48 protein-coding genes and 2 pseudogenes (1 of these 50 running past the window's edge) are annotated in these 57,383 nt (G+C 61.1%); 30 read left to right on the top strand and 20 right to left on the bottom strand.

Translation table 11 applies throughout. The features are described 5' to 3' along the window. Window positions 1-217: 217 nt before the first annotated feature. Complete coding sequence (locus tag ACLD1Y_RS24905) at window positions 218-508, bottom strand: DUF1330 domain-containing protein (protein WP_429480419.1); 291 nt, start codon at window positions 506-508, stop codon at window positions 218-220. 70 nt (window positions 509-578) lie between these two features. On the opposite strand from ACLD1Y_RS24905, the gene ribBA reads away from it, so the two are divergent. The 5 genes from ribBA to ACLD1Y_RS24930 all read left to right on the top strand — a co-directional run bounded on the left by ribBA (window position 579) and on the right by ACLD1Y_RS24930 (window position 5,827). After that, window positions 579-1,688 (top strand): bifunctional 3,4-dihydroxy-2-butanone-4-phosphate synthase/GTP cyclohydrolase II, encoded by a 1,110-nt coding sequence (ribBA, locus tag ACLD1Y_RS24910; protein ID WP_429480420.1) that lies wholly within the window; start codon window positions 579-581, stop codon window positions 1,686-1,688. Window positions 1,689-1,913: 225 nt separating this feature from the next. Continuing rightward, window positions 1,914-2,939: an ABC transporter substrate-binding protein gene (locus ACLD1Y_RS24915; RefSeq protein WP_429480421.1), complete on the top strand. Its 1,026-nt coding sequence runs from the start codon at window positions 1,914-1,916 to the stop codon at window positions 2,937-2,939. Further along, window positions 2,936-3,841: an ABC transporter permease gene (locus ACLD1Y_RS24920; protein WP_429480422.1), complete on the top strand. Its 906-nt coding sequence runs from the start codon at window positions 2,936-2,938 to the stop codon at window positions 3,839-3,841. Before ACLD1Y_RS24915 ends, ACLD1Y_RS24920 begins: the two co-directional genes overlap by 4 nt. A gap of 6 nt (window positions 3,842-3,847) precedes the next feature. Then, the gene (locus ACLD1Y_RS24925; protein WP_429480423.1) at window positions 3,848-4,657 is read left to right on the top strand and encodes an ABC transporter permease; all 810 of its coding nucleotides are present in this window, start codon (window positions 3,848-3,850) and stop codon (window positions 4,655-4,657) included. Between the two features lie 15 nt (window positions 4,658-4,672). Then, window positions 4,673-5,827, top strand: a complete 1,155-nt coding sequence (locus ACLD1Y_RS24930) for an ABC transporter ATP-binding protein (RefSeq protein ID WP_429480424.1) — start codon at window positions 4,673-4,675, stop codon at window positions 5,825-5,827. A gap of 153 nt (window positions 5,828-5,980) precedes the next feature. Here ACLD1Y_RS24930 and ACLD1Y_RS24935 read toward each other — a convergent pair whose 3' ends face one another. The 5 genes from ACLD1Y_RS24935 to glnT all read right to left on the bottom strand — a co-directional run bounded on the left by ACLD1Y_RS24935 (window position 5,981) and on the right by glnT (window position 11,716). Beyond that, window positions 5,981-7,291: an ammonium transporter gene (locus ACLD1Y_RS24935; RefSeq protein WP_429480425.1), complete on the bottom strand. Its 1,311-nt coding sequence runs from the start codon at window positions 7,289-7,291 to the stop codon at window positions 5,981-5,983. Window positions 7,292-7,429: 138 nt separating this feature from the next. Further along, complete coding sequence (locus ACLD1Y_RS24940) at window positions 7,430-8,752, bottom strand: FMN-binding glutamate synthase family protein (protein ID WP_429480426.1); 1,323 nt, start codon at window positions 8,750-8,752, stop codon at window positions 7,430-7,432. Window positions 8,753-8,767: 15 nt separating this feature from the next. Further along, entirely contained in the window at window positions 8,768-9,442 is a 675-nt protein-coding gene (locus ACLD1Y_RS24945; protein ID WP_429480427.1) for a protein glxC, read from the bottom strand. 11 nt (window positions 9,443-9,453) lie between these two features. Further along, window positions 9,454-10,359 (bottom strand): class II glutamine amidotransferase, encoded by a 906-nt coding sequence (locus tag ACLD1Y_RS24950; protein WP_429480428.1) that lies wholly within the window; start codon window positions 10,357-10,359, stop codon window positions 9,454-9,456. 22 nt (window positions 10,360-10,381) lie between these two features. After that, entirely contained in the window at window positions 10,382-11,716 is a 1,335-nt protein-coding gene (glnT, locus tag ACLD1Y_RS24955; RefSeq protein WP_429480429.1) for a type III glutamate--ammonia ligase, read from the bottom strand. Between the two features lie 267 nt (window positions 11,717-11,983). Between glnT and ACLD1Y_RS24960 the strand changes: the two genes are divergently transcribed. Then, window positions 11,984-12,580, top strand: coding sequence for a helix-turn-helix domain-containing protein (locus ACLD1Y_RS24960; RefSeq protein ID WP_429480430.1), 597 nt, complete (start codon window positions 11,984-11,986; stop codon window positions 12,578-12,580). A gap of 4 nt (window positions 12,581-12,584) precedes the next feature. On the opposite strand, the gene ACLD1Y_RS24965 is transcribed toward ACLD1Y_RS24960, so the two are convergent. The 3 genes from ACLD1Y_RS24965 to ACLD1Y_RS24975 all read right to left on the bottom strand — a co-directional run bounded on the left by ACLD1Y_RS24965 (window position 12,585) and on the right by ACLD1Y_RS24975 (window position 15,512). Further along, entirely contained in the window at window positions 12,585-12,947 is a 363-nt protein-coding gene (locus tag ACLD1Y_RS24965; protein ID WP_429480431.1) for a hypothetical protein, read from the bottom strand. A gap of 2 nt (window positions 12,948-12,949) precedes the next feature. After that, window positions 12,950-13,945: a hypothetical protein gene (locus ACLD1Y_RS24970; protein ID WP_429480432.1), complete on the bottom strand. Its 996-nt coding sequence runs from the start codon at window positions 13,943-13,945 to the stop codon at window positions 12,950-12,952. 160 nt (window positions 13,946-14,105) lie between these two features. Further along, entirely contained in the window at window positions 14,106-15,512 is a 1,407-nt protein-coding gene (locus tag ACLD1Y_RS24975) for a purine-cytosine permease family protein (protein ID WP_429480433.1), read from the bottom strand. A gap of 323 nt (window positions 15,513-15,835) precedes the next feature. Between ACLD1Y_RS24975 and ACLD1Y_RS24980 the strand changes: the two genes are divergently transcribed. Beyond that, a complete protein-coding gene (locus tag ACLD1Y_RS24980; protein WP_429480434.1) occupies window positions 15,836-16,321 on the top strand; it encodes a flavin reductase family protein in 486 nt (161 codons plus the stop codon). Between the two features lie 294 nt (window positions 16,322-16,615). Here ACLD1Y_RS24980 and ACLD1Y_RS24985 read toward each other — a convergent pair whose 3' ends face one another. Further along, entirely contained in the window at window positions 16,616-17,383 is a 768-nt protein-coding gene (locus ACLD1Y_RS24985; RefSeq protein ID WP_429480506.1) for a methyl-accepting chemotaxis protein, read from the bottom strand. Window positions 17,384-17,521: 138 nt separating this feature from the next. After that, window positions 17,522-18,550, bottom strand: a pseudogene (locus ACLD1Y_RS24990) (cache domain-containing protein); the annotation flags it as partial. 187 nt (window positions 18,551-18,737) lie between these two features. Between ACLD1Y_RS24990 and ACLD1Y_RS24995 the strand changes: the two are divergent. The 3 genes from ACLD1Y_RS24995 (at window position 18,738) to ACLD1Y_RS25005 (ending at window position 23,821) form a co-directional block, all read left to right on the top strand. After that, the gene (locus ACLD1Y_RS24995) at window positions 18,738-19,781 is read left to right on the top strand and encodes an LLM class flavin-dependent oxidoreductase (protein WP_429480435.1); all 1,044 of its coding nucleotides are present in this window, start codon (window positions 18,738-18,740) and stop codon (window positions 19,779-19,781) included. 313 nt (window positions 19,782-20,094) lie between these two features. Continuing rightward, on the top strand, window positions 20,095-22,503 hold the full coding sequence (locus ACLD1Y_RS25000; RefSeq protein WP_429480436.1) for a glucose/quinate/shikimate family membrane-bound PQQ-dependent dehydrogenase: 2,409 nt from the start codon (window positions 20,095-20,097) through the stop codon (window positions 22,501-22,503). 52 nt (window positions 22,504-22,555) lie between these two features. Then, entirely contained in the window at window positions 22,556-23,821 is a 1,266-nt protein-coding gene (locus ACLD1Y_RS25005; RefSeq protein ID WP_429480437.1) for a carbohydrate porin, read from the top strand. 6 nt (window positions 23,822-23,827) lie between these two features. On the opposite strand, the gene rpiB is transcribed toward ACLD1Y_RS25005, so the two are convergent. Then, on the bottom strand, window positions 23,828-24,313 hold the full coding sequence (gene rpiB, locus ACLD1Y_RS25010; protein WP_429480438.1) for a ribose 5-phosphate isomerase B: 486 nt from the start codon (window positions 24,311-24,313) through the stop codon (window positions 23,828-23,830). Window positions 24,314-24,565: 252 nt separating this feature from the next. Here rpiB and ACLD1Y_RS25015 point away from each other — a divergent pair, with 252 nt between their 5' ends. The 5 genes from ACLD1Y_RS25015 to dhaL are packed head-to-tail and all read left to right on the top strand — an operon-like array spanning window position 24,566 to window position 29,489. Next, window positions 24,566-26,053, top strand: a complete 1,488-nt coding sequence (locus ACLD1Y_RS25015; protein WP_429480439.1) for a sugar ABC transporter ATP-binding protein — start codon at window positions 24,566-24,568, stop codon at window positions 26,051-26,053. Continuing rightward, complete coding sequence (locus tag ACLD1Y_RS25020; RefSeq protein WP_135292154.1) at window positions 26,050-27,027, top strand: ABC transporter permease; 978 nt, start codon at window positions 26,050-26,052, stop codon at window positions 27,025-27,027. Before ACLD1Y_RS25015 ends, ACLD1Y_RS25020 begins: the two co-directional genes overlap by 4 nt. A 14-nt stretch (window positions 27,028-27,041) precedes the next feature. Further along, window positions 27,042-27,800, top strand: coding sequence for an SDR family oxidoreductase (locus ACLD1Y_RS25025; protein WP_429480440.1), 759 nt, complete (start codon window positions 27,042-27,044; stop codon window positions 27,798-27,800). Between the two features lie 36 nt (window positions 27,801-27,836). Beyond that, window positions 27,837-28,838: a dihydroxyacetone kinase subunit DhaK gene (locus tag ACLD1Y_RS25030; protein WP_429480441.1), complete on the top strand. Its 1,002-nt coding sequence runs from the start codon at window positions 27,837-27,839 to the stop codon at window positions 28,836-28,838. Between the two features lie 3 nt (window positions 28,839-28,841). Continuing rightward, window positions 28,842-29,489, top strand: a complete 648-nt coding sequence (dhaL, locus tag ACLD1Y_RS25035) for a dihydroxyacetone kinase subunit DhaL (RefSeq protein WP_429480442.1) — start codon at window positions 28,842-28,844, stop codon at window positions 29,487-29,489. A gap of 158 nt (window positions 29,490-29,647) precedes the next feature. On the opposite strand, the gene ACLD1Y_RS25040 is transcribed toward dhaL, so the two are convergent. Then, the gene (locus ACLD1Y_RS25040; protein ID WP_429480443.1) at window positions 29,648-30,625 is read right to left on the bottom strand and encodes a sugar-binding transcriptional regulator; all 978 of its coding nucleotides are present in this window, start codon (window positions 30,623-30,625) and stop codon (window positions 29,648-29,650) included. A gap of 88 nt (window positions 30,626-30,713) precedes the next feature. Further along, window positions 30,714-31,886 (bottom strand): XylR family transcriptional regulator, encoded by a 1,173-nt coding sequence (locus ACLD1Y_RS25045; protein ID WP_429480444.1) that lies wholly within the window; start codon window positions 31,884-31,886, stop codon window positions 30,714-30,716. Window positions 31,887-32,025: 139 nt separating this feature from the next. On the opposite strand from ACLD1Y_RS25045, the gene xylA reads away from it, so the two are divergent. Next, on the top strand, window positions 32,026-33,342 hold the full coding sequence (gene xylA / locus ACLD1Y_RS25050) for a xylose isomerase (protein WP_429480445.1): 1,317 nt from the start codon (window positions 32,026-32,028) through the stop codon (window positions 33,340-33,342). Window positions 33,343-33,474: 132 nt separating this feature from the next. Here xylA and ACLD1Y_RS25055 read toward each other — a convergent pair. Continuing rightward, window positions 33,475-33,627: pseudogene (locus tag ACLD1Y_RS25055) on the bottom strand (ribonucleotide-diphosphate reductase subunit beta); the annotation flags it as partial. Between the two features lie 20 nt (window positions 33,628-33,647). Between ACLD1Y_RS25055 and xylF the strand changes: the two are divergent. Genes xylF through ACLD1Y_RS25070 form a run of 3 tightly spaced genes read left to right on the top strand, consistent with a single transcriptional unit; the run spans window position 33,648 to window position 37,330 of the window. Then, a complete protein-coding gene (gene xylF, locus ACLD1Y_RS25060) occupies window positions 33,648-34,640 on the top strand; it encodes a D-xylose ABC transporter substrate-binding protein (protein WP_429480446.1) in 993 nt (330 codons plus the stop codon). A gap of 5 nt (window positions 34,641-34,645) precedes the next feature. After that, complete coding sequence (gene xylG, locus ACLD1Y_RS25065) at window positions 34,646-36,193, top strand: D-xylose ABC transporter ATP-binding protein (protein ID WP_429480447.1); 1,548 nt, start codon at window positions 34,646-34,648, stop codon at window positions 36,191-36,193. Then, on the top strand, window positions 36,194-37,330 hold the full coding sequence (locus tag ACLD1Y_RS25070) for a sugar ABC transporter permease (RefSeq protein ID WP_429480448.1): 1,137 nt from the start codon (window positions 36,194-36,196) through the stop codon (window positions 37,328-37,330). A gap of 314 nt (window positions 37,331-37,644) precedes the next feature. On the opposite strand, the gene ACLD1Y_RS25075 is transcribed toward ACLD1Y_RS25070, so the two are convergent. Further along, a complete protein-coding gene (locus ACLD1Y_RS25075; protein ID WP_429480449.1) occupies window positions 37,645-37,977 on the bottom strand; it encodes a hypothetical protein in 333 nt (110 codons plus the stop codon). Window positions 37,978-38,103: 126 nt separating this feature from the next. Beyond that, complete coding sequence (locus ACLD1Y_RS25080) at window positions 38,104-39,603, bottom strand: CoA-acylating methylmalonate-semialdehyde dehydrogenase (protein ID WP_185710206.1); 1,500 nt, start codon at window positions 39,601-39,603, stop codon at window positions 38,104-38,106. Between the two features lie 109 nt (window positions 39,604-39,712). On the opposite strand from ACLD1Y_RS25080, the gene ACLD1Y_RS25085 reads away from it, so the two are divergent. From ACLD1Y_RS25085 to ACLD1Y_RS25100, 4 genes are all read left to right on the top strand, one after another. After that, window positions 39,713-40,651 carry a LysR substrate-binding domain-containing protein gene (locus ACLD1Y_RS25085; RefSeq protein WP_429480450.1) on the top strand — a complete coding sequence of 313 codons (939 nt, stop codon included), beginning with the start codon at window positions 39,713-39,715 and terminating at the stop codon, window positions 40,649-40,651. Window positions 40,652-40,719: 68 nt separating this feature from the next. Then, entirely contained in the window at window positions 40,720-41,664 is a 945-nt protein-coding gene (locus ACLD1Y_RS25090) for an ornithine cyclodeaminase family protein (protein ID WP_429480451.1), read from the top strand. Then, window positions 41,661-42,797 carry an NAD(P)/FAD-dependent oxidoreductase gene (locus ACLD1Y_RS25095; RefSeq protein ID WP_429480452.1) on the top strand — a complete coding sequence of 379 codons (1,137 nt, stop codon included), beginning with the start codon at window positions 41,661-41,663 and terminating at the stop codon, window positions 42,795-42,797. The genes ACLD1Y_RS25090 and ACLD1Y_RS25095 overlap by 4 nt, the downstream gene beginning before the upstream one ends. Beyond that, complete coding sequence (locus ACLD1Y_RS25100) at window positions 42,794-43,420, top strand: helix-turn-helix transcriptional regulator (RefSeq protein ID WP_429480453.1); 627 nt, start codon at window positions 42,794-42,796, stop codon at window positions 43,418-43,420. Before ACLD1Y_RS25095 ends, ACLD1Y_RS25100 begins: the two co-directional genes overlap by 4 nt. Before the next feature lie 152 nt (window positions 43,421-43,572). Here the strand turns inward: ACLD1Y_RS25100 and ACLD1Y_RS25105 are convergent, their stop codons facing one another. The 3 genes from ACLD1Y_RS25105 to ACLD1Y_RS25115 form a co-directional block, all read right to left on the bottom strand. Further along, the gene (locus ACLD1Y_RS25105; RefSeq protein ID WP_429480454.1) at window positions 43,573-46,104 is read right to left on the bottom strand and encodes a hypothetical protein; all 2,532 of its coding nucleotides are present in this window, start codon (window positions 46,102-46,104) and stop codon (window positions 43,573-43,575) included. A gap of 246 nt (window positions 46,105-46,350) precedes the next feature. Continuing rightward, the gene (locus ACLD1Y_RS25110) at window positions 46,351-47,127 is read right to left on the bottom strand and encodes an ABC transporter substrate-binding protein (RefSeq protein WP_429480455.1); all 777 of its coding nucleotides are present in this window, start codon (window positions 47,125-47,127) and stop codon (window positions 46,351-46,353) included. A gap of 107 nt (window positions 47,128-47,234) precedes the next feature. Beyond that, window positions 47,235-48,260, bottom strand: a complete 1,026-nt coding sequence (locus ACLD1Y_RS25115; RefSeq protein ID WP_429480456.1) for a LacI family DNA-binding transcriptional regulator — start codon at window positions 48,258-48,260, stop codon at window positions 47,235-47,237. A 190-nt stretch (window positions 48,261-48,450) separates the two neighbouring features. Between ACLD1Y_RS25115 and ACLD1Y_RS25120 the strand changes: the two genes are divergently transcribed. From ACLD1Y_RS25120 to ACLD1Y_RS25150, 7 genes are all read left to right on the top strand, one after another. Further along, window positions 48,451-49,467, top strand: a complete 1,017-nt coding sequence (locus tag ACLD1Y_RS25120; protein ID WP_429480457.1) for a Gfo/Idh/MocA family oxidoreductase — start codon at window positions 48,451-48,453, stop codon at window positions 49,465-49,467. Beyond that, entirely contained in the window at window positions 49,464-50,423 is a 960-nt protein-coding gene (locus ACLD1Y_RS25125; protein ID WP_429480458.1) for a sugar phosphate isomerase/epimerase family protein, read from the top strand. The genes ACLD1Y_RS25120 and ACLD1Y_RS25125 overlap by 4 nt, the downstream gene beginning before the upstream one ends. Before the next feature lie 73 nt (window positions 50,424-50,496). Further along, a complete protein-coding gene (locus ACLD1Y_RS25130) occupies window positions 50,497-51,915 on the top strand; it encodes a sugar porter family MFS transporter (protein ID WP_429480459.1) in 1,419 nt (472 codons plus the stop codon). 106 nt (window positions 51,916-52,021) lie between these two features. Further along, a complete protein-coding gene (locus ACLD1Y_RS25135) occupies window positions 52,022-52,519 on the top strand; it encodes an RNA polymerase sigma factor (RefSeq protein WP_429480460.1) in 498 nt (165 codons plus the stop codon). A gap of 53 nt (window positions 52,520-52,572) precedes the next feature. Further along, entirely contained in the window at window positions 52,573-53,532 is a 960-nt protein-coding gene (locus tag ACLD1Y_RS25140; RefSeq protein WP_429480461.1) for a FecR family protein, read from the top strand. 89 nt (window positions 53,533-53,621) lie between these two features. Further along, the gene (locus ACLD1Y_RS25145) at window positions 53,622-56,006 is read left to right on the top strand and encodes a TonB-dependent siderophore receptor (RefSeq protein ID WP_429480462.1); all 2,385 of its coding nucleotides are present in this window, start codon (window positions 53,622-53,624) and stop codon (window positions 56,004-56,006) included. 131 nt (window positions 56,007-56,137) lie between these two features. After that, a protein-coding gene (locus tag ACLD1Y_RS25150) for an AMP-binding protein (RefSeq protein WP_429480463.1) crosses the window boundary here: on the top strand, window positions 56,138-57,383 show its 5' portion. The gene runs 455 nt beyond the window's last position; 1,246 of the gene's 1,701 nt are visible here — the first part of the coding sequence; the start codon lies at window positions 56,138-56,140; the stop codon falls past the right edge of the window.

The raw sequence follows: 57,383 nt of genomic DNA on the forward strand, positions 1-57,383 counted from the left end.
GGACGCCGGGTTAGCCGCACTGGGCCATGGATGGCCCATTGCGGCGGCCCACGCTCCAAAGCCGGAGTGAGGGCACACCGAGCCTAGGCGAGGTGCCGAGTGTTGGGGCGAGGACTTTTTGGTTACTTTTGGGTCCTTCCAAAAGTGACCCGCTGTAAGAGCGGAACCATAGGTGGCCGTTACCTAAAAAATGGATATACACCCAACAACCAAGCCCCTAAACCACCCCTTCCACAATTATGATCTGCGCCTGCGCCACCCCCTCCCGATGGGCCTTCGCCTCCTGATACTCAGGCGACTCATAACACGCCACCGCCTGCTCATAACTATCAAACTCGATCACCACGTTACGCGGCTGCGCCGGCCCGCCTTCCAGCGCCACGCTACGCCCGCCCCTGGCCAGAAACCGCCCGCCATACTTTGCAAACGCCGCCGGCGCGCGGCTGGTGTACTGGGTGTATTGCTCGGCATCCGCTACATCCACATGGGCAATCCAGTAAGCCTTCATCGGAGCATCCTCTTCTTCAAATTTTGTGGTATACCATAATACATACAACCAACAAATCGAGCACCCTACTATGAGCTTCAACAGCATCGCAGAAATCATCGAAGACTACCGCCAGGGCAAGATGGTGCTGCTGGTGGACGATGAAGACCGGGAAAATGAAGGCGACCTGTTGCTGCCCGCTGCGTGCTGCACTGCCGAAGCTATCAGTTTTATGGCCCGTGAAGCCCGGGGTTTGATCTGCCTGACCCTAACCGATGAACACTGCCAACGCCTGGGCCTGGAGCAGATGGTGCCCAGCAATGGCAGTGTGTTCAGCACCGCGTTTACCGTGTCCATCGAAGCCGCCACCGGGGTCACCACCGGCATTTCTGCAGCCGACCGCGCACGCACCGTTGCAGCAGCCGTGGATCTCACCGCAGGCCCCGCCGATATCGTGCAGCCGGGGCATATCTTCCCGTTGCGCGCCAAAGACGGCGGCGTGCTCACCCGCGCCGGGCACACCGAGGCCGGTTGCGACCTGGCACGCCTGGCAGGGCACACGCCCGCGTCGGTGATTGTGGAGGTGATGAACGACGACGGCACCATGGCCCGCCGCCCAGACTTGGAGATTTTCGCGCGCAAGCACGGGATCAAGATCGGCACCATCGCCGACCTGATCCACTACCGCCTGAGCACCGAACGTACCGTGGTGCGCATCGGCGAACGCGACTTGCCGACGGTGCACGGCACCTTCCGCCTGATCACTTTTGAAGACCGCATCGACGGCGGTGTGCACATGGCGATGGTCATGGGCCAGCTGCGTCGCGACGAACCGGCATTGGTGCGCGTACATGTGATCGACCCATTGCGCGACCTGGTGGGCGCCGAATACAGCGGCCCGTCGAACTGGACGTTGTGGGCAGCGCTGCAGCGTGTGGCAGCAGAAGGCAGCGGCGTGGTGGTGGTGCTCGCCAACCATGAATCCTCCCAAGCGCTGCTGGAACGCGTGCCGCAGTTGACCCAAACACCGCGCCAGTTCACTCGCTCGCAGTCGCGCATCTATTCCGAGGTGGGCACCGGGGCGCAGATATTGCAAGACCTTGGCGTCGGCAAGCTGCGTCACCTCGGCCCGCCCCTTAAATACGCCGGGCTGACCGGCTACGACCTGGAAGTGGTCGAGAGCATTGCCTTCACCGAATGACGGATCGCCGGTAAGGCAAAGTGCTTGCACAAAGTTTGGAATACCATAATATGATATTCCATAGACCGAACGCTCCAGCCAAGTGCGCCCGCCAGGGAAAGCACCAACAACAGTCCTTGGCACGGTCGCCTTTGGGCCCTGATGAAAGGCCCCGTTTTACCTACTGCTCCCGATAGGCGGGCATTACCAAGCCCGCTCAATAACAAAACAAATGAGGGCGTGAACATGGTGTTGAACAAACGTGCAACCGCGGTACTTTTCGCGGGTTTATTGGCCACCGTCACTCACGCGGCCCAGGCGGGCGAGAGTGTCAATTTTGTGAGCTGGGGCGGTAGCACCCAGGATGCGCAAAAGCAGGCCTGGGCTGACCCGTTCAGCAAGGCCAGCGGCATCACGGTGGTGCAGGACGGTCCTACCGACTACGGCAAACTCAAGGCCATGGTCGAAAGCGGCAACGTGCAGTGGGACGTGGTGGACGTCGAGGCCGACTTTGCCCTGCGCGCCGCCGCCGAAGGCTTGCTTGAACCCCTCGATTTCTCGGTGATCCAACGCGACAAGATCGACCCACGGTTCGTCTCCGACCATGGCGTAGGCTCGTTCTTCTTCTCCTTCGTGCTCGGCTACAACGAAGGCAAGCTCGGCGCCGGCAAACCGCAAGACTGGAGCGCGCTGTTCGACACCAAGACCTACCCCGGTAAACGCGCCCTCTACAAATGGCCGAGCCCAGGCGTGCTCGAACTGGCCTTGCTGGCCGACGGCGTGGCCGCCGACAAGCTCTACCCCCTGGACCTGGACCGCGCCTTCAAGAAACTCGACACCATCAAGAAAGACATCGTCTGGTGGGGCGGCGGTGCGCAGTCGCAACAACTGCTGGCCTCCGGTGAAGTCAGCATGGGCCAGTTCTGGAACGGTCGTATCCACGCCTTGCAAGAAGACGGCGCACCGGTGGGCGTGAGCTGGAAGCAGAACCTGGTGATGGCCGACATCCTCGTGGTGCCTAAAGGCAGCAAGAACAAAGCCGCCGCGATGAAGTTCCTGGCCAACGCCAGCAGCGCCAAGGGCCAGGCCGATTTCTCCAACCTGACCGCCTATGCACCGGTGAACATCGACAGCGTGCAGCGCCTGGATTCCGTCCTCGCGCCGAACCTGCCGACGGCGTATGCCAAGGACCAGATCACCCTTGATTTCGCCTACTGGGCCAAGAACGGTCCGGCCATTGCGACACGGTGGAATGAATGGCTAGTCAAATGAAAATGACGGCAACCACACCCGCCGGGAGCGCCCTGGGCGCTTCTGGCGCGGTACCCGGCAAAGCCCTGATGCAGCGCTGGAAAGGCGCGAGCAACCTGATCCCTGCCCTGCTGTTTCTGGGCCTGTTCTTCCTGGCGCCACTGATCGGCCTGCTGCTGCGCGGCGTGCTGGAGCCGGTGCCGGGGCTGGGCAACTACGAGCAGCTGTTTGCCAACTCGGCCTATGCGCGGGTGTTGCTCAACACCTTTTCGGTGGCCGGCCTGGTGACGCTGTTCAGCCTGTTGCTGGGCTTTCCGCTGGCCTGGGCGATTACCCTGGTGCCGCGCGGCTGGGGCCGCTGGATGCTGAGCATCGTGCTGTTGTCGATGTGGACCAGCCTGCTGGCCCGCACCTATTCCTGGCTGGTGCTGCTGCAAGCCTCGGGGGTGATCAACAAGGCGCTGATGGCCATGGGCATCATCGACCAGCCGCTGGAGATGGTGCACAACCTCACCGGCGTGGTGATCGGCATGAGCTACATCATGATCCCGTTTATCGTGCTGCCGTTGCAGGCGACCATGCAGGCCATCGACCCGATGATCCTGCAGGCCGGCTCCATTTGCGGCGCGAGCCCATGGACCAACTTCTTCCGGGTGTTCTTGCCGCTGTGCCGGCCGGGGTTGTTTTCCGGTGGATTGATGGTGTTTGTGATGTCCCTCGGTTACTACGTCACCCCAGCCCTGCTGGGCGGGGCGCAGAACATGATGCTGCCCGAGTTCATCATTCAGCAGGTGCAATCGTTCCTCAATTGGGGCCTGGCCAGTGCCGGTGCCGCGTTGCTGATCTTCATCACGCTGGTGCTGTTCTACTTCTACCTGAAGCTTCAGCCGGAATCCCCGGTTGGCGCCAGCAACGCGAGGTAAGCCGTCATGCTCCTGACCCCCAATGCCATGAGCCGCAGGATGCGCTTGGGCCTCTACACCACCACCGGCATCATTGGCCTGTTCCTGCTGTTGCCCATCGTGTTTATCGTGCTGCTGTCGTTCGGTTCGTCCCAGTGGCTGGTGTTCCCGCCACCGGGCTGGACGCTGAAATGGTACGGCCAGTTCTTCTCCAATCCTGACTGGATGAACGCCGCCGTGGCCAGCCTCAAGGTGGCGGTGCTGACCACGGTGTTTGCCGTGGCGCTGGGTTTACCGACTGCGTTTGCCCTGGTGCGCGGACGCTTCCCCGGCCGCGAGTTGCTCTACGGCCTGTTCACCCTGCCGATGATCGTGCCGCTGGTGATCATTGCCGTGGCGGTCTACGCGCTGTTTCTCAAGCTGGGCTACACCGGCACGATGTTCGCCTTTGTGGTCAGCCATGTGATCGTGGCGCTGCCGTTCACCATCATCTCCATCATCAACTCGCTAAAGCTGTTTGATCAGTCGATTGAGGATGCAGCGGTGATCTGCGGTGCGTCGCGCTTGCAGGCGGTGTTCAAGGTGACGTTCCCGGCGATTCGCCCTGGGATGGTGGCCGGTGCGCTGTTCGCCTTCCTCGTCTCATGGGACGAAGTGGTGCTCAGCGTGATGATGGCAAGTCCCACCCTGCAAACCCTTCCCGTAAAAATGTGGACCACCCTGCGCCAAGACCTCACGCCTGTGATCGCCGTCGCCTCGACGTTGCTGATCGGCCTGTCGGTATTGGTCATGGTGATTGCCGCCGTCGCTCGTCGACGCTCCGAAATCCGCCCTTAAGCCGAGGATCAAGACATGAGTGCAGTGATCAAAGACCCCGCACAGAATCCTGGCCAACCCTTGGTCAGCCTGCGCAACCTGAACAAGCACTACGGCGAATTTGCCGCCGTGGACAATATCTCGCTGGACATCCAGGACGGTGAATTCCTCACCTTCCTCGGCTCCAGCGGCTCGGGCAAAAGCACCACGTTGTCGATGCTCGCTGGCTTCGAAACGCCCAGCAGCGGCGAGATCCTGGTGAGCGGCCAGTCGCTGGTCAACGTGCCTCCGCACAAGCGCGATATTGGCATGGTGTTCCAACGTTATTCGCTGTTCCCGCACTTGTCGGTGCGCGACAACATTGCCTTCCCCCTGGCCATCCGCAAACTGGCCAGCGCCGAACGCGAGAAACGCGTCGACGCCATGCTCAAGCTGGTGCAGCTGGAACAGTTCGCCCATCGCCGCCCTTCCCAACTCTCCGGCGGCCAGCAACAGCGGGTGGCCATCGCGCGGGCGCTGGTGTACGAACCGCGCATCCTGCTGATGGACGAACCCCTCGGTGCCCTCGACAAGAAACTGCGTGAAGACCTGCAAGACGAACTGCGCCAACTGCATCGGCGCCTGGGCATCACCATTGTCTACGTGACCCACGACCAGGAAGAAGCCATGCGCCTGTCCCAGCGCATCGCCATTTTCAGCCACGGCAAGATTGTGGGCCTGGGCAGTGGTTATGACCTGTACCAGAACCCGCCGAATGCGTTTGTGGCGTCGTTCCTGGGTAACTCAAACTTCCTCAAGCTCAAGGCGCAGGGCAATGCGGCGGCGTCGTTTGAAGGCCAGGCGTTGTCGATTCGGCTGACCACCGGGTTACGTGCCGAACAGGATGTGCTGTTGATGGTGCGACCGGAAAAAGCCCTGGCGCTGAGCGTTGAACAAGCTGCTGAGCAACCGTTGGCGGCGGGTTGGAATGAGGTGTCGGCGATGGTGGGTGAGGTGTTGTTCCTGGGCGAGAGCCAGACCTGCACCGTGAAGACCCTGGGTGGCACCTCGATGACGGTCAAGGCGCTATCGGCTGCGGGCATGCCGCTTAAGGCCGGTGACCCGGTGCGCGTGCGCTGGGCCACGGCGGATGCGTGTGTCTACACCGAGTGGGCCGAAAGCGATCTGAACAAGGCGGCTGGGGCGCATTGAGCCCCTTCTTCCCTGCCGGATGAGGATCAAAATGTGGGAGCGGGCTTGCTCGCGAAGGCGGCGTGTCAGTCACCAGATGTATTGACTGATCCACCTCTTTCGCGAGCAAGCCCGCTCCCACATTTAAAAGCCGGTATGTAGTCAGGGAGAGGCTCAGTGGTTATAGGCCCGCTCGTTATGCTCGGCCATATCCAACCCCATCTCTTCAACCGACTCATGGGCACGCAAACCGACCAGCGCGTTAACCACTTTGAGGATTATCCAACTCACCACAAAGCAATACACCGTGGTCAACACCACGCCCTTGATCTGCGCCAGCACCTGGCCGCCCATGCTCACACCTTCCACCAGCCCGCCCATGGACGGCACGCAGAATACGCCGGTCAGCACTGCGCCAATCATGCCGCCAATGCCGTGCAGGCCAAATACATCAAGGCTGTCGTCATAGCCAAAGCGACGCTTCAATACGGTCACGCTCAGGTAGCAGAACACCCCGCACAGCAAACCAATGGCCAATGCGCCGCCAACGCCTACGTAGGCACACGCCGGGGTAATTCCTACCAGACCGGCCAAAGCACCGCTGGCCAAACCCAATGCACTCGGCTTGCCGACCTTGAACCACTCGGTAAACATCCAGCCCAAAATACCCGCGCAGGCCCCCAATTGGGTGTTGAGCATGACAATCCCCGAAGTGCCATTAAGCCCGCCGCCGGAACCGATATTGAAGCCGAACCAACCCACCCACAGCATCGCCGCGCCGACCATGGTCAGGCTCAGGTTATGCGCCGGCATCGGCGTGTTCTGGTAGCCCTTGCGCTTGCCCAGGATCAGGCACGCGGCCAGCGCCGCCACACCGGCGTTGATATGCACGGCCGTGCCGCCGGCAAAATCCAGCACGCCCCAGTTATGCATCAAGGCACCGGAACCGCCCCAGACCATATGCGCAACTGGCGCGTAGACCAGGGTGAACCAGATGGCCATGAACAGCAGCGCCGCCGAGAACTTCATGCGTTCGGCAAAGGCGCCCGCGATCAGGGCCGGGGTGATAATGGCGAAGGTCATCTGGAAGGTCACGAATACACCTTCCGGAATATCGCCCACCAGGCTGTCGGGGGTCATGCCTGCGAGGAACGCACGGCTCAAGCCGCCGACAAAACTATTGAAGGTCACCTGCCCTTCGACCATGCCGGTGCTGTCGACCACCATGCTGTAGCCGTAGATCACCCACAGCACGCCCACCAGACCGGCGATGCCAAAACACTGGGTGAACAACGACAGCATGTTTTTCGCCCGGACCAGGCCGCCGTAGAACAGCGCGAGCCCCGGTAAACACATGAACAGCACCAGCACGGCGGCGGTGACCATCCAGGCGGTGCTGCCAGTGTTCAGGGTGGGGGTATCGGCGGCCTGGGCCAACGGCACGAATGCACTGGCCGCCACTGCAGCAAGAAGACGATTGACCATGTTCAAAGCTCCTGCATTAGAAAAATGTAGGAGCGAGCTTGCTCGCGAAAAACGCGTAGACGACGCGTGGATTCAGAATGAGCGCGTTATCGTTGACGATTTTCGCGAGCAAGCTCGCTCCTACAGGGGGGGGGGACGTTAGTAACCGGAGCCGGGGATCCAGCGGGTGCCCGCCAAGGGGACTCGCGCCATGGCGGCGGATTCGACAGTCAGCGCCACCAAATCCTCAGGATCAAGGTTATGCAGGTGCGACTTGCCACACGCACGGGCCATGGTCTGCGCCTCCAGCACCATCACCCGCAGGTAGTTGGCCAGCCGTCGACCGCCCTCCACCGGGTCGAGGCGCTTGGACAGTTCCGGATCCTGGGTGGTGATCCCCGCAGGGTCGCGGCCGTTTTGCCAGTCGTCGTAGAAACCGGCGGCGGAGCCGATTTTCTTGAGTTCTTCATCCAGCCGTGGATGGTTGTCGCCCAAGGCAATCAACGCCGCCGTGCCAATGGCCACCGCATCCGCACCCATCGCCATGGCCTTGGCCACGTCGGCACCGTTACGAATGCCGCCCGACACAATCAACTGCACCTTGCGGTGCATGCCCATCTCCTGCAACGCCTGCACCGCCTGCGGGATGGCCGACAGGATCGGGATGCCCACGTGTTCGATAAACACTTCCTGAGTCGCCGCCGTGCCGCCTTGCATGCCGTCGAGCACGATCACATCCGCGCCGGCCTTCACCGCCAGCTTCACGTCGTAATAAGGGCGGCTGGCGCCGATTTTCACGTAGATCGGTTTTTCCCAATCGGTGATCTCACGCAGCTCGGCAATCTTGATCGCCAAGTCGTCCGGGCCGGTCCAGTCCGGGTGGCGGCAGGCGCTGCGCTGGTCCACGCCGATGGGCAAGGTGCGCATGCCGGCCACGCGCTCGGTGACCTTCATACCCAGCAGCATGCCGCCACCGCCGGGCTTGGCGCCCTGGCCGAGCACGATTTCGATAGCATCGGCCTTGCGCAGGTCATCGGGGTTCATGCCGTAGCGCGACGGCAGGTACTGATAAACGAGGTGCTGGGACTGGCCGCGTTCTTCCGGGGTCATGCCGCCGTCACCGGTGGTGGTGCTGGTGCCGGCGATGGTCGCGCCACGCCCCAAGGCTTCCTTGGCATTGGCCGACAGCGCGCCGAAGCTCATGCCGGCGATGGTCACCGGGATCTTCAAGTGGATCGGCTTTTTGGCGAAGCGGTTGCCGAGGATCACATCGGTGCCGCACTTCTCGCGATAGCCTTCCAGCGGGTAGCGCGACACGCTGGCGCCCAGCAGCAGCAGGTCATCGAAATGCGGCAGCTTGCGCTTGGTGCCGCCGCCGCGAATGTCGTAGATGCCGGTTTCGGCGGCACGCTGGATTTCCTGAATGGTCAGGCGGTCGAAGGTGGCCGACTCGCGCAGGACTGGAGGGGTTTGCTCACTCATGTTGAAGCTCCTGGATCAGTACGCGGAGGCGTTATCGACTTTGAAGTTGTAGAGCTGGCGGGCCGAGCCGTAGCGCTTGAAGTCCGCCGCCTGATGGGCGAAACCGGCCAGGTCCAGCAGGGCTTGCAGCTCTTGCAGGTGCTCGCTGCGCATCTCTTTTTCGATGCAATCGGAGCCCAGGGACTCCACCGTGCCTTTGACGTAGATGTGGGTTTCGTACAGCGAATCCCCCAGCGCATCGCCGGCATCGCCGCACACCACCAAGCGCCCGGCCTGGCCCATAAAGCAGCTCATGTGGCCGATGCTGCCGCCGACCACAATGTCGATGCCCTTCATGGAGATACCGCAACGCGCCCCGGCGTCGCCTTCAATCACCAGCAAACCGCCATGGGCCGTGGCCCCGGCCGCCTGGGAGGCGCTGCCTTTGACGCGCACCGAGCCAGACATCATGTTCTCGGCGCAGCCCACACCCACGTTGCCGTGCACAGTGATCGACGCCTGTTGGTTCATGCCCGCACAGTAGTAACCGGCGTGACCCTCGATATCGATGGACACCGGTTGGTTCACGCCCACGGCCAGGTTGTGCTTGCCGTTGGAATGGGTGACGCTCCATTCGCTGTCGATGGCCTGGCCGTGCAATGCCTGGTTGAGATCACGCACAGTGGCGGTGGAAAGATCGATGGTTTTCATGTGTGCGCTCCTTAAGCTGACTGGCGTTCCCAGATATACAAAGTGGCCGGTGCCGGCTCCCAGATGCGGGCGTTCTCGATGCCCGGCAGGCTCGACAGTGCCTGGTATTCGGAGGCCATGGCCACGTAGTCGTCGGTTTCGGCGAGGATCGCCGGTTTGCAGGCGATGGGGTCACGGATCACCGCAAAACCGTTGCGGGTGCCAATGGCAAAGGTGAAGAAGCCGTCGAGGTCTTCCAGGGCATGGTCCAGGGCTTCCTTGAGGGAGTCGCCTTGTTGCAGGCGCCAAGTCAGGTAGCCGGCAGCGACTTCGGTGTCGTTATCGGTCTCGAAATGGATGCCTTCGCGCTTGAGTTCCTGGCGCAAGCGGAAGTGGTTGGAGAGCGAGCCGTTGTGCACCAGGCACAGGTCGGCGCCGGTGGAGAACGGGTGACTGCCTTCCATGGTCACCGCGCTTTCGGTGGCCATGCGGGTGTGGCCGATGATGTGGCTGCCTTTCATGCCGGCCAGGCCGAAGCGCTGGGAGATTTCCTGGGGCAAGCCCATGCCCTTGAGGATTTCGATGCTTTGGCCGGCGCTCATGATGCGTACGCTCGGTGCCAGTTCCGCCAGGGCCTGACGCACGGGCGCTTCGTCGGCGCGAATCTTCAACACGGCGGCGCTGGCGTTCTGGAACCAGTCCAGCGAACAGCCCAAGCGCCCTTCCAGCTCGCCCATCAGGGCCTGCCAGTCGAAGGCGTCTGTGGTGGCTTGCAGGGTCAACTTGACCCAGCCGTCGGCCACTTCATCGCCGTAAATAGCAAAACCCGCGCTGTCCGGGCCACGGTCGGTCATGGCTTGGAGCATGGGTTCAAACAGTTGGCCGAGCTGGGCTTCCAGCTGCGGGTTTTTCAGGTACAGGCCTACGATTCCACACATAACAAGTCTCCGTCACACGGTGTCAGAAAAATTCGGTGTAGCGCTGGATTTCCCAGTCGCTCACATGGCGGCTGTATTCCACCCATTCCATGCGCTTGAGCTTGATGAACTCCCCCACGATCTGCGGGCCGAGCACCTCGGCGAACAGCGGGTCGGCTTCCAGCGCGTCGCAGGCTTCCTTGAGGGATTGGGGCAGCGTCTTGATGCCGCGCGCGGCGATCTGCTCAAGGCTCAGGCTGTAGAGGTTTTCGTTGCAGACGTGGTCGATTTCCAACTGGCGGTCGATGCCGTCCAGCCCGGCGGCGATGATCGCCGCGCTGACCAAGTAGGGGTTGCAGCCGGCGTCCGGCAGGCGGAACTCCAGGCGGCCATACGGCACCCGCACCATGGCAGAGCGGTTGTTGGCCCCGAAGGCGATAAAGGCCGGGGCCCAGGTGGCGCCGGACAGCGAGTTGCCAACGACAAGCCGTTTGTAGGAGTTGACCGTGGGCGCCGCGAACGCACACAACGCCGGGCCATGGGCGAGCAAACCGGCGGCGAAGTGATAGGCCAGTTTGGACAGGCCCATGCCGCTGGGATCGCTGGCGTCATGGAACAGGTTTTTGTTGTCGGCACTGCTGATGGACAGGTGAAAGTGCATGCCGTTGCCGGCGCGTTTCGGGTCTGGCTTGGGCATGAACGAGCAGATCATGCCCAGGTCATTGGCGATCTCGCCGGCAGCCATGCGGAAGAAGGTAAAGCGGTCGGCCGAGGTCAGCGCGTCGCTGTAGGTGTAGTTGATCTCGAACTGGCCGTTGGCGTCTTCGTGGTCGATTTGGTAGACCTCGAAATCCACCGCTTGCAGGGCTTCGGTCAGGCGCTCCAGGAACACCCGCGAGCGGGACAGGCCTTTGTAGTCGTAGCACGGCTTGTCGAGGTTGTCGCTGGCGTCCACCAGTTGCAGCTTGCCCTGCTCATCGCGGCGCATCAGGTTGAATTCAGGTTCCAGGCCGGTGTTGAGCGTCCAGCCCTTGTCCTGCAGGCGCTGCACCTGTTGTTGCAGCACATGGCGGCTGTCATAGGGATGGGGCTTGCCGTCCACATGGCCGACGCACACCACCCGGCCGTAGCCCGGCTGCCAGGGCACCGGGGTCAACGTGGACAGGTCGCCCCGCGCCATGAAGTCCGGCCCATGGGGCTCCATGCCCATGCCGCTGATGGCAAACCCGGCAAACCCCGCGCCCTCTTCGGCCACCGTCTTCAGCCCGCAGATCGGCACCGACTTGGTCTTGGCCGCACCGTGTATATCCACAAACTGCGCAAGCACGTATTTGATCCCGTGCTTGTCGATGATGCGCTGGGTTTCTGCTGGCAACATTGCTCGTCACTCCTGGCGAAAAGGCTGGATGGGCCACACCGTCTTTTTATTCTTAAAAAGAAAGTTAGTTTCCCTATAGGAATGCAATAGCCTTGCCAGATTCGCCAGGGCATTACGCCGGGGCGCGCAATTGTGGGTTATATATGGGAATATTCTTTTCCCCTTGGGAATACGCTTCCTCAGGGATGGCCGCCAAGAGCCCTGGATTGCACTTTCCCAGTGCGAAACTAATATTACCGAGCAGAAACCGTGCAGGATCTGAACAACATGCCCACCGAAACCGCCCCACGCCTCAAGCTTGAGCAATACCTGGGCTTGCAGATCAAGCGCCAGCGCCAGGCCCAAGACCTCAAGTTGTCCGATGTGGCGAAGATCGCCGACATCAGCCAGGGCATGCTGAGCAAGATCGAAAACGCCCAGGTTTCCACCAGCCTCGACACCTTGAGCCGCCTATGTGATGTGCTGGGGTTGCCGCTCTCAAAGCTGTTCGGTGAGTACGATCAGCAGGATGGCAGTGCGTTGCTGGTCAAGGCTGACCAAGGCATGGAGGTGGTACGCCGGGGGACCGAGAAGGGTCATACCTATCATTTGCTCAACCATACGCGCGGGCCGAAGAAGAGTTTCGAGGCTTATATGGTGAGCATGGATGATGCGAGCGAGGAGTTCCCCACGTTTTCCCATCCCGGTACGGAGTTTTTGCATTTGCTGGAGGGGGAGCTGATTTATCGGCATGGCAATCAGCTGTATCGGATGGAGGCTGGGGATAGCCTGACGTTTGAAGGTGAGGTGCCCCATGGGCCGGAGCAGTTGGTGCGGGTGCCGATTCGGTTGTTGTCGATTATGAATTATGGGGATAAGGAGTGATTGGTTACCCGTTGTACCAAACAACCCAGATGACGGTTGCGACCGCCCAAACATGACAGATGCGATATGGCCACACTGCCCAGCGTTTCAATGCCAAAGGTACGGATGCCAGTTCGGCCTCGGTCACAATTCCAGCTTTCACAAAACGTTTTGAGTCGGAGAGGAAATCCACCATCAGGCCCATGCGATGAAATTTATCAATGTGCTGATTTCTTTTCCAAAAACGCTTATGCCTACGAACCCGTTCGTTTTCACTGAAGTAGCTTTCTAATTCATCGAGCTTTCTATATTCGGCATAGAGCATCAGTCCCAAGAGAACGAACGTCCCAGCCATGTGCACGATGCTATAGGCGAGAAAAAAAGACATCGCTAAGCCCCCTCCGGCTGATACAAAAATACACCATCGGCCTCAACGAGCTTTCCCCCAAAAAAAGCACCTTGATCGCCCAGCAAGGAGCCGCCTGCATACCCTCCTGCAGCGCCGCCAATAACGCCACAAACCAGTTCGCTGCGCCCTTTCAAAGCAACGCCAAACGTGACACGACACAGACCGCGAATAACTTCAGCGCCATATTTACCCGCGATAGCCGCCCCCGCCACACTCCCCACCAACCGCCCCGTCTCCACATACTTCGCACTCCGACACTGCGCCTCCCGCCCCGTCACACACGCCTCCCTGATCTCCAACCCCGCCGCCCCCACGTCCATCGCCAGCCCCACATACGTACCCGTGCCCAACCACTTCGATACCTTCGCAATCGCCCCGATACGCTCGGCATACCCGGCAATTTCACCTTTATGCAGATAGCTCTTGGTGGAAATCCCCAGCACCTTTTTCAACGACTGATTACCCCGCAGCCCCGTGCCAAACCGCGCGGCGCCGCGTAGCTGTGTGTCCAGCACCTCAAGCAGCATTTGGCGCTGGCGAATAAACGTCTCGCGATTTATCTCACCCACCTTCAAGCGCCGATGCAGCTGTTCGATCTCCTCCAGGGTTTGCACGATTTCATCCAAGTGTCGCGCCCAGGCCGACGTCGCGCTGCCCACACCCAGCGAGCCATAGGTCAGCAGGCTTTGCAGCAAGTCATAGTCATTGAGCACTGCCGTGCCCTTGGCTGAATCCTGTTCCAGATCGCGCCGTACCTGCTCGGCGCGGCGCATCAACCAGGATTCCTCCCAGGAACATTCCACGCTGTAGGCATCGGGAATAACCACCAACTGCCCAGGCGTTACCAACCCATGGCGCAGGTGGTGGTTCAGCACGTCGTAGTGATCAGAACGCTGGCGACTCAAACCGCCGCCCATCAAGCGGGATTTCAGGCTGCTGTAGTCAATGGTTTCACGGTTGATATAGCTCTGCGCCATGCCTTACATCCGAGATGCAATGGAGATGGCGTCGAAATATAAGCATGCGGACGCACGCCGGGAGGGCCGAACAAAAATAGGGAAGCTGCCTACCAGGCAGAGGAAAACGGACTACAGAAAAATGCCCGGCAAAGGCCGGGCATTTGAGTTAAAGCGCTGCTCAGTCGGTGTAACCCAGCTTCACCGCTCGGATTTTCTGGGTTTTCTGGCGCGTTGCCAGGCAGTAGTACAACGGCACCGTCACCACCAACCCCACCAGCCAGGACAGGTCGGCGCCTTCCACCAGGTTGGCATATGGCCCCACATACAACGAGGTATTGGCAAACGGCAGTTGCACCAGGATGCCAATGAAGTACGCCACGATAGCGTGCAGGTTGAAGCGCCCGTACACCCCGCCATCGGCCTGGAAGATCGAGGCGATGTCGTAGACGCCGCGCTTGATGATGTAGAAGTCGATCAGGTTGATCGACGCCCATGGCACCAGCACCAGCAGCAGCGCGAGGATCAGGCCGATAAATTGCGAGATGAAATCGGCCGACGCCCCCAGCGCCACCACGCAGCAACCGGCCAGGATCACGCCAGACAGCACCACGCGCACCTTGATGCTTGGGGTCCAGTGGCTGGCGAAGGTCTGGATCGAGGTCACGATCGACAGCACCGCGCCGTACAGATTCAGGGCGTTGTGGCTGATGATATTGAGCAGGAACAACACCATCAGGATCGGCCCCAGCCAGCCGGTGGCTTGCTTGACCGCAACCATGGCTTCGGTGCCTTCGGGCGTGGCCAGGGCCGCCACCAGGCCAAAGGCGAAGGACAGGATGGTGCCGAGGGTGGCGCCCAGGTACGTGGCGATAAACGGGCGGGTGATGCCGATATCCGCTGGCAGGTAGCGCGAGTAGTCACTGGTGTAGGGCGAAAAACTGATCTGCCAGATCACCCCAAGGGACACAGTGGCCAGCCAGCCGGCCAGGTTGAAACCACCACGGCTGAGGAAGTCGGCCGGCAGGTCATGGGCGAAGATGTAGATAAACCCCGCGAGCAACGCGCTGCCCATCACCCAGGTGCCAATACGGTTCAAGGTATGGATAAAGCGGTAGCCGATCACCCCAATGGCGGTGGCGCTGAGGGCGCCGATCAGGATGCTCGCCGGCACCGGAACCTCAGGCACGATACCGACGATGGACTTGCCCGCCAGCACGATATTGGAAATGAAAAAACCGATGTAGATCAGCGCCGCGAAGAACACGATCAGCAGCGCGCCATAGCGCCCGAACTGCCCCCGGCTTTGCACCATCTGCGGGATGCCCATGCGCGGGCCCTGGGCTGATGCGAGGGCAATCACGATACCGCCGAGCATGTGCCCGAGGGCAATTGCCAGCAGGCCCCACATCAGATTGAGGTGGAACACCTGGGCGACCATGGCGCCGGTGACGATGGGCAGCGGCGCAATGTTGGTGCTGAACCATAAGGTGAACAGGTCGCGGGCCTTTCCATGGCGCTCTGCGAGGGGAACGTAATCGACCGTGTGGTGCTCGATCAGGGGGTCTTGCCGGGACATCTGGGGCATGGAAATGGACTCGCGTTGGTCTGATCTTATAGTTGTTTGACGCCAAACCGGGGGCGCTCTATGGCTGCCCCTCAGATGAACACCATATTATGGTATTCCAACATTTTCACAAGACTGATCCGTAGTCTTTGCACGCATCTGATCTGCAATTGTGCCACATGGCCCACTGCCATTTCTTGCTGTAAGCCCCGTATTTATTGGTTATAAGACCAAAGGTTGACGCCTGTCGGGGGCTTGAAAAAGACCTTGCATGGATTGTATTACGGTATACCATCAGACCTACAAACTCATAAAAACCCGCTACACCGCCCGAGGACCATCCCATGATCGATGCCGCTATCTACAAACAAGTGATGGGTTCGTTTCCGTCCGGAGTCACCGTGATCACCACCCTCGATGACGACGGGCAGGTCGTCGGGCTGACCGCCAGCGCGTTCAGCTCACTCTCGATGGACCCGGCGCTGGTGCTGTTCTGCCCCAACTACAGCTCGGACTCCTACCCGGTGTTGATCAAGAACAAACGCTTTGCCATTCATGTGCTCTCCGGTGGGCAGCAGAACGAAGCGTATGCGTTTGCGCGCAAGGGCAAGGACAAGGCCCAAGGCATCGAATGGACGTTGAGTGAATTGGGCAACCCGATCCTGGCCAATGCCACAGCGGTGATCGAGTGCGAGCTGTGGCGTGAATATGAAGGCGGTGACCACGCGATCATGGTGGGCTCGGTGAAGAACCTGATCGTGCCGGCGCAGCATGCCGGGCCGTTGGTGTATTGCAATGGCAAGATGGGGGCGCTGCCCGTCGTAGCCTGACCGCTATTTTGAAGGCAACACACATCAAAATGTGGGAGCGGGCTTGCTCGCGAATGCGGTGTTTCAGCCGATGTATTCGGTGACTGACACTCTGTATTCGCGAGCAAGCCCGCTCCCACATTTTTGCTTGCATACCAACTGGTGTACTCAATTGAATGTGGGAGCTGTCGAGCTTTAGCGAGGCTGCGAAGACGGCGGCACTGGCGATATAGATGCCGTGCCTGGAACACCGCTTTCGCAGGCAAGCCAGCTCCCACACTTGACCGTATTTCAAAGTGAAACCAGCGGTGCCAGTCAGGTCCTGAACCGGCTGACCAACTGGTTCAACGTCTGCGACAGGGCCGTCAACTGCTGGGCATCCTGGCGCGTGGAATCGGCCAGGCTCGCCACCAATTGCGCATCCCCGTGAATCTGGCTGATATGCCGATTAATGTCCTCGGCCACTTGGTGTTGCTCTTCTGCCGCCGTGGCGATCTGGGCGTTCATGTCGCGGATCACATCTACCGACTCACGGATCAAACCAAAGCTGGCCCGCGCATCGTTGATCGACACCACGGTTTCCTGGGACACCTCCAGGCTCGCATGCATCTGTTTGCCCATCTGGTGGGTGCGGCGCGCCAGGTTGCCCAATAGTCCGTCGATCTCGCCGGTGGAGTCTGCGGTGCGCTTGGCCAACGCACGCACTTCGTCAGCCACCACAGCAAAGCCGCGGCCCTGTTCGCCGGCACGGGCGGCCTCGATGGCGGCGTTGAGCGCCAGCAGGTTGGTTTGTTCGGCGATGGAGCGGATGGTGCCGAGGATCGACTGGATGTCGTTGCTGTCTTTTTCCAACTGCTCCATGGCCTGGGCGGAATGGCCGATCTCTTCGCTCAAACGCCCGACGCTGCTCACTGCCGCATCAATCTGCTGCTGCCCGGTGCGGGCCTGAAGCTGGCCGTTGTCAGCCGAATCCGCAGCCTGGCTGCACGAGCGCGCCACTTCGTTGGAGGTGGCAACCATTTCATGGAACGCCGTGGACACCATGTCCACCGCCTCGCGCTGGCGCTCGGCAACTTCGGCCATCTCCACCGACACTTCGGTGGCACTGCCGGAGCTGCTGTGGATCTGCCCGGCCGCCTGGCCGATGCGCTGGATCAACGTACGGATGGCCTCCAGGAACTGGTTGAACCAGCCAGCCAGTTGCGCCGTCTCATCGCGGCCTTTGACCTCCAGGCGCGCAGTCAAATCACCTTCACCCTGGGCAATGCCTTCCAACCCACTGGCCACGCCGCGAATGGGCTTTACGATCAACCCGGCAAACCAGGCGCCCGCCACTGCGAACAGCACCCCACACACCAACGCAATGGCCACGATCAGCCAAGTGAGGCGCGCCGCCCCAGCCATCACTTCACTCTCACGCACCAGCCCGACAAAGCGCCAGCCCAATGCCTTGGACGGCCACACCAGCGCCATGTAGCGCTCACCCGCCAGTTCCACTTGCACCAGGCCCTGTCCGGCTTCGCTCAGTTGGCGATAGCCCTCCCCCAACTCGCCCAGCTTCTTGAAGTTGTGGGAGGGGTCATTTGGGTCCACTAACACCGTGTTATTGGCCTCCATCAACATCAGGTAACCGCTCTCCCCCAGCTTGATCTGCTTGACCAGGTCCGTGAGTTGCTTGAGCGACACGTCAATGTTCACCACGCCGCTGCGGTCGTTGAAACTCTGCACGGTACTCACCAGCACCACATCGTCGGCCGCCCAGTAATAGGCTTCGGTGCGCAGGGTCTTGCCCGGTTGCGCCATGGCGGTTTTGTACCAGGGGCGTGTACGTGGGTCGTAGTTGGCAAGCGCAGGGTCGCCGGGCCAGAACACATAGCCGCCGTCTTCGGTGCCTAACGACAGATAGGTGTAGGCCGAATGACTCTTGGCCAACCCCTCGAACAGCTTGAACAGTTGTTGGTCGCGGTCACCGGGCGCGACGTGCGCCGCATCGCTGGCCAGGTAGCGCTTCACGTCGCCATTGATGCCCTGCAATTGCGGGTGCGCCGCCAGATAAGCGACGTTCTGGCTGATACCTTCGAAAAACAGCTGCATGGCATTGTCGACCTGGCGGATCTCACGCCCACTGCTGTCGACAAACCCGTCCCGTGCCTCGTGGCGCACATTGAGGATAATCAGCACCGCCACCAGTATCACCGGCACACTGGCGATGACCGCAAAGGCCAGGATCAATTTTTGTTTTATGTTCATCAGGCTCGCCTTCCTTGTGAGGTGAGGGTGTAACCGTTGGAGAGAAAAGTTTTGCGGATATTTCGTATTATGGTATACCAACAATCAATCCGCCGAACAGCTGTCTTCCAAGGCACGCTCATATTGGCGAGAGCACTTAAGGGCCCGCAGTCGACAGGCCGATCACAATAGATCCGAGGTAAGCGTCATGAAGTTTTCCCTGTTCGTACACATGGAACGTTGGGATGAAAGCGTCAGCCACCGTCAGCTGTTCGAAGACCTGACCGAACTGACCCTGATGGCCGAGGCCGGTGGTTTCAGCACCGTCTGGATTGGTGAACACCACGCCATGGAATACACCATCTCGCCAAGCCCGATGCCGCTGCTGGCTTACCTCGCAGCCAAGACCACCACCATTCACCTGGGCGCCGGCACCATCATCGCGCCGTTCTGGCACCCGTTGCGGGTGGCCGGCGAATGCGCGTTGCTCGACGTGATCAGCAACGGGCGCATGGAAGTCGGCCTGGCCCGTGGCGCCTACCAGGTGGAATTCGACCGCATGGCTGGCGGCATGCCCGCCTCCAGCGGCGGCCAGGCCCTGCGTGAGATGGTGCCGGTGGTGCGCGCACTGTGGAAAGGCGATTACGCCCACGACGGCGACATCTGGAAATTCCCCACCTCCACCAGCGTGCCCAAGCCGATCCAGCAGCCCACCCCGCCGATGTGGATCGCCGCCCGCGACCCGGACTCCCACAACTTTGCAGTAGCCAACGGCTGCAACGTGATGGTCACACCGCTGATGAAGGGCGATGAAGAAGTGCTGGACCTGAAAAACAAATTCCAGGCCGCCCTCGACAACAACCCAGGCGTACCGCGCCCGCAACTGATGGTGCTGCGCCACACCCACGTGCACGCCGAAGATGATCCAGAGGGTTGGAAAGTCGGCGCCAAGGCGATCTCGAAGTTCTATCGCACCTTCGATGCCTGGTTCGGCAACAAGACCGTGCCGGTCAATGGCTTTCTTGAGCCAAGCCCGGAAGAGAAGTTCGCCAGTCGCCCTGAGTTCGAACTGGAAAGCCTGCACAAGACCGCCATGATCGGCACCGCCGCCGAGATCATCCCGCGTATCCAGTACTACCAGGAACTGGGGGTGGATGAATTCAGCTTCTGGTGCGACAACAGCCTGTCCCATGCCGAGAAGAAGAAGTCGTTGGCGCTGTTTATCGAGCAGGTCGTGCCGGCGTTTCGCTAAGAAACACAGCGCAATCCCATTGTTGTAGTGAGCGGGCTTGTCCCGCGCTGGGCTGCGAAGCAGCCCTAATCCAGCCGCCGCATTCTTCCAGACAAAACTCATTGCCTGGTTTTGGGGCCGCTTCGCAGCCCAGCGCGGGGCAAGCCCGCTCACCACAAAGGCAATATCGCGCGCTTGCCCGCCACGCGACATTTAGCCTCAGCCCATCATCGCAGCACCTGTAATAGTCTATTGCAGGACTCTAATGTACTAACTAGTTACTTTACTTGCTAAAATCGCGTCTTTGCCCTCTCACCTTCGAGCATTTATCGATATGAAACGAGCATCGCGCGCCGCTGGCGTCTCTAGATTCATCCTGCTGAGCCTGGGCGTGATCATCGCCCTGCTCGGCGTGGCGCTGGCCGTTGGCGGCGTCAAACTGGTCAGCCTGGGAGGTTCCTGGTACTTCCTGATCGGCGGCGTGGCCATGGCGATTGCCGGCCTGCTGATTGCCTGCCGCAAACCGGCGGGCGCCTGGCTGTTCGCTGCCTTCCTGGTCGGCACGGCCATCTGGGCCGTCGCGGATGTGGGCCTGGTGTTCTGGCCACTGTTCTCGCGCATCTTCATGTTTGCGGCCATCGGCATGGTAGTGGCGCTGGTTTACCCGCTATTGGTGGGCCGGCCTGCACGCGGCGCCTATGGCGTTGCCGCTGTGTTGGCAGTGGGCGTGGCAGTGGCGGCGGGCAATATGTTTGTCGCCCACCCAAGCGTAGCGCCAACCGGCACCGGCCCAGGCATCACGCCGGTGGCTGCGGCCGATGCGCAAAAAGACTGGGCTCACTACGGCAATACCGAAGGTGGCAGCCGCTTTGCTGCGCTGGACCAGATCAACCGCGACACCGTCAACAAGCTCAAAGTGGCGTGGACCTACCACACCGGCGACGTGGCCATCAGCGACGGCAACGGCGCCGAAGACCAGCTCACGCCTCTGCAGATCGGCAATAAAGTGTTCATCTGCACGCCCCACAACAACCTGATCGCCCTCGACGCCGACACCGGCAAAGAGCTGTGGAAAAACGAAGTCAACGCCAAATCGGCGGTGTGGCAGCGTTGCCGTGGCATGGCCTACTTCGACGCCACCGCGCCGATTGCCCAGCCAACCCAACCCAATAGCTCCCCAATCATTGCCGGCACCGTCGCCGCTGGCGCGCAATGCCAGCGTCGCTTGCTGACCAACACCATCGACGCCCGCCTGATCGCCGTAGATGCCGACACCGGCAAGTTCTGCGAAGACTTCGGCACCCACGGCCAAGTGGATTTGAAAGCCGGCCTGGGTAACGTGCCCGACAGCTACTACCAACTGTCCTCCGCCCCGCTGATGGCCGGCACCACCGTGGTCGTTGGCGGCCGCGTCGCTGACAACGTGCAAACCGACATGCCTGGCGGCGTGATCCGTGGTTTCGACGTGATCACCGGCCAAATGCGCTGGGCCTTCGACCCCGGCAACCCGCAAGACAAGAAAGCCCCGGCCGACGGCAGCACCTACGTGCGCAGCACCCCGAACAGCTGGGCGCCGATGTCTTACGACCCGCTGATGAACACCCTGTTCTTGCCGATGGGCAGCTCGTCCACCGACATCTACGGCGTGGAACGCACCCAGCTCAACCACAAATACGGTGCTTCGGTTTTGGCGCTGGACGCCTCCACTGGCGCTGAAAAGTGGGTGTACCAAACCGTCCACAATGACCTGTGGGACTTCGACCTGCCGATGCAGCCAAGCCTGATCGACTTCACCGCACCGGGCACCGACAAAGCTGTGCCTGCGGTGGTAATCGGCACCAAGGCCGGGCAGATCTACGTATTGGACCGCGCCACCGGCAAGCCGCTGACCGAGGTTAAAGAAGTTCCGGTCAAGGCCGCCAACATCCCGAACGAACCGTACTCCCCTACCCAGCCGAAATCCGTGGGCATGCCGCAGATCGGCGCGCAAACCCTGACCGAATCGGACATGTGGGGCGCCACGCCGTACGACCAGTTGCTGTGCCGCATCGACTTCAAAGGCATGCGCTACGACGGCCTGTACACCGCGCCGGGCACCGATAAGTCCCTGAGTTTCCCAGGCTCCCTGGGCGGCATGAACTGGGGCAGCATTTCTACCGACCCGGTGCACGGCTTTATCTTCGTCAACGACATGCGCCTGGGCCTGTGGATCCAGATGGTGCCGTCGCAGAACAAGGCCCAAACCTCGTCCGGCGGTGAAGCACTGAACACCGGCATGGGCGCCGTACCGCTCAAGGGCACGCCGTATGCGGTGAACAAAAACCGCTTCCTGTCGGTGGCCGGTATTCCGTGCCAAGCGCCGCCGTTCGGCACCCTCACCGCGATCGACATGAAGACCCAAAAGGTCGCGTGGCAAGTACCGGTGGGCACCGTTGAAGACACCGGACCGCTGGGCATCCGCATGCACTTGCCGATCAAGATCGGCCTGCCAACCCTGGGCGGCACCCTGTCGACCCAAGGTGGCCTGATCTTTATCGCCGGCACCCAGGACTTCTACCTGCGCGCCTTCAACAGCGCCAACGGTGATGAAATCTGGAAAGCCCGCCTGCCCGTCGGCAGCCAGGGCGGCCCGATGACCTACGTGTCGCCGAAAACCGGCAAGCAGTACGTGGTCATCACCGCAGGCGGCGCCCGCCAGTCCACTGACCGTGGCGACTACGTGATCGCCTACGCCCTGCCATAACCCTCTGTCAGCGCGGTGCCCCCGCACCGCGCTTTTCACTTGGAAGACCCGCATGACCCCCACTTCTCATATCCCCTTTGGGCGCTTGCTGCTGGGCGTAGCCCTGAGCGCTGTCCTGCCCGTGCAAGCCGATGACACCACCCTGACCGGCGACTGGGGCGGCCTGCGCCGCGAGCTGGAAGACACCGGCATCCGCTTCACCGGCGACTACAGCGGCGAAACCGCCTACAACGCCAACGGCGGCCTGCACCGCTCGGCGCGCTACTCGCAAAACCTCAAGCTCGGCGTGCAGTTCGACCTGGGCAAGCTGTATGGCTTCAACAATGGCGACCGCATCCAGCTCACCATCAACGACCGTCGCGGCAACAGCGCCTCCGAGGACTTGGTGGGTAACCGCCTGCCGATCCAGGAAAACTACGGCGGCCTCTACACCCGCCTCACCGAGTTGAGCTACGAGCGCACCCTGTTCACCCCGGCGCTCAACGTGAAGCTCGGCTACATGGCCATGGGCAATGACCTCGGCGGCCTGGACAGCGGCATTCTGTGCAACTTCATGAACGCCGGTTTCTGCGGGCACCCGCTGAACATGTCCGGCGGCAGCGGCTGGACCAACTACCCCAACGCCCGCCTGGGCGCACGGGTCAAATACGACTTCTCGCCTAGCTGGCAGCTGCGGGTGGCGGCGTTCAACGTGGATCCGGACAGCAACGGCGACTCCAGCCGCGCCTGGAAGCTGAGCCCCAAGCACACCACCGGCACCGTGGTGCCCATCGAGCTGGTGTACAAACACGCAGGCCAACTGCCGGGTGAATACAAGCTGGGCTATTACTACGACAGCTCCGACGTCAAACGCATCGGCAGCAATAAGGACGTCAGCGGTCGCAGCGGCCACTACTTGCTGATCGACCAAGCGGTATGGGCGTCGGATTCGTCCGCCGGCCGCGTACTGCACGCCTTCGGCCAATACTCCGTCGCCAGTGAAGCGGCCTCGCCGTTCAGCAAGTGGTATGGCGCAGGCGTGGTGTTGTACAAACCGTTCGAAGGCCGTCCGCGTGACACCCTGGCCCTGGGTTATGGCCGTGCCGTGCCCAACCCGCGCAGCCGTGAGGTACAGGAATTGGCGGCCATCAACGCCGGCAACGACTACCCCAGCCTGAACAACGCCGAGCAACTGATCGAACTCAGCTACGGCTACCAGGCCACCCCTTGGCTGACCCTGCGCCCGGATGTGCAATACATCATCGAGCCGGGGGCGTTTTCCGGTGACAACATCGACAACGCCCTGGTGCTGGGCCTGCAGGTCAAAGCGGTGTTCTGAACCGGCTCACTTGTCGCTAGGCGGCAAGGTCCTGTTCGCCTGTTCGAGCGCAGTAATGCGCTCGACTTTTGCCCCGGAGCGCTCCGCTTCGAACTCCGACGCCAGAAACACCTTGACGATACTCTTGGCCAGCTCGGGCCCGATCACTCGTGCACCAATGGACAGGATCTGTGCATCGTTGCTTTTGCGTGCCCGCTCGGCCGAATACGTGTCATGGGCCTGGGCCGCGCGCACACCTTTGATCTTGTTGGCCGAAATCGCCATGCCGATACCAGTGCCGCAAATCAGCACGCCCAAGCGCTGTTCACCCGCGCCCACCGCCGTGGCCACGGCCACCGCGATGTCCGGGTAGAGCACCGGGCTGGACGAATAACAGCCGAAATCTTCAATCCCATAGCCCAGGCTTTCGATGTAGCCCTTGAGCAGTTCCTTAAGCTCAAAGCCCGCCTCATCGCAGCCAACGGCCACCGAAAACCTTGTTTGCGTCCCCATCACCCTTCCTCCGCCGCCTTTCATGACCGATCAAATGATCACTTACTGAAAATATGCACAAACATTAGCCGATGACAGACACATCGCTGTCAAGGCTTATTTAAAGGGTTATCTGCATAAAAACGGCGAAAGAACGACAACACCCGCTGCCAGACCATTGACAAAATGGGCAGAGGCAGTTTAAACATATGATCACCATCCGATCATATGATCAGATAGACCTAATAAGAAAATCAGCAAGAGGACACACCGATGGCCACGCCATTACTGCTCCAGGCTGAACACGTTTGCAAAGCCTATGCCGGGGTCCCTGCCCTGCGCGACGGGTGCCTCTCCCTGCGGGCCGGCAGCGTACACGCCCTGTGTGGCGGCAACGGCGCGGGCAAATCGACCTTCCTCAGTATCCTGATGGGCATCACCCAGCGTGACGCCGGCACCATTTTGCTCAACGGCCAGCCGGTGCAGTTCGACCGCCCCAGCGCGGCACTTGCCGCCGGGGTGGCGATGATCACCCAAGAGCTGGAACCCATCCCCTACATGACCGTGGCCGAGAACATCTGGCTGGGCCGCGAGCCGCGTCGCGTCGGCTGCATTGTCGACACCAAAGAATTGAACCGGCGCACCCGCGAGCTGCTGCAAAGCCTGGAGTTCGACGTGGACGCCACCAGCCCCATGCACCGCTTGAGCGTGGCGCAGATTCAACTGGTGGAAATCGCCAAGGCCTTCAGCCATGACTGCCAGGTGATGATCATGGACGAACCCACCTCAGCCATCGGCGAACACGAGGCACAAACCCTGTTCAAGGCGATCCGCCGCCTCACCGCCCGTGGCGCGGGCATCATCTATGTGTCCCATCGCCTCAGTGAACTTTCGCAGATTGCCGACGACTACAGCATCTTTCGCGACGGCGCCTTTGTGGAAAGCGGGCGCATGGCCGATATCGACCGCGCCCACCTGGTGCGTGGCATCGTCGGCCAGGAGTTGCAACGCATCGACCATAAAGTCGGCCGCGAATGCGCCGCCACCACCTGCCTGGACGTCAGCGGCCTGAGCCGCGACGGCGAATTCCACGACATCAGCCTGCAACTGCGCCAGGGTGAAATCCTGGGCATCTATGGGCTGATGGGCTCCGGGCGCAGCGAATTCCTCAATTGCCTGTACGGCCTGACCCTGCCGGATGCCGGCAGCGCGACCCTGCAAGGCCAACCGCTGCCGACCGGCACGCCCGCTGCGACGATCCGCGCGGGTATGTCGCTGGTCACCGAAGACCGCAAGGACAGCGGCCTGGTGCTCAGTGGCAGCATCCTCGCCAACATTGCGCTGTCGGCCTACAAGCAGCTGTCGAGCTGGTCGGTGATCAACCCGCGCAAGGAAAACGCCCTGGCCCAGAGCATGGTCAAGCGCTTGCAGATCAAAGTGTCGTCCCTGGACCTGCCGGTGGAATCCATGAGCGGCGGCAACCAGCAAAAAGTGGTGCTCGCCAAATGCCTGTCGACCCAGCCCATCTGCCTGCTGTGCGACGAACCCACCCGGGGCATCGACGAGGGCGCCAAGCAGGAGATTTATCACCTGCTGGACGAGTTCGTGCGGGCCGGGGGCGCGGCCATCGTGGTCTCGTCCGAGGCCCCGGAGCTGCTGCATTTGAGTGACCGTATCGCGGTATTCAAGGGCGGCCGCCTGGTGACCGTCAGCACCGACACCGCCCTTTCCCAGGAAGCCTTGTTGAGTCTTGCCTCATGAACAGTAAAGTCCTAGCCGCCCCCGTCACCGCCGCGCCGCGCAACCGCCTGCGCCTGTCCCTCGACCGCTTCGGCTTGCCGCTGGTGTTTATCCTGCTGTGCCTGGTGATGGCGTTTTCCAGCGAATACTTCATGACCTGGCGCAACTGGATGGACATCCTGCGCCAGACCTCCATCAACGGCATCCTCGCCGTGGGCATGACCTACGTGATCCTGACCAAGGGCATCGACCTGTCGGTGGGTTCGATCCTGGCGTTTGCCGGGCTGTGCAGCGCCTTGGTCGCTACCCAGGGCTATGGCCTGCTGGCGGCGGTGAGCGCGGGGATGTTTGCCGGGGCGATGCTCGGCGTGGTCAACGGCTTTATGGTCGCCAACCTGAGCATCCCTCCCTTTGTCGCCACCCTCGGCATGCTCAGCGTGGCGCGGGGCATGACCTTTATCCTCAACGACGGCAGCCCGGTCACCGACCTGCCGGACACTTTCCTGGCCTTGGGCATCGGCAAGCTCGGCCCCATCGGCGTGCCGATCATTATCTTTGCGGTGGTGGCGCTGATCTTCTGGATGGTGCTGCGCTACACCACCTACGGGCGCTACGTGTACGCGGTGGGCGGCAATGAAAAGAGCGCGCGCACCTCCGGCATCGGCGTGCGCAAGGTGACGTTCTCGGTGTATGTGATTTCCGGGCTGTTGGCGGGCCTTGCAGGCGTGGTGCTGGCGGCGCGCACCACCTCGGCGCTGCCCCAGGCGGGCGTGTCCTATGAGCTGGACGCGATTGCGGCGGTGGTGATCGGCGGCACCAGCCTCTCCGGCGGCACTGGTAGCATTGTCGGCACCTTGTTTGGCGCGCTGCTGATCGGCGTGATCAACAACGGCTTGAACCTGCTCGGGGTGTCTTCGTATTACCAACAAGTGGCCAAGGGGTTGATCATCGTGCTTGCGGTGCTGATCGACGTCTGGCGCAAGAAAAAACGCTAAGTGGAGTGTGTGCAATGTCCAATTTCTGGAACCAGGCGTTCGACCTCACCGGCCGTTGCGCCGTGATCACCGGGGGCGCCGCCGGTATCGGCCTGGCCTGTGCCAATTTGTTGGTGGAGCGTGGCGCCCGAGTGGCCCTGCTGGATCGCGACCCGGCAGTGGTCGAAGTGGCTGCCAGCCTGGGCAGCGGTCATTTAGGGCTGGTGGCCGACCTGCGCCAGCTGGAGTCGGTACAGGCTGCGGTTGATCAAGCCGTCGCCGGGCTCGGGCGCATCGACTACCTGGTCAACAGCGCGGGTGTCGCCCTGCTGGACAAGGCGCTGGAGGTCAGCGAAAGCGCCTGGGACACCACCCTGGATATCAACCTCAAGGCCAGTTTCTTTGTGGCCCAGGCCTGCGCCCGGCACATGATCGAAAGCGGCGGCGGGCGCATCGTCAACCTCGCCTCCCAAGCCGCCGTGATTGGCCTGGACCGCCACGTGGCCTACTGCGCCAGCAAAGCCGCGGTGGTCGGCATGACCAAGGTACTGGCGATGGAATGGGCGCCCTATGGCATCAACGTCAACGCCGTGTCACCGACCATCGTCGAGACCGCCCTGGGCAAGAAAGCCTGGGCCGGTGAGCTGGGGGAACGGGCCAAGTTGCAGATCCCGGTGGGGCGTTTTGCCCAGCCGGAAGAAATTGCTGGCCTGGTGCTGTATCTGGTCAGCGATGCCGCCAAGATGATCACCGGCGAAAACGTGGTGATCGACGGCGGCTACAGCATTCAGTAATCCGATTCCAGACGAATAAGAACAAGGAAACACCCTATGAATCGAGTCATCAATGATCCGGACCTGGTGGTCGAGGACATGCTCGCGGGCATCCTCCTGGCGCACCCGGAACTGGTGCAGTACGAGAGCAATCCACGGGTCATCCGCAAGCGCAACACCTCGCCGCAGGGCCAGGTTGGCATTGTGACCGGTGGCGGCTCGGGCCATGAACCGGCGTTTCTCGGCTATGTCGGCCCAGGCCTGGTGGACGCGGTGGCGGTGGGCGAGATCTTCTCCTCGCCCACCGCCAAAAGTTTCTTCGATGCGTTCCGCGCCGCCGACCAGGGCGCAGGCGTGGCGTGCCTGTACGGCAACTATGCCGGCGACAATATGAACGTGAAGCTGGCGATGAAAATGGCCGCCAGCAAAGACATGACCATCCGCACGGTGGTGGCCAATGATGATGTGGCCTCGGCGCCACCTGCGGATATCGCCAAGCGCCGCGGCGTGGCCGGTGAGATCTTCATGTGGAAAATCGGCGGTGCCGCCGCCGCCCAAGGCTACGACCTCGACGGCGTGATCCGCGTGGCGCAGAAAGCCGTGGACCACTGCCGCTCCATCGGCGTGGGCCTCACCCCCTGCACCATCCCGGCGGTGGGCAAGCCGAACTTCCAGATTGCCGCTGGCCTGATGGAACTGGGCATCGGCCACCATGGCGAGCCGGGCATCGAAGTGGTGCCGGTGGAGTCTGCCGCCGCCATGGCCGAACGCATGCTGGCGCCGATCCTGGCCGACCGTGACTTTACCCAGGACCAAAGCGTGGTGGTGCTGGTCTCGGGCCTGGGCGCCACGCCGGTGATGGAGCTGTATATTTTCTACGCCGAAGTCGAGCGCCAACTGCGCGCCAAAGGCCTGCGTATTCACCGCTGCTATGTGGGCAACTATTTTACGTCCCTGGAAATGATGGGCGTGACCCTCACCCTGCTTGGCCTCGACGCCGAACTGAGCAGCCTGATCGACCAACCTTGCCGCTCCATCGGCATGACCCAGTCGGAGTAGCCCATGAGCGAGCATTTCCCCAGCAACACCGGCAGCGCCATCGTCACCAACCTGGTGTCGATCATCGTCGCCAACCGCGAGTACCTCAGTGAAGTGGACGGCGCCATCGGCGACGGCGACCACGGCATCAACATGGCCAAGGGCTTCTCCCGTTGCGGCAAGACCCTGGAAGGTCGCGAGCTGTCCCTGGCCGAGGCGCTGGACGAACTGACCCTGGCACTGATGGAAGGCATCGGCGGCTCCATGGGGCCGCTCTACGGCAGCCTGTTTATCGGCATGGCGGATGAAGTGCGTGGCCACGACAGCATCGATGCGGCGACCTTCGCCAAACTGCTGCGCGGCGGCCTGACGTCACTGCAGGACATCAGCGATGCAGGGGTGGGCGACAAGTGCCTGATGGACACGTTGATCCCGGCGGTCGAGGCGTTTGAACAGGCCCAGGCGAGCGGCGCGCCATTCAGCGAAGCCTTGCGCCAGATGAAAAGCGCCGCCTCCCAAGGGCGTGATTCCACCCGCGACCTGGTGGCCAAAATCGGCCGCGCCAGCCGCTTGGGGGACCGCTCCCTCGGTGTGCTGGATGCGGGAGCGGTGTCGTGCTGCCTGATCCTCACCAACCTCGCCGAATCGGTCGAGGCGCGGTTGGTGGCGTAGCGGCGCAGGAACCCGAGCACACCTCCAATCCCTGTGGGAGCGGGCTTGCTCGCGAAGGCGGTGGGTCAGTCAAAGATGTTCTAACTGACCCACCGCCTTCGCGAGCAAGCCCGCTCCCACACTTAGCTCTTCGCCTGGCCGGGTAGAGATCTCCAGACCTACCGCCGCGTCGCATCATCCAAAGCGAGGATCGTGTAGGCATTCGACACTGTCGTCGCCAAGGTGTTGATCACCCCCGAGCGCAACGCGCCGAGGGTGGCCGCCGCCTTGGTGTTCTCGCTGGCAATCGCCACTACATCGGGGATGCGCACCAGCTCCTGCACCGTCAAGCCGATCACCCTGCCCTGCATGGTGTTGACCGCCGGCTGGCCGTGGATGTCGATAAAGTCGTAGCCCATCATGTCGCCCACGGTGCCAGACACCCGGGCCTGGGCGATTTCCTGCGGTGAAAACCACCCCATGCGCACCATGTTGCTGTTCTCGCTCATGTCACCGATGCCAATCAGGGCGATATCGGCGCGGCGCGCACGGTCGAGGGTGGAGCGCACGGTGTCGTTGTTGATCAACACACTGCGCAGTTCCGGGTTGGCCACCAGGGCCGGGGCGTAGAGGGTTTCACTTTCGGCGCCGAAACGCAGGGCCAGGCGTCGGCAGATATGGTCGGGGTTCATGTATTCCCCAGCCTTGAGCGAGCCGCCAATCGCGCACACAAAGGTGCAGTTGCGCGTCACCGGCAGGAACACATTCTCGGCCACCGCCCCCACGTTGCGGCCCATGCCCACGGCGACGATCATGCCGTCGCTGAGGGTTTTGTTCAGGTAGTTGGCCACCAGGCTGGCCACGGCCGAGCGCTGGGTGTCGGGGTCACCATGGTCCACCGCGATCAACGCGCGGTCCAGTTGGAAACGCTCTACCAGCGCCTGTTCCAGCTCAGTGTTCAGGGCCGGATGCTGCAACACCCGCACTTCCACCACCCCTTCATCACGGGCGCGCTTGAGCAACCGGCTGACCTTGACCCGGGACAGGTCGAAGCGCTTGGCGATGGCTTCCTGCGTGATGTTGTCGAGGTAATAAAGCATGGCCACTTCGGTCATCAGGTCGATGTCGCTGGCGGCACGCTGGGCACTGTCGGTCATGGGAGCTTCCATTTACGCCACAAAAAACCATTCTCCCTAGTCTGTGCGGTGCAAGTCCAGCAGCGAATGGGCCTGGCCTGTAAAGAGTCTAGTGAGCCTGCTGGTATTGCCGTGGCGTACAGCCGAACTCGCGGCGAAACACCGTGTGCAGGTACTGCGCGGATTTGAAGCCACACTGCTGGGCAATATCGGCAATCGCCATGCGGTTACCCTCCAGGCCTTTGGCGGCGCTGGCCAGTTTGAAGCGCAGTATCTCATCGTGCACGCTGCACCCGCGCTCTTTGCGAAAGTGCGCCTCAAGTGACGAGCGCGACACGCCCACATAGGCCGCCACCTGTGCGGTCTTGATGCCCTGGCAAGCGTATTGGCGGATAAACAGCAGCGCGTGCATCACGTAAGGGTTGCCCAACGGCTGATGCAAACTGGAGGCCTGTACATTGATCGCCTCCGGCGGCACCAGAATCTGCTCACCCGCGCACGGCTTGCCATGCAGCATCTGGTGCAACAACGCAGCCGCCGTGCGGCCCATGGTTTCGGTGCCCTGGATCACCGAGCTGAGCGGCACCCGCGTGAGGGTGCGGGTCAGCGGGTCGTTGTCGATGCCGATCAAGGCCACTTCTTCCGGCACCGCAATGCCAGCGGTGAGACAGGCTTGCAGCAACTGCCGGGCACGGGCGTCGCTGACCGCGATGATGCCGATGGGCTTGGGCAGGCTTTGCAGCCAGGCGATCTGCTGCTCCACCGCGCTGTCCCACAAGGGCGCGCTGGTGCCCAGGCCGCGATACACCTCTACCGGCAAACCATCGCGCAGCATCAAGCTACGAAAGGCTTTTTCCCGCTCCTGAGCCCAGCGATTGGCCTGGGCTTCAGGCAGGCTGAAACAAGCAAAACGGGTCAGCCCGGCTTCAATCAAATGCTCATAGGCCAACGTGATCAACGCGTGGTTATCGGTGGCCACGTAGGGAATGCCCTTCGGATACGCCCGCGCATCGGCATACGAACCACCCACCGCCACCACCGGCACCTTGCTCCCGGCCAGTGCCTCGCCGATCAGCGGGTCATCGAAGTCGGCAATGATGCCGTCGCCCTGCCAACGCTCGATGCCCTTGAGACGGCACAAGAAATCTTCCTCAAGAAACAAGTCCCAGGAAGCACGGGTGCTGCTCAGGTAATTGCCGATGCCGGCGATGATGCCGCGGTCGTAGATCTTGCTGCCGTTGAACAGCAGGGCAATGCGGTGCACGGGCGGTAGGGTTTTCATTGTTTTTATCCTGGAGCCGGTCGCCACAGACTAGACCCCTCCCCTCAAAATCGCACTGTCCTTTGGTGATTTTCATAATTTACCGCCTCACTCCCGTTGCTAGTATCCAGATACCGCCAAGAACAATAAGGAAAACGCCATGCCGTACTTCCCCGGTGTCGAGAAGGTTCGCTTTGAAGGCCCCAACAGCGATGCCCCTCTCGCTTTTCGTCATTACGACGCCAACAAAATCATCCTCGGCAAGCCCATGCGTGAACACCTGCGCATGGCGGCCTGTTATTGGCACACCTTTGTGTGGCCGGGGGCGGATATGTTTGGCGTAGGCACCTTCAAGCGCCCCTGGCAGCGCACCGGCGACCCCATGGAAATGGCCATCGGCAAGGCCGAAGCGGCCTTTGAGTTTTTCTCCAAATTGGGCATCGATTACTACAGCTTCCACGACACCGACGTCGCCCCCGAAGGCAACTCGCTCAAGGAGTACCGCAACCACTTTGCGCAGATGGTCGACCAGTTGGAGCGACATCAGGAACAAACCGGCATCCAGCTGTTGTGGGGCACTGCCAATTGCTTCAGCAACCCGCGCTTTGCCGCCGGCGCTGCCAGTAACCCGGACCCGGAAGTGTTTGCGGTTGCGGCCGCTCAGGTGTTCAGCGCGATGAATGCCACGCTGCGTCTCAAAGGCGCCAACTACGTGTTGTGGGGCGGCCGTGAAGGTTACGAGACCCTGCTCAATACCGACCTCAAGCGCGAGCGCGAACAGCTCGGGCGCTTTATGCGCATGGTGGTGGAACACAAGCACAAGATCGGCTTTACGGGCGACCTGCTGATCGAGCCCAAGCCCCAGGAGCCCACCAAGCACCAATACGATTACGACAGCGCCACGGTGTTCGGCTTCCTGCATGAGTACGGCCTGGAACACGAGATCAAGGTAAATATCGAGGCCAACCACGCCACCCTGGCCGGGCACAGTTTTCATCATGAAATTGCCACCGCCGTGTCCCTGGGGATCTTCGGCAGCATCGACGCCAACCGTGGCGACCCGCAGAACGGCTGGGACACCGACCAGTTCCCCAACAGCGTCGAGGAGATGACCCTGGCCACCTATGAAATCCTCAAGGCTGGCGGTTTCAAGAACGGCGGCTATAACTTTGATTCCAAGGTCCGTCGCCAGAGCCTGGACGAAGTGGACCTGTTCCACGGCCATGTAGAGGCCATGGATGTATTGGCCCTGGCCCTGGAACGCGCGGCGGCCATGGTGCAGAACGACCTGCTGCAGCAGTTCAAGGACCAGCGTTATGCCGGTTGGCAGCAGCCGCTGGGCCAGGCGGTACTGGCAGGCGAGTTCAGCCTGGAGTCGCTGGCTGAACATGCGTTTGCCAATGAGTTGAACCCGCAGGCGGTGAGTGGTCGTCAGGAGATGCTGGAAGGGATCGTCAATCGGTTTATCTATCGGTAACAGTGTGAGAAACCGCTCACTGTGGCGAGGGAGCTTGCTCCCGCTGGGCTGCGAAGCGGCCCCAAAAGCTTGGGAGTGCTGCGCACTCCAGCGGGAGCAAGCTCCCTCGCCACAAAGCCGGCTCTCACAGCGTTAGTCCCAGCTCAGCGCGCCGCCGGTCTGGTACTCGATCACACGGGTTTCGAAGAAGTTCTTCTCTTTCTTCAAGTCCATGATCTCGCTCATCCACGGGAACGGGTTCGTCGTCCCTGGATACTCTTCCTTCAAGCCAATCTGCGACAGACGNAATAAAAGGACGCATAACCATGAAACGCACCCTCATCGCCACTGCCCTGGCCCTGCTCGCCCTGCCGGTGATGGCCGACTCGGCCCACCCGAAAATCGGCTTCTCCATCGACGACCTGCGCCTGGAACGTTGGTCCCGCGACCGTGACTACTTCGTCGCCGCCGCCGAAAAACTCGATGCCAAGGTCTTCGTGCAATCGGCCGATGCCAATGAGCAAAAGCAAATCTCGCAGATCGAAAACCTGATCTCCCGGGGCGTCGATGTCATCGTCATCGTGCCGTTCAACGCCACCGTACTCACCAACGCCGTCGCTGAAGCCAAGAAGGCGGGGATCAAGGTGGTGTCCTATGACCGCTTGATCCTCAACGCCGACATCGACGCCTATATCTCCTTCGATAACGAAAAAGTCGGCGAGATGCAGGCCAGCGGCGTGCTGCAAGCGGCGCCCAAGGGCAACTACTTCCTGCTCGGCGGCGCGCCCACCGACAACAACGCCAAGGTACTGCGCGAAGGCCAGATGAAGGTGCTGCAACCGGCCATCGATAAGGGCGATATCAAGGTGGTGGGCCAACAGTGGGTCAAGGAATGGAACCCCACCGAGGCCCTGAGCATCGTCGAAAACGCCCTGACGCGAAATGACAACAAGATCGACGCTATCGTCGCCTCCAACGACGCCACCGCCGGCGGTGCCATCCAGGCCCTGGCCGCGCAGAAACTGGCGGGCAAGGTGCCGATCTCCGGGCAAGACGCCGACCTGGCTGCGATCAAGCGCGTGATCGACGGCACCCAGACCATGACCGTGTACAAGCCCCTGAAGCTGATCGCCTCGGAAGCGGCCAAGCTCTCAGTGCAGCTTGCCCGGAACGAAAAACCGGCCTACAGCTCGCAATACGACAACGGCAGCAAGAAGGTCGATACCATCCTGCTCACCCCCACCCCGCTGACCAAGGCCAATATCGACCTGTTGGAGAAAGACGGGTTCTACACCAAAGAGCAGATCGCCGGGCAGTGACCGCCATGGCCGACTCTCTGATGCAAATGAACGGCATCGTCAAAACCTTTGGCGGTGTCAAAGCCCTGAACGGCATCGACCTTAAAGTACGGCCGGGGGAATGTGTCGGCCTGTGCGGCGAGAACGGTGCCGGTAAATCCACCTTGATGAAGGTGCTGTCGGCGGTCTATCCCCACGGCACCTGGGAGGGCGAAATCCTGTGGGACGGGCAGCCACTCAAGGCCCAGTCCATCAGCGAAACCGAGGCGGCCGGCATCGTGATCATCCACCAGGAACTGACTCTGGTGCCCGACCTGTCGGTGGCCGAAAACATCTTTATGGGCCACGAGCTGACCTTGCCGGGTGGGCGCATGAACTACCCGGCCATGTTCCACCGCGCCGAAGCCTTGATGCGTGAGCTCAAGGTGCCGGACATGAACGTGGCGCTGCCGGTGTCGCAGTACGGCGGCGGTTACCAGCAACTGGTGGAAATCGCCAAGGCCCTCAACAAACAGGCGCGGCTGTTGATTCTGGATGAGCCCTCCTCGGCCCTGACCCGCTCGGAAATCGAGGTATTGCTGGACATCATCCGTGGCCTGAAAGCCAAGGGCGTGGCCTGCGTGTACATCTCCCACAAGCTCGATGAAGTGGCAGCGGTGTGTGACACCATCGCCGTGATCCGCGACGGCAAGCACATCGCGACCACCGCCATGGCCGACATGGATATCGCAAAGATCATCACCCAGATGGTCGGCCGCGAGATGAGCAACCTCTACCCCACCGAGCCGCACGACATCGGCGAGGTGATTTTCGAGGCGCGCAACGTCACCTGCTTTGACGTGGACAACCCCAAGCGCAAGCGTGTGGACGATATTTCGTTTGCCCTTAAGCGCGGTGAAATCCTCGGCATCGCCGGGCTGGTCGGCGCCGGGCGTACCGAGCTGGTATCGGCGCTATTCGGCGCCTACCCCGGCCGCTACAGCGCCGAGGTCTGGCTGGACGGCCAGGTGATCGACACGCGCACGCCGCTCAAATCCATCCGCGCCGGGCTTTGCATGGTGCCCGAAGACCGCAAGCGCCAAGGCATCATCCCCGACTTGGGCGTGGGCCAGAACATCACCCTGGCGGTGCTCGACACGTACGCCCACATGACCCGCATCGACGCCGAAGCCGAACTGGGCAGCATCGACCAGCAGATCGCGCGCATGCACCTGAAAACGGCCAGCCCGTTTTTGCCGATCACCAGCCTGTCCGGTGGCAACCAGCAAAAGGCCGTGCTGGCGAAAATGCTCATGGCCAAGCCTCGGGTACTGATCCTCGACGAGCCCACACGGGGCGTGGACGTGGGCGCCAAGTATGAGATCTACAGGCTGATGGGCTTACTCGCGGCCGAAGGGGTGGCGATCATCATGGTCTCCTCGGAGTTGGCCGAAGTGCTGGGAGTGTCCGACCGCGTACTGGTGATCGGCGAAGGCCAGTTGCGCGGCGACTTCGTCAACCAAGGGCTCACCCAGGAACAGGTGCTCGCCGCTGCGCTCAGCCAACACAATAATAATGATCGGAAGACCGCGTAGATGAATCAGGTCAAACAGCTGTTCAGCCGCTACAAAATGCTCGCCCTGGTGATCGCCGTGGCGGTGATCTGGGTGTTTTTCAGCTGGCAGACCGAGGGTGGGTTTCTTACGCCGCGCAACTTGTCCAACTTGCTGCGACAGATGTCGATCACCGGAATCCTGGCATGCGGCATGGTGCTGGTGATTATCAGCGGCGAGATCGACCTGTCGGTGGGCTCGCTGCTGGGGTTGCTGGGCGGGTTGGCGGCGATTCTGGATGTGGTTTATCACGTGCCGTTGCTGGCCAATCTGAGCCTGGTGGCGCTGTGTGGGCTGATGATTGGGTTGGCCAATGGGTATATGACGGCTTACTTGCGCATCCCTTCTTTCATTGTCGGCTTGGGCGGGATGCTGGCGTTTCGCGGGATTCTGCTGGGGATCACCGGGGGAACCACCATTGCGCCGGTGTCGCCATCGCTGGTGTATGTCGGCCAGGGATATTTGCCCCATTCGGTGGGTATTGGACTCGGCGTTTTGCTGTTTGCGTTGACGCTTTTTTTAACCTGGAAACAGCGGCGCAATCGCGCATTGCATGGGTTGGCAGCGCACTCGCTGGTACGTGATCTGGTGCGAGTGGCAGTGATCGGCGCAGTGCTGGCCGGGTTTGTCACCACCCTCAACAGCTACGACGGCATTCCCGTGCCGGTGCTGCTGTTGCTGGTTCTACTGGGCGTATTCAGCTACGTCACCAGCCAGACCGTATTCGGCCGCCGCGTGTACGCGGTGGGCAGCAACATGGAAGCCACGCGACTGTCGGGCATCAACGTGCAGGCGGTGAAATTGTGGATCTTCGGCATCATGGGTGTGATGTGTGCGTTGGCTGGCCTGGTCAACACCGCACGGCTTGCGGCGGGGTCGCCGTCGGCGGGGAACATGGGCGAACTGGATGCCATCGCCGCGTGCTTCATTGGCGGCACCTCGATGCGTGGCGGCTCGGGCACCGTGTACGGCGCGTTGCTGGGGGCTCTGGTGATTACCAGCCTGGATAACGGCATGTCGATGCTGGATGTGGACAGCTACTGGCAGATGATCGTGAAAGGCAGCATCTTGGTGGTAGCGGTTTGGGTGGATGTGAGTACGCGCACCGGGCGGCGGTAAATCCATTCGCCCAAACACCATAGAACCCATGTGGGAGCGGGGGGGGGGGGGGGGGGGGGGGGGGGGGGGGGGGGGGGGGGGGGGGGGGGGGGGGGGGGGGGGGGGNGGTGGATGTGAGTACGCGCACCGGGCGGCGGTAAATCCATTCGCCCAAACACCATAGAACCCATGTGGGAGCGGGCTTGCTCGCGAAAGCGTTGGATCAGTCGCCTCATGTGGCGACTGACACTCCGTATTCGCGAGCAAGCCCGCTCCCACATTTGACCGCGTATAGGTTTGGTTATTGAGTGGATGTAAGTTCATACAAAGACCGACTAGAAAACGTAACAGCTGCTACGGTCTTCAGTCTCATAGCGCCACGACTGGATAATGCCCTCACCCGAGACGAGCACGGAGTATCGACAGTCGCGGATCCAGGTCACGAAATAGCGCTGGCTGTCGCCCTCCTTCACAACCTGGTCATAAACCTTGTTCTTGTTGACCGGCGACCAATAGGAATCGCCACAGCCGCGGCTGCAATCGTCATAGAGATGGGCATCGAAGCGCGTGCCGACAAACGCGTTCATACCGCCCGTCCATACCGAGTAAGACGGCGCACAACCGGCCAGCAACGTGCCCAATAAGGCGATCCCCATAATTGCTTTCAAAGCGTTCTCCAATGGACGAGGCAGTTGACTTGACTGCGTTAGCTCGCTGGGTGAGCGTGCCAAGTTCCTCCATGTAGAGCAAGCGCCCCGCTCCGGGTGCTGGGGCGTTTGCTGGAGAGGGGTTAGTTATTTTGAGACCGGCATCGCAAACTCGGCGCCCTGCTCAATACTCTCCGACCAGCGCTGCATGATCGACTTCTGCTTGGTGTAGAACCGCACACCTTCAGTGCCATACGCATGCATGTCGCCAAACAGGCTCTTCTTCCACCCACCAAACCCATGCCACGCCATCGGCACCGGGATCGGTACGTTGATGCCGACCATGCCCACCTGGATGCGCCGTGCAAATTCGCGGGCGATGTTGCCGTCGCGGGTGAAGCAGCTCACGCCGTTGCCGAATTCGTGGTCGTTGACCAGCTTGATCGCTTCGCCGAAGTCGTTGACGCGCACGCAGGCCAGCACTGGGCCGAAGATTTCTTCGCGGTAGATGCTCATCTCGCGGGTCACATGGTCGAACAGCGTCGCGCCGAGCCAGAAGCCGTTTTCCAGGCCCGCCTCGGTAGGCACGTAGTCACGCCCATCGAGCAGCAGTTGCGCGCCGGCTTGCACGCCTTGTTCGATGTAACCGCTGATGCGTTCCAGGGCGGCGCGGGACACGATCGGGCCCATTTCGGCTTTCAAATCGCGGCCATCGGTGATGCGCAGCTGCTTGGCGCGCTCGGTCAGGGCGGCGACGACTTTGTCGCCCACATCGCCCACCAGCACGGCCACGGAGATGGCCATGCAGCGCTCGCCGGCACTGCCGTACGCGGCGCCCATCAAGGCATCGACGGTTTTTTCGATGTCGGCGTCGGGCATCACCACCATATGGTTTTTCGCACCGCCCAGGCCTTGCACGCGCTTGCCGTTACGGGCGCCGGTTTCGTAGATGTATTGGGCAATCGGCGTCGAACCGACGAAGCTCAGGGCCTTGACGTCCGGGTGTTCGATCAGCGCGTCTACCGATTCTTTGTCGCCCTGCACCACGTTGAACACACCTTTGGGCAGGCCCGCTTCACGCAGCAGTTCGGCCATGAACAACGATGCACTTGGGTCAGTCGGGCTTGGCTTGAGGATGAAGGTGTTGCCCGCCGCGATGGCGATCGGGTACATCCACATTGGCACCATCACCGGGAAGTTGAACGGCGTCACGCCCGCGACAACGCCCAGCGGCTGGCGCATCGTCCAGTTGTCCATGCCACGGGAAACCTGGTCGGAATGCTCGCCCTTGAGCAGGTTGGGAATACCGCAGGCGAATTCCAGAATGTCGATGCCACGGTCCACTTCGCCCTGGGCGTCGGTGAACACTTTGCCGTGTTCGGCGACGATGATGCGCGCCAGGTCGTCTTTACGCTCACGCAACAGGTGCAGGTATTGGAACAACACGCGGGCGCGGCGGATCGGCGGGGTGTCGGCCCAATCGTCGAAGGCAGCTTGGGCGGCGGCGACGGCTTCGCCGACGGTCTGGCGGCTGGCCAGGGCAACGCGGCCGGTTTTTTCGCCAGTGGCCGGGTTGAAAACGTCCTGATAACGATCATCGCGGGATACGCGCTGGTCGTTGATGTAGTGCTCGATTGTAGTTGTCATGGCAGTCGATCCCAGGTGGATAAGCAGTGAACACACGATAGGCTTTCGCTTTGTTCCAAACCAGAGCAGAATCCAGAACTTATTGTCCACCCACGCGAACAATACAATTATGGAAAAGGCTGAGATCGAGGGGCTATGGACCCATATCCACTGGCTGTCAGTGCTGGAAGAACAAGGCACCTACACCGCTGCGGCGGCGCGGTTGGGCGTGAGCAAATCCGCCGTGAGCCAGCGTATTTCCGATCTGGAAAAGGCCACCGGCACGCAGTTGGTGACGCGCACTACACGCAGCGTCAGGCTGACCGATGCGGGTCTGTCGCTGACCCGAGAAGTGCGCAGCGCGTATGAACAGATCGCCCGCAGCTTCTCGTCGGTGCGTGACTCGGTCGGGGAGATTCGTGGATTGGTGCGGCTGACGGCACCGGTAGCGTTTGCTCGTCAGCAGTTGGTGCCGCACCTTTCGGAGTTTTTGCAACGCTACCCGCAGGTGCGCATTCAGTTGGACGTTTCCGACGCACTGAGTTCGCTGGCCGCCGAAGGCTACGACCTGGCCGTGCGCCACGGTTTCCAGGTGCCGGAAACCCACGTCGCCTGGAAGCTGTGTGACACCGGCTCAGTACTGGTCGCCACCCAGGAATATCTGCAACACCACGGCGAACCCCATGAACCCGGCGATCTGTCGGCCCACAACTGCCTGTTCTACCCGCGAGGCACCGACCAACCGGCTTGGACCTTCGAACGCGGCAGCAAAAACGTTGAACGCCTCACCGTGCCGATCTCCGGCAGCTTCGCCACCAATAACAGCGAAGCCCTGCGCGACTCGGCCCTCAACCACCTGGGCATCGCCCTGCTCCCCGACTTCAGCGCCCACGCCGCGCTGGCCAGCGGCAAATTGGTGCAGGTGCTCAAGGACTGGACGCTCAAGGGCGCGTTTGCCGATGAGATCTACCTGATTCGCCCGTACTCGCCCCATGTGCCGAAGTCCGTGAGTGTGTTGGTCAGTTATTTGAAGGAGAAACTGTCGGGCGGTTTTCGCTTCGTGGGTTGAGGTTTGCCCCTTGCTCAGCAGAACTAAATGTCCATAATGGACAAAACAGTTCAGCCACGGAGACACCTATGTCCAGCACCCCGCAAGTGATCAACCAGGTTCAGGCCCGCGAGCTGCTGGCCCAGGTTGATGTGCCGCAGATCCTGCGCAAACTGTTCCGCGACCTGGCCGCTGGGCTTGCGGTGCAACCGGCGCAACAGTTGGTGGAGTTTCCCCAAGGTACCGGGGACTTTATCAACTACCTGGGGGTGCTGGCCGAGGATGGGGTGTATGGCATGAAGACCTCGCCCTATATGGTGCGCGAGCAAGGCCCGCTGGTGACGGCGTGGACATTGCTGATGTCGATGCGTACCGGCCAGCCATTGCTACTCTGCGATGCCGCCGAGTTGACCACCGCGCGCACCGCTGCGACCACGGCACTGGCAGTCGATGCGCTGGCTCCCTTGTCGGCGCAGCGCCTGGCGATCATTGGCAGTGGCAAGGTGGCGCAAGCGCATTTGCACTATGTGAAGAACTTACGGGATTGGCAGCACATCAGCCTGTATTCGCCGAGCCTGGCGACTGCCGCGCCCGATGCCATCGCCCCCCTCAAAAGCCTGGACCCGCGTTTAATCATCGCCAACAGCCGCGATGCCGCGCTGATGGATGCCGATGTGATCTTGCTGTGCACGTCCTCCGCGGGTCCCGTGATCGACCCCGCTCGCTTGAGCAAACCTGCACTGATCACGTCCATCAGCACTAACGCCCCGCGCGCCCACGAAGTGCCGCCCCAACACCTTAACGACATGCACGTGTTTTGCGACTATCGCCAGACCACCCCAGGCTCGGCGGGCGAGATGCTGATCGCCACCGAACAACACGGCTGGGACAAGCGCCACATCATCGGCGACCTGCCCGAACTGCTCAGCGAACACGTGCAACGCCCCACTTACGACCGTCACGTATTCTTCCGCTCCATCGGCCTGGGCCTGGAAGATATCGCACTGGCCAATGCCCTTTGGAGACAGCTATGAACCACGCAGATTTCATCATCATCGGTGGCGGAATCGCCGGTGCGTCCACCGGTTTCTGGCTGTCGCAGCACGGCAAGGTGCTGGTGCTGGAGCGCGAGAGCCACCCGGGCTATCACTCCACCGGGCGTTCGGCGGCGCTGTATACCGCCGCGTATGGCACACCTCAGGTACGGGCGTTGACCCTGGCCAGCCGCGCGTTTTTCGACAGCCCACCCGAAGGCTTCTGCGAGCACCCGCTGCTGACGCCTCGGGGCGAAATGACCGTGGATTTCATCGGCGATGCGGCCGAGCTGAACGCGCAATACCTGAGCGCCAAGGCCACCGTCCCGCAAGTGGAACTGCTCAGTGCCAATGAGGCCTGCGCGAAGATGCCGATCCTGCGCCGCGAAAAAGTCCACGGCGCGCTCTATGACCCCACCGCCAGCGATATCGACACCGATGCCCTGCACCAAGGCTATCTGCGGGGTATCCGCCGTAACGGCGGCGAGGTATTGACCGACCACGTCGTACAAGGCTTAAGCCGTGATGCTGCAGGCATTTGGCAGGTGCAAACCAACGAAACAACCTACACCGCCCCCCTTGTCATCAACGCCGCCGGCGCCTGGGCCGACCAGATCGGCGCGCTGGCCGGTGCTGCACCCATCGGCCTGCAACCCAAGCGTCGCTCGGCCTTCATCTTTGCCGGCCCCGAAGGCGTCGACACCCACCACTGGCCCATGCTGGTGGCCCTTGACGAATCCTTCTACATGAAACCCGACGCTGGCATGTTCCTCGGCTCCCCCGCCAACGCCGACCCGGTGGAACCGCAAGATATCCAGCCCGAAGAACTGGACATCGCCATGGGCATCTACCAGATTGAAGAAGCCACCACCCTGACCATCCGCCGCCCCACACGCACCTGGGCCGGACTGCGCAGCTTTGTGCAGGACGGTGACTTGATCAGCGGTTTCGACCCGCTGGTGCCCGGCCTGTTCTGGGTAGCGGCCCAAGGCGGCTACGGCATCCAGACCTCACCGGCCATGGGCCAGGCCAGCGCGGCCCTGGTGCGCGGCGCGGCGTTGCCCGAGGCCCTGACGCGGTTTGGCCTCGACGCTGGTATGCTCTCCCCCGCCCGCCTGGAGCCCCATCGATGAACACCGCTGAACAAGACAAGGTCATGCAGAACTTCCGGGCGATGGCCGACGCCATCGCCACACTGTTCTTTCCCCACGCCGAAGCGGTGCTGCACGATCTGCGCTCGCAAAAGGTCGACTACATCGCCAATAACCTGTCCAAACGGGCGATTGGCGATGACTCGGCGCTGGAGGACATGCTCACTGAGGACGTGAGCGAGGTGAATATCGGCCCGTACGAAAAGCTCAACTGGGACGGCCAGAAGATTCGCAGCCTGAGCACGGTGCTGCACGACCACAAGGGTGGTCGCCTGGCGGTGCTGTGCATCAACCTGAATATTTCACTGTTCGAAAACGCCAAGGCGGCGCTGGATTTGTTCCTGTCGCCAAGCAAACTGATCCCACAGCCCGACTCGCTGTTTCGCGATGACTGGCAGGAGCGTATCAACACGTTTTTGCATGCCTGGATGCGCGAGCGGCAGTTGAGCCTGAATCTGCTGAACCGGGATCACAAGCGCGAGTTGGTGCTGGCATTGCATGCCGAGGGAGCGTTCAAGGGCAAGAGTGCGTCGAACTATGTGGCGAATGTGCTGGGGATGGGGCGGGCGACGGTGTACAAGCACCTCAAGGAATTAAAAGGCTGATCAAGCGCCATCAATCCAATGAGCAAGAGGTGGCGTGCGGATTCGTTTTGCTTGCGATACCGGTGTGCCAGGCAACCTGACTGGAACAAGACACACCGGCATCGCGTTAAGAACGCTTGAAACGGTTCAGCCTCAATAGCGCGCCTCAGTCGTTAATCGTCATCGCTATCGCTTATTTCGTTACCACTATCGTTCGTAGCGTATTTCTGTTGCATGAACTCATCACGGGCCTCCATTTCCTCCTTGGTCAGACGAATGGCATCAAGCCAATCTTTGCGTTGCTCCCTGGTGAAATTATCTTCCTCCACGAACTTTTCTTCAGGCAAGATCTTTTTGACGGCGGGCGTCAGGTTCGTTTCGCGCAATTGGGCGGGGGGCTGGTAATGACCGCTTTCATTCGTCCAGAACTTTGGCTTGCCACCCTCGACGTAAATCGTGCCGGCAAACCGCACGTCAGTCGTGCCACCCTTCATTGTTTGGAGGCCTTGGGTCAAGGCCGAGTGTCCCTCCACGAACTGGGGACTGACGTGAGCGTTATAACGATAGTATTTACCGTCCGGAGTGCGACCTTTGTCCATTGAGCCCACGTAGATCTTGTCCGGCTCTTCTGCGCGTATCACGAACGCATACGCCCCATCTCTGAGGACAAACTTGCCGTACCGGGGATCTTGCGACGTCAATGCATAGCGCCCATCAGAAAGCTCATTGAGTTCAAAGATCTGGTCTGGTGTAGCCGACTTTTGCAGTGTGGAGCCTGCAATGCGCTCCTTGATCAGAACAGGCTCGGTCTGTTGCCCGCCAACGACGCCGCGTCGTTTCCACACACCACTTTTATCAGGCTTGGCAATTTTCCCGCTGCTTACCCATTTCTCGGGGTCCTTCGGATCTCTCACGCGCAATAGGAAATGCTCTCCATCCCCCGCATCGGGTGTTTGCGAGACAAAGTATTGTTTCCCCTCAAACTGGATTTCTTTCATTCCCCCAAGGGTTGCCGGGGCTTCGGGAGTGGCTTTCACAATCGTTGTTGCTGGCCCATTCACAGGCACCTCGCCCATCGTTTTGGACGCGTTGGATGCCCGTATCAAGTCAAAATTCTTTTTCTGCGCATCGTATCGCCAGCGGTAATGACCACCGGGATTAAACGCGATTGCCGGCTCACCCAAAGTGCCTTCCACCAGTTGCGGCCCAACTTCGTGTACCAGTTGCAAAGCGGAAATCACCGCTGCTGCGCTCCCACCCACACGGTCCTCTGCCGTCATGCCATCAATGGCGTCGTGCACACCAAACACTAGGCTGCCCACATTGCCAACGATGGGTAGATAACCGAATGTATTGCCCCAAAGGTCTTTGGCGTATTTCCAATTATGTTGCGATGAGCCGAACACCTCAGTCTGCGCCGCCCATGTAGCATTCTTGGCATTGACCGCTTGAAACTTCGCTTCGATCCCATTATTTAAAGTACCGTATTTCAACTCATAATCACTGTCTCGCGACCGGGCATAATTAAATGTCTCCAATACCGGCACCGCTTCATCCGATAAAAAATTATGACGCCCCGGATAGCTGCCCCCTCCTGATATCAAACTACTCAACACATCGCCCGCCCTTGGCCAATGAGCATCTTTGCCACCTTGCCTGTCTCGGGCATTGAAACTGCGCAGCACATTATCGCGATTATCTTTAGCCCAACTGGAAAACGCCCGATCGCCGTTTATTTCACTCACACCTCCATTTTTCAGGTCCACCATCACGCCTTTATTCGGCCGGTGATTATTATAATCACCGTCATAGGGGGTGTAGGGGATGAACGCATAACCTGCCAAGGGATAGCCGTAGATATTGGGAATAATAACTTGGCCACTTTCATTCAGTGTGCGCTTTACGGCCGCTTGGCCTTCCGGGCTCAGGTTTTGAAAGTTTTGCTGGTCGTCAATCAGGTTCTGCAATGTGCCCTTTAGAACGTAGGCATCTGACTCTCCCGACATTTTAGCCAGCGTTCCTGACGCATTGCGCATGCGCGGGGCAATGTCCTGTTCCCAATGATGTTGAAGTTTCTTACCCAGTGCCTCGAGGTCGTTAACTGTGCTCTTATCTTCTGGATTGATCACCATCGAATTGAAGTTGACCACACCGCCCCGCGCGGGTTTATCGTGCGCCAGTGCACCTGCTGCAATCTCCCATGCCGAGTACGTGTGGCTTTCGGTCCTGGTCAAATGCGCTGCGTGCCCCATTCCGACATAGGCGTTGAACGTCACCGTAATTTTTTTGTGTGGGTCGAGGCCTGCGGCTAACAAAGCACCGCTAAAATACCCGGAGGGTTCCATGAACATGCGGGCGTTCTGAAACTTGAAACTTCTCTCGCCTTTGCGATGACTGTTAATATTTTCAAGTTGCGTCGTTACGCGATGAGCGTATGCATCAGCACGCTGTTCTCGCTCCATGTAGGAATAACCGTCCGAAGGCGCAGAAACAGTATCTGAGCCATAGATGGTCTGCCGGGAAGCGCTCAAGTCTGGCGTCGAAGAATCAATGTGGGCCGCCGTTGATCCCGCTCCGCTCTTCTTGTCTGCTGAGTGGTTTGCCGAGGTGTTCGATTCACTTCTGGAACTGGGCAAATTGTCAAAATCAAAAATACTGCGAACGTGTTCATTGGAAAGAGCGTGTGAAAACACCGTATAGATCATTAGCTCACCTTACCAGTAGGTTTGCGGCATCAGCCGCCATACTTATTCTTTCGTATTTCAATCCCAAGATTTTTCATACGTAAAGAAAGTCAATAAGTCGTGAGCTCGAATGAATTGGTTCCTACAACACGCCCTCCATTTATTGCACAGCATTTACCCTGGTCGGCGTTTTAAGTGAATTGCGCCGCACTACGGGTGAGTGGCTTGCATTCCCACGCAGAGCGTGGGAACGATCAGGGATGGGGATTAATCACCGTAAATGTCGGATTTGAAGTACTGCTGTGAAATCTTCTGGTACTCCCCGCTCGCCCGAATACCGTCGATGGCCGTATTCAACTCGCTAACCAACGCCTCATTGCCCTTGCGCACCGCAATCCCCGCGCCCTCGCCCACGTATTTCGGGTCCTTCAGCTCCGGCCCAACAAACGCGTAGCCCTTGCCCCGTGGCATCTGCAAGAAGTCATTGAGCGGGATGGTGTCAGCAAAGATCGCGTCCAGGCGCCCTGCGGCGAGGTCCATGTAAATTTCTTCGTTATTGCTGTAGCGCTTGACGGTGATGCCCTTGGGCTCGAACACCTCGGTGGCGTAACGGTCGGTGGTGGTGGCGCGCTGCACGCCGACGGTCTTGCCTTTGAGGCTGGCGTAACCGTCATCCACCACGGCGCCGTCCTTCATCACCAGGCGTGACGAGGTGAAGTAGTACTTGTGGGTGAAGTCCACCGATTTCTTGCGGTCTTCATTGATGGTCATGGACGACAAGGCCATGTCGATTTTCTTCACCTTAAGGGAAGGAATCAGGCCATCAAACTCACCTTCGACCCACACGCATTTGACCTTCATCTGTGCGCACAGCGCATTGCCGATGTCGTAGTCGAAGCCGACGATCTTGCCCTCTTCGGTCTTGGACGCGAACGGTGGGTAAGCCGCTTCAATGCCAATGCGCAGGGTTTTCTCGGCGGCCAGCAATGGGCCAGACACAAGCAGGCCAAGGGCAAGGGCGGTAATGAGGGGGAGTTTCTTCATGGGGGTGATCTCGCAAGTTGTTGTTGATTTGGCAAGAGTGAAGAAAAAGACGTGGCTGATTTTTGTACTTATAATTCCATACTGGACTTTTAGGTCTTGCCCGTCAATCACAGCTCACAGTTGTAGCGCGTATGCACCAACACCCGCGTAAACGGCGGCGCCGCCCTGGCGCCTTCGCGTGCGCCGCGAATCCAGCGCACCGCCGCCGCCATCTCGCCGACAAAATCGTGGGACACCACGTAATCCATCACCCCAGACTCCAGCATTCCCCGGGTGTGCACCGTCAGTTCATGGCCGACAAACACCGGGCGCTGCTCGACAGCGATGGTGCCGATGGCTTGGGCCACGCCCCGGTTGGCGCCGGCCACGTTGTAGATCGCGGCCGGGTAGTCGTGCTTGGAGAAGTAGCGCATCAGTTGTTCAGCGGTGGTCTCGGGGCGGTCGTCGGACATCATCCGCTCATCGATTTTCAGGTGGGGAAACTCCGCCCGCAGTACCCGCCGAAACCCCATCTCACGCTCCTGCTGGCAGCGAAACGCCATGCTGGTAACCAGTAAAATCTTGGCCTTCTCCCGCGTCAGCGCATTGCCGATCAGCAGCCCCGCTACGCTGCCAGCGGCGTACTGGTCGTTGCCCACGTAAGCACTGCGCCCCGAGTTGGGCAGGTCGGTGGTCAGGCACACCACCGGGATGCCCTGTCGGCATAAGGCGCGCACCGCCCGGTTGATCGCCGGATGCTCGCGGGACACCACAATCACCCCGTCGGCTGAGGCGCCATCGGCTTGCACCTGGTCGGCAAACGCCGCTGGGTCGACCTGATTGGTGGGCACGTAGTGACCGTGCACCACCACGCCGGGGGTCGAACTGTTGACCGCTTCTTCCGCCCTGGCCAGCGTGGCGTTGAAGGTCTCGCCCGAATCGCAGAACAACTTGATGTGCAGGGTTGCCGTGCCGCTGGCCAGGTCATGCTTGAGCTTGTCGAGCGCGGCCAACACTTTGAGGCGGGTATTTTCCCGCACGTTGGTGCGGTTGTTGAGCACACGGTCCACGGTGGCGACGCCCACCCTCGCGACCTTGGCGATCTGCTCGACGGTGGGGCCTTTCCAGAGTTGCGCAGGGGTTTTCGCGGACATGAGCAGCGCCTTGCCAATGATGGGAATACCATCATTTATATCGATTAAATCCACACTAATCGACCCGTTCGTAGCCCTGTTTTTGATGTAATACCCATCATCTTTAGCCCTTGCTCGTCCTTGAACGAAGGTTTTGCGCCGCCAATAATCGCTGCATAACAACCACAACAACTCGTCAGGACGCCCCACCATGACCATCCGAATCGCCGTGATCGGCGCCGGCATCATGGGCGAAGACCACGCCCGCATCATTGCCCAGGATTTACCGGGCACCACCCTTCAAGTGATCTGCGACGCCAACCCCGAGCGGGCGAACGAAGTCGCCCAACGCTACGGCGCGGCGCATGTCGCCACCGACCCGCTGGCCACCCTCGCCCGCAGCGACGTGGACGCAGTGATCATCGCCAGCCCCGACGCCACCCACGCCGCGCTGTGCCTGGCGGCCATCGACATCGGCAAGCCGGTGCTTTGCGAGAAGCCGCTGTCGCCCAGCGCCGAGGAATGCCTGGCGGTGATCGACCGGGAAATCTCCCTGGGCCGCCAGTTCATCCAACTGGGCTTTATGCGTCGCTTCGACCCCTCTTATCGCGAGATGAAACACGCACTGCACAGCGGCGCGATTGGCAGCGCGGTGATGATGCATAACTTTCACCGCAACGTTGAAGCACCGGCCAATTTCAGCGGCCAGATGGCGATCAGCAACTCAGCGCCCCATGAATTCGATGTGGCGCGCCATGTGCTCGACACCGAATACAGCGCCATTTCGGTGTTCCAACCGGCCGGTGGCATTGGCGCGCCAGTGTTCATGGTGCTGGAGACCCGCGACGGGCACCTGGTGAATATCGAGGTGAACAACAACGCCCACTACGGCTATGACGTGCGCGGCGAGCTGGTGGGTAAACAAGGCTCGGTGCAACTGGCTGCACCCGTCCACGCCCACTACAACAGCGGCTTGCAGGCCGTGCAGCGCTACGCCGCCGACTGGCGCCCGCGCTTTGCCGAGGCCTATCGCTTGCAGGACAAGGCGTTTGTCGAATTCGTGCGTACCAGCCAGTTCCCGGCCCACGCCGCCACCGCTTGGGATGGTTATTGCGCCACCCTGGTGGCCGAAGCCGGCGTGCAAGCACTGACCGAGGGCCGCCGCGTCACCCTGCGCCTGCTGGACACCCCATCACTGTATCTGCCACGCGAAGGAGCCTCGCTATGAAGCTGGGATTTGTCACCGATACCCTGGGCAACCTGCCGTTGAGCGATGTGCTCAAGCACGCTGAACGCATGGGCCTGTCGGGCCTGGAAGTGAACACTGGCGGCTGGTCCACCGCGCCGCATTTCAACCTCAAGCAAATGCTCGACAGCAACGCCGCACGCCGGGATTTCACCCGCAGCTTCGAGCAGCACAACCTGGAGATCATCGCCCTCAACGCCAACGGCAACCCGTTGCACCCGACCCAGCCGGAACAGGCCCAGTGCCTCAAGGATACGATCCGCCTGGCTGGCGAGCTGGGGATCAAGACCGTGTGCACCATGTCTGGCTTGCCCGAAGGCCAGGCCGGCGACCGCATGCCCAACTGGGTGGTGGCCTCGTGGCCGCCAGAAACCCAGACCATCCTGCGCTATCAATGGGAAGAACGCCTGCTGCCGTTCTGGAGCGAAATCGCCGACCTGGCCAAAGCCAACGGCGTGGAGCGCATCGCCCTGGAACTGCACGGCAGCCAATGCGTGTACAACGTGCGTTCGCTGCTCAAGCTGCGCAACGCCATTGGCCCGGTGATCGGCGCCAACCTCGACCCGTCCCACCTGTTCTGGATGGGCGCAGACCCCTTGGCCGCCGCCGATGCCTTGGGCGATGCGCTGTACCACGTGCACGCCAAGGACACGATGCTTAACGCGCCGGTACAAGCGGTGGATTCGCTGCTGGAAAACGGCTCACTGATGGACGTGTCGGCGCGCAGCTGGTCGTACATCACCCTCGGTTTCGGCCACGGCGAAGAGTGGTGGCGCCAGTTCTGCTATCGCCTGAAGATGGCCGGTTATGACGGCTGGCTGTCCATCGAACACGAAGACGTGCTGCTCAATAGCCTGGAAGGCCTGGAAAAATCCGTGGCCTTGCTCAAAGGCGTGATGCCGGTGGCAGCCAGCGACTTCAAACCACAAGCAATCTGATTCCCCCCCTACCCCAACCGTACTCAGCCGCACCTGTGGCTGAGTGCCCCTTCGTTTCAGTCGGAATATCACAATGACAATTAATTCCTACGGAAATACGGCGGACGACGCCACGCCCTACCTGAATACGGAAAAGCGCCAGGCCCGACGCTACCTGCAAAAAATCACCTCCATCGCCACCTTTGGCGGCTTGCTGTTCGGCTTCGACACCGGCGTGATCAACGGCGCCCTGCTGTACATGAAAGACGACCTGGGGCTCACCCCCATGACCGAAGGGCTGGTAACCAGCTCGCTGCTGATCGGCGCCATGCTCGGCGCGCTGGTGGGCGGTCGCGTGTCCGACCTGCAAGGCCGCCGCCGCAATATCCTCTACTTGGCCGTGGTGTTTTTTATCGGCGCCCTGGCCTGCGCCCTCGCGCCAAACTTCAATGTAATGATCACGGCGCGCTTCATCCTCGGCCTGGCCGTGGGCGGTGCGTCCGTGGTGGTGCCGGCGTATCTGGCCGAGATGTCGCCGTCCAATATTCGCGGGCGGATTATCACGCGAAACGAGTTGATGATCGTCACCGGCCAGTTTCTCGCGTTCACCACCAACGCGCTGCTGGGCAACCTGTTTGGCGACCTCGACGGCGTGTGGCGTTGGATGCTCGCCCTGGCCACCCTACCCGCGGTAGCGTTGTGGTTCGGCATGCTGTACATGCCCGAAAGCCCGCGTTGGCTGGCGACCAAAGGCCGCTTCAAGGAAGCGCTGGACGTACTCAAACTGGTGCGCGAGGAGTATTACGCCAAAGAAGAAATCGCCGCGATCACCCGCCAGATCAGCAACGAGAAGTTCGTCAAAAGCGGCGGCTGGCGCGACCTGTCGAAAAAGGGCGCGCGGCGCGTGATGCTGATCGGCATTGGTATTGCGGTGACGTCGCAACTCACCGGCGTCAACTCGATCATGTACTTCGGTACGCAGATCCTCACCGAAGCCGGCCTGGCCCAAAGCAGCGCGCTGATCGCCAACGTGGTCAACGGGGTGATTTCCATAGCCGCGACCTTTATCGGCATTTACCTGCTGGACCGCGTTGGCCGTCGGCCGATGATGCTGTTTGGGTTTGCCGGCACCACCCTGTCGTTGTTGATGATCGGCCTGGTGTCGACCTGGTTTGAGCCGTCAGTGACCCGCGCCATGCTGATCCTGGGTGCCATGGCGTTTTTCCTGGCGTCGATGCAAGGGCTGATCGGCCCGTCGCTGTGGGTGATGCTGGCGGAGATTTTCCCGATGCGCATTCGCGGTGGCTGCATGGGCATGGCGATTGCGGGGTTGTGGCTGACCAACGTGATGATCGGCCTGTTCTTCCCCACGCTGGTGGCGACCATCGGCATCGGCCAGACCTTCTTTGTGTTTGCCGGTGCCGGTGTGCTGTCGCTGATCTTCGTGGCGGTCTGGGTGCCGGAGACTCGGGGCAGCACCTTGGAAGAAATCGAACACCGTCTCTACGACTGACTGACCTGGCAGCGTGATGGCGAAAAAAGCCATCACGCCGCTATTAACAATCATTCTCGTTTGTTATATTGCGCCGCGCTTGCTTCCATGGCTGTCAGGTAGCTTTATGTCCGGCTCAGATCTCAAGGCGCTTTACCTCGCCCATCGCGGTGAAATCCAGGCTTACCTGGACCGCCGTCTACGCTGCAAGGAAACCGCAGCCGACCTGACGCAGGACGCGTTTATCCGCCTATCGGAACAGATGGGCCGCACCCGCATCGAAAATTTCCGCGCCTATTTGTTCTCTGCCGCACGCAACCTGTTCATCGACCACACCCGCCGCCAGGAACACCGCAAGGGCGAGCCGCTGGACCAACAGGAACCCGGCACACTCGAACAACCCAGCCCCACCCTGGAACAAGCCGCCATTGCCAACCAACAATTGGCAACCCTCAACGACGTGCTGCACACCATGCCCGAGCCCTGCCGCGAAGTATTTTTGCTGGTGCGGGTCGAAGGCCTCACCTACGTCGAGATCGGCGAGCGCCTGGGGATTTCCCCCAAAACTGCCTACAGCCGCATGGTGCGCGCCTTGGACTTGTTGAAGCAGGGCATGCCCGAGTGAACGCGTTCACTTATACTCGCCGCCTGACCGGTTTTTGTTGAATTGATTAGCCCATGAGTGTTGAACCGCCGCGCCTGCTCCCGCCCCTCGCCCGCCCCGATGACGCCAGTCACCAGGCCAGCGAGTGGTTTGCCTTGCTCCAGGCAGGTTCGCCAACCCCGGCCGAGCGCGATGAGTTGGCGCGCTGGCTGGCTGCCGACCCGCGCAATGCCCAGGCCTATGCCCACCTGGAAAAGGTATGGGCGGCGACTGCGCTACTGGCACCGCCCAAGGTTCAAGCGCCACAACTGTCCCGACGGCGCTTTGTTGGTTTGGCCGTGGCCGCCAGTGTGGCGGTGGTCGCCACCAGTGCTTCCACCCTGTGGCTCAAGGGCGTCAGCTCACCGTTTGCCGATGTGCGCACCGCCGTGGGCGAACGCCGCAGCGTGCAATTGCCCGACGGCTCGACGGTGGAACTGGCGGGCAATACCGCGCTCAACCTGAATTTTTCCGCCACCCAACGCTCGGTGGAACTGCTGCAAGGCGAAGCGTTTTTCACGGTGCGGCCTAAAGCCGCTGGTGAGTTTTCAGTACAGACCCAAGCCGGTCGCGTGCTGACGCCCGAGGCTGACTTCTGCCTGTCCTGTGACGGGGCCAACGCGCAGTTGAGCGTGAGCCGCAATACCGTCCGCGTGATCACTCCCAACCAACAGACCGACCTGGGCGAAGGCCTATCGCTGCGTTTCAATGCCACCCAGACCGGCGCCATCCAACGCGCCGAACTGGAACAGGTATTGGCTTGGCGCAACGGCCGCCTGGTGTTCTTCGACACACCGCTGCTCACGGTGGTCAACCAGTTGCAACGCTGGCGCGAAGGCAAGATCTTCATCCCCGATCAACAGCTGGCAGCGCGCCGGGTCAGTTTGATCCTCAACCTCAACCGCCCGGACCAGATGCTCGACGTGCTGTCCAAGGCTTTGGCGGTTCGCATGACCCGCTACACCGACCTGATTACGCTGATCCAACCGGCCTAATCGCAAATAATTCACATCGCCATCAGGTATCGCTGAGTTTCATCCGTCCTAGAGGGATTGATAGCGCGACCTCATAGGGAACCACCTGAATGGCAAAGCAACCACAACCCTCCGCACACTGGCGTGCCGCCGCCCTCGCCTGCACCTTGCTCATGGGCGCAGCCCCGGTGTACGCGGCGCCTGCTCCCGGCGCCTCGGTGGATAAGCTGTCGCTGAACATCCCGGCCCAGCAACTGCGCCAGGCGCTGTTGGTGTTCAGCCAGCAATCCGGGCAGAACGTGCTGCTGGACGGCAACCTCGACAGCGCCCTGCGCAGCTCGGCGGTGGTGGGGGTGTATTCGCCTGAACAGGCCCTGGCCGAATTACTCAAGGGCAGCGGCTACGGATTTTCGCGCACCGATGCGGTCACCTTGTACCTGGTGCCATTGCCCCAACAGGCTGACGGCATGACCCTGCCCGCTATCCACATTCAGGACTACGCAGGGTCTGACGGCGGCGCGAGCGTCGGCTACCTGGGCAAGCCAAAATCCACCACCACACGGCTGGGCCTCACCGACAAGCAAACCCCACAGGCCGTCACCGTGGTCACCCGCGAACAGTTGGACGACTTCAAGCTCAACAGCGTCAAAGAAGCCCTGCGCAGTGCGCCCTCGGTCACCGTCGAGCAGTTCGAAACCGACCGCACCGCCTTCACCTCCCGTGGTTTCAAGATCGAGAATTTCGAGTTCGACGGCATGGGCCTGCCCTTCTCCGGCGGCGTGCTGGTGGGCGAGCAGGACATGACCGAGTTCGAACAGGTCGACGTGCTGCACGGCGCCAACGGTTTGATGAGCGGTGCCGGCGACCCCTCGGCCACCGTCAACCTGGTGCGCAAGCGCCCCACCGACACCTTCCAGGCCCGTATCGATGCCAGCGGCGGCTCCTGGGACAACCGGCGCCTGGCCCTCGACGTATCCGGCCCGCTGACCGACAGCGGCAACGTGCGCGGGCGCTTTATCACCTCCCATGACAAGGGCAACTCCTACCTCGACAACTACAGCCACGAAGTCAACGTGATGGCGGGCCTGTTGGCCTTTGACCTGTCCGACGCCGACACCCTGACCGTGGGCTTTTCCCAGCAGGACAGCTATTCCAACGGCAGCACCTGGGGCGGCCTGCCGATTGCCGACTACGCCGGTAACCGCATCCACTACAGCAGCCGCAGCAGTAGCGTGGGCCAGCCGTGGACCTATTGGAATATCCAGACCCAGCGCGCCTTCGCAGAACTCGTCCACGCCTTCGACAATGGCTGGACCAGCACCCTCACCGTGTCCGGCATGAGTCAGCACTCCGACACCAAAATGCTCTACGCCATCCCGATCACCGCCAACACGGTCGCCGCGTATATCAACCGCACCACCAGCACCGAACACCAGGTGGCGGCCGAAGGGCAACTGTCCGGGCCGTTCAACTTACTGGGCCGCGAACATGAACTGACCCTAGGCGCCAACTACGGCCGCCTGCACCACACCGAGCGCGGTCACTACCGCACTTCGTCGGGTAATCAAGTAGAAAACCTGGAGGACGTGCTGGCCGGCAACGTGGTGGAGCCGGCGATGAACTACACCGACGACCTCAACACCCAACTGTTCACCGACCGCCAGAAAAGCCTGTTTGCCGGTGCGCGCTTCAGCCTCACCGACGACCTGCACTGGATCGCCGGTGCGCGCATGCTCAGCGCCGATGGCGATGGCATGGGCTACGGCTCGCCCCACAACACCCGGGTGCACGGCAAAGTCACGCCGTACACCGGCCTGGTCTATGACCTGACACCACAGTGGAGCCTCTACACCAGCTGGACCGAGATCTTCAAACCGCAATACCTACGCAGCACTGCCGGCGGGATCATCGAGCCGCTGGAAGGCAAGAGCATGGAAGTCGGCGTGAAGGGCCGCCTGCTGGATGAGCGCCTGGGCGTCACCGCGGCCGTGTTCAAGACCGAGCAACAGAACGTCGCCGAGGCCACCGGGGCCATCGTCAACGGCCAATACGTGTATCGCGGCGTGGACTACAAGAGCCGTGGCGTGGAGCTGGAAGCCAACGGTGAAATCCTGCCCGGCCTGTCCCTGGCCGGCGGTTACACCTACGTGCACATCGAAGACAACAACGGCGAAAAAGCCCGCCAGTACGTGCCCACCCACAGCGTGCGCGGCAGCCTGACCTATCGCCTGCCCGGCGTGCCCCAGGCCAAGATCGGCAGCCGCGTGCAATGGCAAAGCCACACCGAGGTCGACAGCAACAGCCGCGTGTACCAGAGCGCCTACGCCTTGGTGGACCTGATGGGCAGCTACGACTTCGACGAGCACTGGAGCACCTCGCTGAACCTGAACAACGTCACCGACCAGAAGTACCTGTTGTCGCTGTACCAGGCGGCCGGTTCCACCAACTATGGCGCGCCGCGCAACCTCACCGCGTCGGTGACCTGGAAATACTGAGCATGAGTTTTTTGCACAACCCATCGGTGTTTCTGCGGGTTCATCTCTAGATTTATGCGTGCCTATACTCGGTTCAGCCACCCGGCTGAGCCGGGGGTCAGTCCCTACAACAATAATCAAGGACACCGACCATGACGCACCCCTTCCTGGCCGCCCGGGATTTCCTGCTCGCCCACCGCACCGACTATGCCACCGCCGCACGGGACTTTCGTTGGCCGCAGCTGGATGCGTTCAACTGGGCGCTGGATTACTTCGACGTCATGGCCGAAGGCAACTCGGCCACTGCGCTATGGATCGTCGAGGAAGATGGCAGCGAGCAACGCTACAGCTTCCAGCAACTGTCTGCGCGTTCCAACCAAGTGGCCAATCACTTGCGTTCCCTGGGTGTGCGCCGCGGTGACCGGGTGCTGCTGATGCTGGGCAACGACGTGGCGTTGTGGGACACCATGCTCGCCGCGTTCAAGCTCGGTGCGGTGGTCATTCCGGCCACGGCCCTGCTGAACCCGGATGATTTGCGCGACCGTATCGAGCGCGGGCAGGTGCGTCACCTGGTGGTCGGTGAAGCCCATGTCGGCAAATTTTCCGGGCTGGCCGAGGGTTGCAGCCGCATCTGTGTCGGCGCAGCGCCCGCGGGTTGGGTGGCCCATGACGACGCATTTGAATATTCCGAGCAGTTCGAAGCCGAGGGCCAGACCCACGCCACCGACCCGATGCTGCTGTATTTCACCTCCGGCACCACTTCCAAACCGAAGATGGTGCTGCACAGCCACCAAAGCTACCCGGTGGGCCACCTCTCGACCATGTACTGGATCGGCCTGCAACCGGGCGACCTGCACCTGAATATCTCCTCCCCCGGCTGGGCCAAGCATGCCTGGAGTTGCCTGTTCGCACCGTGGAATGCCGGGGCGTGCATCTTTATCCATAACGTCGCGCGGTTCAGCGCGCCGGCCTTGCTCAACGCGTTGGAACGCTATGGCGTGACCAGCCTGTGCGCGCCGCCCACGGTGTGGCGCATGCTGATCCAGGAAGACTTGGCCAGCTACAAACCGCGCCTGAGCCTGCGTGAACTGGTGGGCGCCGGTGAGCCGCTGAACCCGGAGATCATCGAGCAGATCCAACACGCCTGGGGCTTGCCGCTGCGCGATGGCTTCGGCCAATCGGAAACCACCGCGTTGGTGGGCAACACGCCGGGCCAGTTGCTCAAGCCCGGTTCCATGGGCCGCCCGTTGCCGGGATATGAGGTGGTGTTGCTCGACCCGGATGGCGTGCCCGGCACCGAAGGCGAAGTCGCCCTGCCCCTGGCCGTGCGCCCCCTCGGCCTGATGCTGTGCTATGAAGACAGCCCGGAAAAAACCGCCGAAGTGATGCGCGACGGCT

The sequence above is a fragment of the Pseudomonas sp. 18175 genome, from assembly GCF_050432925.1.
Taxonomy (GTDB): Bacteria; Pseudomonadota; Gammaproteobacteria; order Pseudomonadales; family Pseudomonadaceae; genus Aquipseudomonas.

Coding starts and splice junctions, on each gene's coding strand:
- ACLD1Y_RS24905 (WP_429480419.1), bottom strand. CDS start 508: ATGAAGGCTTACTGGATTGCCCATGTGGATGTAGCGGATGCCGAGCAA.
- ribBA (WP_429480420.1), top strand. CDS start 579: ATGAGCTTCAACAGCATCGCAGAAATCATCGAAGACTACCGCCAGGGC.
- ACLD1Y_RS24915 (WP_429480421.1), top strand. CDS start 1,914: ATGGTGTTGAACAAACGTGCAACCGCGGTACTTTTCGCGGGTTTATTG.
- ACLD1Y_RS24920 (WP_429480422.1), top strand. CDS start 2,936: ATGAAAATGACGGCAACCACACCCGCCGGGAGCGCCCTGGGCGCTTCT.
- ACLD1Y_RS24925 (WP_429480423.1), top strand. CDS start 3,848: ATGCTCCTGACCCCCAATGCCATGAGCCGCAGGATGCGCTTGGGCCTC.
- ACLD1Y_RS24930 (WP_429480424.1), top strand. CDS start 4,673: ATGAGTGCAGTGATCAAAGACCCCGCACAGAATCCTGGCCAACCCTTG.
- ACLD1Y_RS24935 (WP_429480425.1), bottom strand. CDS start 7,291: ATGGTCAATCGTCTTCTTGCTGCAGTGGCGGCCAGTGCATTCGTGCCG.
- ACLD1Y_RS24940 (WP_429480426.1), bottom strand. CDS start 8,752: ATGAGTGAGCAAACCCCTCCAGTCCTGCGCGAGTCGGCCACCTTCGAC.
- ACLD1Y_RS24945 (WP_429480427.1), bottom strand. CDS start 9,442: ATGAAAACCATCGATCTTTCCACCGCCACTGTGCGTGATCTCAACCAG.
- ACLD1Y_RS24950 (WP_429480428.1), bottom strand. CDS start 10,359: ATGTGTGGAATCGTAGGCCTGTACCTGAAAAACCCGCAGCTGGAAGCC.
- glnT (WP_429480429.1), bottom strand. CDS start 11,716: ATGTTGCCAGCAGAAACCCAGCGCATCATCGACAAGCACGGGATCAAA.
- ACLD1Y_RS24960 (WP_429480430.1), top strand. CDS start 11,984: ATGCCCACCGAAACCGCCCCACGCCTCAAGCTTGAGCAATACCTGGGC.
- ACLD1Y_RS24965 (WP_429480431.1), bottom strand. CDS start 12,947: ATGTCTTTTTTTCTCGCCTATAGCATCGTGCACATGGCTGGGACGTTC.
- ACLD1Y_RS24970 (WP_429480432.1), bottom strand. CDS start 13,945: ATGGCGCAGAGCTATATCAACCGTGAAACCATTGACTACAGCAGCCTG.
- ACLD1Y_RS24975 (WP_429480433.1), bottom strand. CDS start 15,512: ATGCCCCAGATGTCCCGGCAAGACCCCCTGATCGAGCACCACACGGTC.
- ACLD1Y_RS24980 (WP_429480434.1), top strand. CDS start 15,836: ATGATCGATGCCGCTATCTACAAACAAGTGATGGGTTCGTTTCCGTCC.
- ACLD1Y_RS24985 (WP_429480506.1), bottom strand. CDS start 17,383: ATGGCCGAAGTTGCCGAGCGCCAGCGCGAGGCGGTGGACATGGTGTCC.
- ACLD1Y_RS24995 (WP_429480435.1), top strand. CDS start 18,738: ATGAAGTTTTCCCTGTTCGTACACATGGAACGTTGGGATGAAAGCGTC.
- ACLD1Y_RS25000 (WP_429480436.1), top strand. CDS start 20,095: ATGAAACGAGCATCGCGCGCCGCTGGCGTCTCTAGATTCATCCTGCTG.
- ACLD1Y_RS25005 (WP_429480437.1), top strand. CDS start 22,556: ATGACCCCCACTTCTCATATCCCCTTTGGGCGCTTGCTGCTGGGCGTA.
- rpiB (WP_429480438.1), bottom strand. CDS start 24,313: ATGGGGACGCAAACAAGGTTTTCGGTGGCCGTTGGCTGCGATGAGGCG.
- ACLD1Y_RS25015 (WP_429480439.1), top strand. CDS start 24,566: ATGGCCACGCCATTACTGCTCCAGGCTGAACACGTTTGCAAAGCCTAT.
- ACLD1Y_RS25020 (WP_135292154.1), top strand. CDS start 26,050: ATGAACAGTAAAGTCCTAGCCGCCCCCGTCACCGCCGCGCCGCGCAAC.
- ACLD1Y_RS25025 (WP_429480440.1), top strand. CDS start 27,042: ATGTCCAATTTCTGGAACCAGGCGTTCGACCTCACCGGCCGTTGCGCC.
- ACLD1Y_RS25030 (WP_429480441.1), top strand. CDS start 27,837: ATGAATCGAGTCATCAATGATCCGGACCTGGTGGTCGAGGACATGCTC.
- dhaL (WP_429480442.1), top strand. CDS start 28,842: ATGAGCGAGCATTTCCCCAGCAACACCGGCAGCGCCATCGTCACCAAC.
- ACLD1Y_RS25040 (WP_429480443.1), bottom strand. CDS start 30,625: ATGACCGACAGTGCCCAGCGTGCCGCCAGCGACATCGACCTGATGACC.
- ACLD1Y_RS25045 (WP_429480444.1), bottom strand. CDS start 31,886: ATGAAAACCCTACCGCCCGTGCACCGCATTGCCCTGCTGTTCAACGGC.
- xylA (WP_429480445.1), top strand. CDS start 32,026: ATGCCGTACTTCCCCGGTGTCGAGAAGGTTCGCTTTGAAGGCCCCAAC.
- xylF (WP_429480446.1), top strand. CDS start 33,648: ATGAAACGCACCCTCATCGCCACTGCCCTGGCCCTGCTCGCCCTGCCG.
- xylG (WP_429480447.1), top strand. CDS start 34,646: ATGGCCGACTCTCTGATGCAAATGAACGGCATCGTCAAAACCTTTGGC.
- ACLD1Y_RS25070 (WP_429480448.1), top strand. CDS start 36,194: ATGAATCAGGTCAAACAGCTGTTCAGCCGCTACAAAATGCTCGCCCTG.
- ACLD1Y_RS25080 (WP_185710206.1), bottom strand. CDS start 39,603: ATGACAACTACAATCGAGCACTACATCAACGACCAGCGCGTATCCCGC.
- ACLD1Y_RS25085 (WP_429480450.1), top strand. CDS start 39,713: ATGGAAAAGGCTGAGATCGAGGGGCTATGGACCCATATCCACTGGCTG.
- ACLD1Y_RS25090 (WP_429480451.1), top strand. CDS start 40,720: ATGTCCAGCACCCCGCAAGTGATCAACCAGGTTCAGGCCCGCGAGCTG.
- ACLD1Y_RS25095 (WP_429480452.1), top strand. CDS start 41,661: ATGAACCACGCAGATTTCATCATCATCGGTGGCGGAATCGCCGGTGCG.
- ACLD1Y_RS25100 (WP_429480453.1), top strand. CDS start 42,794: ATGAACACCGCTGAACAAGACAAGGTCATGCAGAACTTCCGGGCGATG.
- ACLD1Y_RS25105 (WP_429480454.1), bottom strand. CDS start 46,104: ATGATCTATACGGTGTTTTCACACGCTCTTTCCAATGAACACGTTCGC.
- ACLD1Y_RS25110 (WP_429480455.1), bottom strand. CDS start 47,127: ATGAAGAAACTCCCCCTCATTACCGCCCTTGCCCTTGGCCTGCTTGTG.
- ACLD1Y_RS25115 (WP_429480456.1), bottom strand. CDS start 48,260: ATGTCCGCGAAAACCCCTGCGCAACTCTGGAAAGGCCCCACCGTCGAG.
- ACLD1Y_RS25120 (WP_429480457.1), top strand. CDS start 48,451: ATGACCATCCGAATCGCCGTGATCGGCGCCGGCATCATGGGCGAAGAC.
- ACLD1Y_RS25125 (WP_429480458.1), top strand. CDS start 49,464: ATGAAGCTGGGATTTGTCACCGATACCCTGGGCAACCTGCCGTTGAGC.
- ACLD1Y_RS25130 (WP_429480459.1), top strand. CDS start 50,497: ATGACAATTAATTCCTACGGAAATACGGCGGACGACGCCACGCCCTAC.
- ACLD1Y_RS25135 (WP_429480460.1), top strand. CDS start 52,022: ATGTCCGGCTCAGATCTCAAGGCGCTTTACCTCGCCCATCGCGGTGAA.
- ACLD1Y_RS25140 (WP_429480461.1), top strand. CDS start 52,573: ATGAGTGTTGAACCGCCGCGCCTGCTCCCGCCCCTCGCCCGCCCCGAT.
- ACLD1Y_RS25145 (WP_429480462.1), top strand. CDS start 53,622: ATGGCAAAGCAACCACAACCCTCCGCACACTGGCGTGCCGCCGCCCTC.